This is a genomic window from Bacillus sp. z50 (assembly GCF_058313585.1).
Map to the genome: position 1 here is coordinate 1 of NZ_JBZFQL010000010.1, position 55,899 is coordinate 55,899.

General features: G+C 40.4%; 70 protein-coding genes, 7 tRNA genes, 2 rRNA genes and 2 other annotated features (1 of these 81 only partly in view). All 79 genes read left to right on the forward strand.

The genetic code is table 11. The features are described 5' to 3' along the window. Positions 1-10: 10 nt before the first annotated feature. Positions 11-127 (forward strand): 5S ribosomal RNA (rrf, locus tag AC4G3N_RS18295). 13 nt (positions 128-140) lie between these two features. Next, positions 141-216: transfer RNA gene (locus AC4G3N_RS18300), tRNA-Val, on the forward strand. A 7-nt stretch (positions 217-223) separates the two neighbouring features. After that, a tRNA-Lys gene (locus AC4G3N_RS18305) sits at positions 224-296 on the forward strand. Positions 297-376: 80 nt separating this feature from the next. After that, positions 377-451, forward strand: a tRNA-Gly gene (locus AC4G3N_RS18310). 14 nt (positions 452-465) lie between these two features. Next, a tRNA-Leu gene (locus AC4G3N_RS18315) sits at positions 466-551 on the forward strand. An 8-nt stretch (positions 552-559) separates the two neighbouring features. After that, positions 560-636, forward strand: a tRNA-Arg gene (locus tag AC4G3N_RS18320). Positions 637-642: 6 nt separating this feature from the next. After that, positions 643-719: transfer RNA gene (locus tag AC4G3N_RS18325), tRNA-Pro, on the forward strand. A gap of 12 nt (positions 720-731) precedes the next feature. Further along, positions 732-807, forward strand: a tRNA-Ala gene (locus tag AC4G3N_RS18330). Positions 808-810: 3 nt separating this feature from the next. Next, positions 811-927: ribosomal RNA gene (gene rrf, locus AC4G3N_RS18335) — 5S ribosomal RNA — on the forward strand. A 253-nt stretch (positions 928-1,180) separates the two neighbouring features. Beyond that, entirely contained in the window at positions 1,181-1,642 is a 462-nt protein-coding gene (locus tag AC4G3N_RS18340) for a CtsR family transcriptional regulator (RefSeq protein WP_066103078.1), read from the forward strand. A 24-nt stretch (positions 1,643-1,666) separates the two neighbouring features. Continuing rightward, positions 1,667-2,200, forward strand: a complete 534-nt coding sequence (gene mcsA / locus AC4G3N_RS18345) for a protein-arginine kinase activator protein McsA (RefSeq protein WP_066103075.1) — start codon at positions 1,667-1,669, stop codon at positions 2,198-2,200. Further along, on the forward strand, positions 2,197-3,276 hold the full coding sequence (gene mcsB, locus AC4G3N_RS18350) for a protein-arginine kinase McsB (RefSeq protein WP_066103072.1): 1,080 nt from the start codon (positions 2,197-2,199) through the stop codon (positions 3,274-3,276). Before mcsA ends, mcsB begins: the two co-directional genes overlap by 4 nt. 12 nt (positions 3,277-3,288) lie before the next feature. Then, positions 3,289-5,730, forward strand: coding sequence for an ATP-dependent protease ATP-binding subunit ClpC (gene clpC, locus AC4G3N_RS18355; protein ID WP_066103069.1), 2,442 nt, complete (start codon positions 3,289-3,291; stop codon positions 5,728-5,730). A 168-nt stretch (positions 5,731-5,898) separates the two neighbouring features. Next, entirely contained in the window at positions 5,899-7,275 is a 1,377-nt protein-coding gene (radA, locus tag AC4G3N_RS18360) for a DNA repair protein RadA (protein ID WP_491090941.1), read from the forward strand. A gap of 4 nt (positions 7,276-7,279) precedes the next feature. Continuing rightward, complete coding sequence (gene disA, locus AC4G3N_RS18365; RefSeq protein WP_066103063.1) at positions 7,280-8,350, forward strand: DNA integrity scanning diadenylate cyclase DisA; 1,071 nt, start codon at positions 7,280-7,282, stop codon at positions 8,348-8,350. 195 nt (positions 8,351-8,545) lie between these two features. Further along, positions 8,546-9,640, forward strand: coding sequence for a PIN/TRAM domain-containing protein (locus AC4G3N_RS18370; protein ID WP_066103060.1), 1,095 nt, complete (start codon positions 8,546-8,548; stop codon positions 9,638-9,640). 33 nt (positions 9,641-9,673) lie between these two features. Beyond that, positions 9,674-10,375, forward strand: a complete 702-nt coding sequence (gene ispD, locus AC4G3N_RS18375; RefSeq protein WP_140462333.1) for a 2-C-methyl-D-erythritol 4-phosphate cytidylyltransferase — start codon at positions 9,674-9,676, stop codon at positions 10,373-10,375. Continuing rightward, entirely contained in the window at positions 10,368-10,844 is a 477-nt protein-coding gene (ispF, locus tag AC4G3N_RS18380) for a 2-C-methyl-D-erythritol 2,4-cyclodiphosphate synthase (protein WP_066103055.1), read from the forward strand. The genes ispD and ispF overlap by 8 nt, the downstream gene beginning before the upstream one ends. An 80-nt stretch (positions 10,845-10,924) precedes the next feature. Further along, positions 10,925-12,382: a glutamate--tRNA ligase gene (gltX, locus tag AC4G3N_RS18385; protein WP_066103052.1), complete on the forward strand. Its 1,458-nt coding sequence runs from the start codon at positions 10,925-10,927 to the stop codon at positions 12,380-12,382. Between the two features lie 42 nt (positions 12,383-12,424). Beyond that, positions 12,425-12,666: a binding site (T-box leader), on the forward strand. 181 nt (positions 12,667-12,847) lie between these two features. Then, positions 12,848-13,513, forward strand: coding sequence for a serine O-acetyltransferase (cysE, locus tag AC4G3N_RS18390; protein WP_490553550.1), 666 nt, complete (start codon positions 12,848-12,850; stop codon positions 13,511-13,513). Further along, the gene (cysS, locus tag AC4G3N_RS18395) at positions 13,494-14,891 is read left to right on the forward strand and encodes a cysteine--tRNA ligase (RefSeq protein WP_066103047.1); all 1,398 of its coding nucleotides are present in this window, start codon (positions 13,494-13,496) and stop codon (positions 14,889-14,891) included. Before cysE ends, cysS begins: the two co-directional genes overlap by 20 nt. A gap of 5 nt (positions 14,892-14,896) precedes the next feature. Beyond that, positions 14,897-15,316, forward strand: coding sequence for a Mini-ribonuclease 3 (locus AC4G3N_RS18400; RefSeq protein ID WP_491090945.1), 420 nt, complete (start codon positions 14,897-14,899; stop codon positions 15,314-15,316). After that, complete coding sequence (gene rlmB / locus AC4G3N_RS18405) at positions 15,313-16,056, forward strand: 23S rRNA (guanosine(2251)-2'-O)-methyltransferase RlmB (RefSeq protein ID WP_066103041.1); 744 nt, start codon at positions 15,313-15,315, stop codon at positions 16,054-16,056. Before AC4G3N_RS18400 ends, rlmB begins: the two co-directional genes overlap by 4 nt. A 2-nt stretch (positions 16,057-16,058) precedes the next feature. Continuing rightward, on the forward strand, positions 16,059-16,571 hold the full coding sequence (locus tag AC4G3N_RS18410; protein ID WP_066103038.1) for an NYN domain-containing protein: 513 nt from the start codon (positions 16,059-16,061) through the stop codon (positions 16,569-16,571). A gap of 90 nt (positions 16,572-16,661) precedes the next feature. Next, complete coding sequence (gene sigH, locus AC4G3N_RS18415) at positions 16,662-17,279, forward strand: RNA polymerase sporulation sigma factor SigH (protein WP_066103081.1); 618 nt, start codon at positions 16,662-16,664, stop codon at positions 17,277-17,279. Positions 17,280-17,384: 105 nt separating this feature from the next. After that, positions 17,385-17,537 (forward strand): 50S ribosomal protein L33, encoded by a 153-nt coding sequence (rpmG, locus tag AC4G3N_RS18420; RefSeq protein WP_077248002.1) that lies wholly within the window; start codon positions 17,385-17,387, stop codon positions 17,535-17,537. A gap of 43 nt (positions 17,538-17,580) precedes the next feature. Next, positions 17,581-17,763 carry a preprotein translocase subunit SecE gene (gene secE / locus AC4G3N_RS18425; RefSeq protein WP_066103034.1) on the forward strand — a complete coding sequence of 61 codons (183 nt, stop codon included), beginning with the start codon at positions 17,581-17,583 and terminating at the stop codon, positions 17,761-17,763. 219 nt (positions 17,764-17,982) lie between these two features. Continuing rightward, positions 17,983-18,516: a transcription termination/antitermination protein NusG gene (nusG, locus tag AC4G3N_RS18430; protein WP_066103031.1), complete on the forward strand. Its 534-nt coding sequence runs from the start codon at positions 17,983-17,985 to the stop codon at positions 18,514-18,516. Positions 18,517-18,694: 178 nt separating this feature from the next. Further along, entirely contained in the window at positions 18,695-19,120 is a 426-nt protein-coding gene (gene rplK / locus AC4G3N_RS18435) for a 50S ribosomal protein L11 (RefSeq protein WP_066103028.1), read from the forward strand. A 93-nt stretch (positions 19,121-19,213) separates the two neighbouring features. Then, positions 19,214-19,903 (forward strand): 50S ribosomal protein L1, encoded by a 690-nt coding sequence (rplA, locus tag AC4G3N_RS18440; RefSeq protein ID WP_066103025.1) that lies wholly within the window; start codon positions 19,214-19,216, stop codon positions 19,901-19,903. Positions 19,904-19,963: 60 nt separating this feature from the next. Beyond that, positions 19,964-20,108, forward strand: a sequence feature (ribosomal protein L10 leader region). Between the two features lie 30 nt (positions 20,109-20,138). Beyond that, positions 20,139-20,645, forward strand: coding sequence for a 50S ribosomal protein L10 (gene rplJ / locus AC4G3N_RS18445; RefSeq protein ID WP_066103022.1), 507 nt, complete (start codon positions 20,139-20,141; stop codon positions 20,643-20,645). A 60-nt stretch (positions 20,646-20,705) separates the two neighbouring features. Then, positions 20,706-21,068 carry a 50S ribosomal protein L7/L12 gene (rplL, locus tag AC4G3N_RS18450; protein WP_066103019.1) on the forward strand — a complete coding sequence of 121 codons (363 nt, stop codon included), beginning with the start codon at positions 20,706-20,708 and terminating at the stop codon, positions 21,066-21,068. 128 nt (positions 21,069-21,196) lie between these two features. Beyond that, on the forward strand, positions 21,197-21,805 hold the full coding sequence (locus AC4G3N_RS18455) for a class I SAM-dependent methyltransferase (protein ID WP_066103016.1): 609 nt from the start codon (positions 21,197-21,199) through the stop codon (positions 21,803-21,805). A gap of 249 nt (positions 21,806-22,054) precedes the next feature. Then, on the forward strand, positions 22,055-25,618 hold the full coding sequence (gene rpoB / locus AC4G3N_RS18460) for a DNA-directed RNA polymerase subunit beta (RefSeq protein WP_066103012.1): 3,564 nt from the start codon (positions 22,055-22,057) through the stop codon (positions 25,616-25,618). A gap of 39 nt (positions 25,619-25,657) precedes the next feature. Next, positions 25,658-29,254, forward strand: coding sequence for a DNA-directed RNA polymerase subunit beta' (gene rpoC, locus AC4G3N_RS18465; RefSeq protein WP_066103009.1), 3,597 nt, complete (start codon positions 25,658-25,660; stop codon positions 29,252-29,254). Between the two features lie 175 nt (positions 29,255-29,429). Continuing rightward, positions 29,430-29,678, forward strand: a complete 249-nt coding sequence (locus tag AC4G3N_RS18470; RefSeq protein ID WP_066103006.1) for a 50S ribosomal protein L7ae-like protein — start codon at positions 29,430-29,432, stop codon at positions 29,676-29,678. A 102-nt stretch (positions 29,679-29,780) separates the two neighbouring features. Further along, positions 29,781-30,203: a 30S ribosomal protein S12 gene (gene rpsL, locus AC4G3N_RS18475; RefSeq protein WP_049672552.1), complete on the forward strand. Its 423-nt coding sequence runs from the start codon at positions 29,781-29,783 to the stop codon at positions 30,201-30,203. 44 nt (positions 30,204-30,247) lie between these two features. Continuing rightward, entirely contained in the window at positions 30,248-30,718 is a 471-nt protein-coding gene (gene rpsG, locus AC4G3N_RS18480; protein WP_066103004.1) for a 30S ribosomal protein S7, read from the forward strand. Between the two features lie 48 nt (positions 30,719-30,766). Further along, a complete protein-coding gene (gene fusA / locus AC4G3N_RS18485) occupies positions 30,767-32,845 on the forward strand; it encodes an elongation factor G (RefSeq protein WP_066103001.1) in 2,079 nt (692 codons plus the stop codon). A 123-nt stretch (positions 32,846-32,968) separates the two neighbouring features. Next, the gene (gene tuf, locus AC4G3N_RS18490) at positions 32,969-34,156 is read left to right on the forward strand and encodes an elongation factor Tu (protein ID WP_066102999.1); all 1,188 of its coding nucleotides are present in this window, start codon (positions 32,969-32,971) and stop codon (positions 34,154-34,156) included. 269 nt (positions 34,157-34,425) lie between these two features. Beyond that, positions 34,426-35,088: a hypothetical protein gene (locus tag AC4G3N_RS18495; RefSeq protein ID WP_140462332.1), complete on the forward strand. Its 663-nt coding sequence runs from the start codon at positions 34,426-34,428 to the stop codon at positions 35,086-35,088. Then, positions 35,085-36,335, forward strand: a complete 1,251-nt coding sequence (locus AC4G3N_RS18500; RefSeq protein WP_490553537.1) for an efflux RND transporter periplasmic adaptor subunit — start codon at positions 35,085-35,087, stop codon at positions 36,333-36,335. Before AC4G3N_RS18495 ends, AC4G3N_RS18500 begins: the two co-directional genes overlap by 4 nt. Before the next feature lie 324 nt (positions 36,336-36,659). Next, positions 36,660-36,968 carry a 30S ribosomal protein S10 gene (rpsJ, locus tag AC4G3N_RS18505; RefSeq protein WP_066102989.1) on the forward strand — a complete coding sequence of 103 codons (309 nt, stop codon included), beginning with the start codon at positions 36,660-36,662 and terminating at the stop codon, positions 36,966-36,968. 45 nt (positions 36,969-37,013) lie between these two features. Then, a complete protein-coding gene (gene rplC / locus AC4G3N_RS18510; protein WP_066102983.1) occupies positions 37,014-37,643 on the forward strand; it encodes a 50S ribosomal protein L3 in 630 nt (209 codons plus the stop codon). A gap of 26 nt (positions 37,644-37,669) precedes the next feature. Beyond that, positions 37,670-38,296, forward strand: a complete 627-nt coding sequence (gene rplD / locus AC4G3N_RS18515) for a 50S ribosomal protein L4 (protein ID WP_066102980.1) — start codon at positions 37,670-37,672, stop codon at positions 38,294-38,296. Beyond that, positions 38,296-38,580 (forward strand): 50S ribosomal protein L23, encoded by a 285-nt coding sequence (gene rplW, locus AC4G3N_RS18520; protein WP_066102977.1) that lies wholly within the window; start codon positions 38,296-38,298, stop codon positions 38,578-38,580. The genes rplD and rplW overlap by 1 nt, the downstream gene beginning before the upstream one ends. 26 nt (positions 38,581-38,606) lie before the next feature. Next, the gene (gene rplB, locus AC4G3N_RS18525) at positions 38,607-39,437 is read left to right on the forward strand and encodes a 50S ribosomal protein L2 (RefSeq protein ID WP_066102974.1); all 831 of its coding nucleotides are present in this window, start codon (positions 38,607-38,609) and stop codon (positions 39,435-39,437) included. A gap of 60 nt (positions 39,438-39,497) precedes the next feature. Continuing rightward, a complete protein-coding gene (gene rpsS, locus AC4G3N_RS18530; protein WP_066102971.1) occupies positions 39,498-39,776 on the forward strand; it encodes a 30S ribosomal protein S19 in 279 nt (92 codons plus the stop codon). Positions 39,777-39,796: 20 nt separating this feature from the next. After that, on the forward strand, positions 39,797-40,138 hold the full coding sequence (gene rplV / locus AC4G3N_RS18535) for a 50S ribosomal protein L22 (protein WP_066102967.1): 342 nt from the start codon (positions 39,797-39,799) through the stop codon (positions 40,136-40,138). A 3-nt stretch (positions 40,139-40,141) separates the two neighbouring features. Beyond that, the gene (gene rpsC / locus AC4G3N_RS18540; RefSeq protein ID WP_066102964.1) at positions 40,142-40,798 is read left to right on the forward strand and encodes a 30S ribosomal protein S3; all 657 of its coding nucleotides are present in this window, start codon (positions 40,142-40,144) and stop codon (positions 40,796-40,798) included. A 1-nt stretch (position 40,799) separates the two neighbouring features. Beyond that, on the forward strand, positions 40,800-41,234 hold the full coding sequence (rplP, locus tag AC4G3N_RS18545; RefSeq protein ID WP_066102961.1) for a 50S ribosomal protein L16: 435 nt from the start codon (positions 40,800-40,802) through the stop codon (positions 41,232-41,234). Next, complete coding sequence (rpmC, locus tag AC4G3N_RS18550) at positions 41,224-41,424, forward strand: 50S ribosomal protein L29 (RefSeq protein ID WP_066102959.1); 201 nt, start codon at positions 41,224-41,226, stop codon at positions 41,422-41,424. The genes rplP and rpmC overlap by 11 nt, the downstream gene beginning before the upstream one ends. Before the next feature lie 21 nt (positions 41,425-41,445). Further along, positions 41,446-41,709 carry a 30S ribosomal protein S17 gene (gene rpsQ / locus AC4G3N_RS18555; RefSeq protein WP_066102957.1) on the forward strand — a complete coding sequence of 88 codons (264 nt, stop codon included), beginning with the start codon at positions 41,446-41,448 and terminating at the stop codon, positions 41,707-41,709. Positions 41,710-41,753: 44 nt separating this feature from the next. Continuing rightward, a complete protein-coding gene (gene rplN, locus AC4G3N_RS18560; protein ID WP_066102954.1) occupies positions 41,754-42,122 on the forward strand; it encodes a 50S ribosomal protein L14 in 369 nt (122 codons plus the stop codon). A gap of 39 nt (positions 42,123-42,161) precedes the next feature. Next, positions 42,162-42,473 carry a 50S ribosomal protein L24 gene (rplX, locus tag AC4G3N_RS18565; protein ID WP_066102951.1) on the forward strand — a complete coding sequence of 104 codons (312 nt, stop codon included), beginning with the start codon at positions 42,162-42,164 and terminating at the stop codon, positions 42,471-42,473. 26 nt (positions 42,474-42,499) lie between these two features. Then, the gene (gene rplE, locus AC4G3N_RS18570) at positions 42,500-43,039 is read left to right on the forward strand and encodes a 50S ribosomal protein L5 (RefSeq protein ID WP_066102948.1); all 540 of its coding nucleotides are present in this window, start codon (positions 42,500-42,502) and stop codon (positions 43,037-43,039) included. A 24-nt stretch (positions 43,040-43,063) separates the two neighbouring features. Continuing rightward, positions 43,064-43,249: a 30S ribosomal protein S14 gene (rpsN, locus tag AC4G3N_RS18575; RefSeq protein ID WP_053591330.1), complete on the forward strand. Its 186-nt coding sequence runs from the start codon at positions 43,064-43,066 to the stop codon at positions 43,247-43,249. Between the two features lie 29 nt (positions 43,250-43,278). Continuing rightward, on the forward strand, positions 43,279-43,677 hold the full coding sequence (rpsH, locus tag AC4G3N_RS18580; protein ID WP_066102945.1) for a 30S ribosomal protein S8: 399 nt from the start codon (positions 43,279-43,281) through the stop codon (positions 43,675-43,677). A gap of 33 nt (positions 43,678-43,710) precedes the next feature. Then, positions 43,711-44,247: a 50S ribosomal protein L6 gene (rplF, locus tag AC4G3N_RS18585; RefSeq protein ID WP_066102944.1), complete on the forward strand. Its 537-nt coding sequence runs from the start codon at positions 43,711-43,713 to the stop codon at positions 44,245-44,247. A gap of 32 nt (positions 44,248-44,279) precedes the next feature. After that, a complete protein-coding gene (gene rplR / locus AC4G3N_RS18590; RefSeq protein ID WP_066102942.1) occupies positions 44,280-44,642 on the forward strand; it encodes a 50S ribosomal protein L18 in 363 nt (120 codons plus the stop codon). A 23-nt stretch (positions 44,643-44,665) separates the two neighbouring features. Continuing rightward, a complete protein-coding gene (gene rpsE / locus AC4G3N_RS18595; protein ID WP_066102939.1) occupies positions 44,666-45,166 on the forward strand; it encodes a 30S ribosomal protein S5 in 501 nt (166 codons plus the stop codon). Between the two features lie 13 nt (positions 45,167-45,179). After that, positions 45,180-45,362 carry a 50S ribosomal protein L30 gene (gene rpmD, locus AC4G3N_RS18600; protein WP_066102935.1) on the forward strand — a complete coding sequence of 61 codons (183 nt, stop codon included), beginning with the start codon at positions 45,180-45,182 and terminating at the stop codon, positions 45,360-45,362. A 32-nt stretch (positions 45,363-45,394) separates the two neighbouring features. After that, positions 45,395-45,835: a 50S ribosomal protein L15 gene (gene rplO, locus AC4G3N_RS18605; protein WP_066102932.1), complete on the forward strand. Its 441-nt coding sequence runs from the start codon at positions 45,395-45,397 to the stop codon at positions 45,833-45,835. After that, positions 45,835-47,127, forward strand: a complete 1,293-nt coding sequence (gene secY / locus AC4G3N_RS18610) for a preprotein translocase subunit SecY (protein WP_066102930.1) — start codon at positions 45,835-45,837, stop codon at positions 47,125-47,127. Before rplO ends, secY begins: the two co-directional genes overlap by 1 nt. 56 nt (positions 47,128-47,183) lie before the next feature. Continuing rightward, positions 47,184-47,837 (forward strand): adenylate kinase, encoded by a 654-nt coding sequence (locus AC4G3N_RS18615; protein ID WP_066102927.1) that lies wholly within the window; start codon positions 47,184-47,186, stop codon positions 47,835-47,837. Beyond that, positions 47,834-48,580, forward strand: a complete 747-nt coding sequence (map, locus tag AC4G3N_RS18620; RefSeq protein ID WP_066102924.1) for a type I methionyl aminopeptidase — start codon at positions 47,834-47,836, stop codon at positions 48,578-48,580. Before AC4G3N_RS18615 ends, map begins: the two co-directional genes overlap by 4 nt. 16 nt (positions 48,581-48,596) lie before the next feature. After that, a complete protein-coding gene (locus AC4G3N_RS18625; protein ID WP_140462330.1) occupies positions 48,597-48,902 on the forward strand; it encodes a KOW domain-containing RNA-binding protein in 306 nt (101 codons plus the stop codon). Beyond that, positions 48,902-49,120, forward strand: coding sequence for a translation initiation factor IF-1 (gene infA / locus AC4G3N_RS18630; RefSeq protein ID WP_040372572.1), 219 nt, complete (start codon positions 48,902-48,904; stop codon positions 49,118-49,120). Before AC4G3N_RS18625 ends, infA begins: the two co-directional genes overlap by 1 nt. A gap of 38 nt (positions 49,121-49,158) precedes the next feature. Next, positions 49,159-49,272, forward strand: a complete 114-nt coding sequence (gene rpmJ / locus AC4G3N_RS18635; protein WP_017473641.1) for a 50S ribosomal protein L36 — start codon at positions 49,159-49,161, stop codon at positions 49,270-49,272. Between the two features lie 22 nt (positions 49,273-49,294). Then, positions 49,295-49,660: a 30S ribosomal protein S13 gene (rpsM, locus tag AC4G3N_RS18640; protein WP_066102920.1), complete on the forward strand. Its 366-nt coding sequence runs from the start codon at positions 49,295-49,297 to the stop codon at positions 49,658-49,660. A gap of 22 nt (positions 49,661-49,682) precedes the next feature. Further along, a complete protein-coding gene (gene rpsK / locus AC4G3N_RS18645) occupies positions 49,683-50,072 on the forward strand; it encodes a 30S ribosomal protein S11 (RefSeq protein ID WP_049672521.1) in 390 nt (129 codons plus the stop codon). A gap of 182 nt (positions 50,073-50,254) precedes the next feature. Then, entirely contained in the window at positions 50,255-51,199 is a 945-nt protein-coding gene (locus tag AC4G3N_RS18650; protein WP_066102914.1) for a DNA-directed RNA polymerase subunit alpha, read from the forward strand. A 48-nt stretch (positions 51,200-51,247) separates the two neighbouring features. Further along, entirely contained in the window at positions 51,248-51,610 is a 363-nt protein-coding gene (rplQ, locus tag AC4G3N_RS18655; protein WP_066102910.1) for a 50S ribosomal protein L17, read from the forward strand. 371 nt (positions 51,611-51,981) lie between these two features. Next, on the forward strand, positions 51,982-52,818 hold the full coding sequence (locus AC4G3N_RS18660; RefSeq protein WP_491090967.1) for an energy-coupling factor ABC transporter ATP-binding protein: 837 nt from the start codon (positions 51,982-51,984) through the stop codon (positions 52,816-52,818). Continuing rightward, positions 52,794-53,660 (forward strand): energy-coupling factor ABC transporter ATP-binding protein, encoded by an 867-nt coding sequence (locus AC4G3N_RS18665; RefSeq protein WP_066102904.1) that lies wholly within the window; start codon positions 52,794-52,796, stop codon positions 53,658-53,660. Before AC4G3N_RS18660 ends, AC4G3N_RS18665 begins: the two co-directional genes overlap by 25 nt. After that, positions 53,657-54,454, forward strand: coding sequence for an energy-coupling factor transporter transmembrane component T family protein (locus AC4G3N_RS18670; protein WP_490553517.1), 798 nt, complete (start codon positions 53,657-53,659; stop codon positions 54,452-54,454). The genes AC4G3N_RS18665 and AC4G3N_RS18670 overlap by 4 nt, the downstream gene beginning before the upstream one ends. Positions 54,455-54,471: 17 nt before the next feature. Then, complete coding sequence (gene truA / locus AC4G3N_RS18675; RefSeq protein ID WP_066102898.1) at positions 54,472-55,212, forward strand: tRNA pseudouridine(38-40) synthase TruA; 741 nt, start codon at positions 54,472-54,474, stop codon at positions 55,210-55,212. 186 nt (positions 55,213-55,398) lie between these two features. Next, positions 55,399-55,836 carry a 50S ribosomal protein L13 gene (gene rplM, locus AC4G3N_RS18680; RefSeq protein ID WP_066102895.1) on the forward strand — a complete coding sequence of 146 codons (438 nt, stop codon included), beginning with the start codon at positions 55,399-55,401 and terminating at the stop codon, positions 55,834-55,836. A gap of 20 nt (positions 55,837-55,856) precedes the next feature. Continuing rightward, on the forward strand, positions 55,857-55,899 hold the beginning of the coding sequence (gene rpsI / locus AC4G3N_RS18685; protein ID WP_066102893.1) for a 30S ribosomal protein S9. Its footprint extends 350 nt past the window's final position; 43 of the gene's 393 nt are visible here — the first part of the coding sequence; the start codon lies at positions 55,857-55,859; its stop codon lies off the right edge, out of view.

Sequence of the window (55,899 nt, forward strand, 5' to 3'; positions counted from 1 at the left end):
AACCAAATAGTCCGGTAATGATGGCGAAGAGGCCACACCCGTTCCCATTCCGAACACGGAAGTTAAGCTCTTCAGCGCCGATGGTAGTTGGGACGCGAGTCCCTGTGAGAGTAGGACGTTGCCGGGCTATTTTTTATATTGGAGGATTAGCTCAGCTGGGAGAGCATCTGCCTTACAAGCAGAGGGTCGGCGGTTCGATCCCGTCATCCTCCACCATTATTGTGAGCCATTAGCTCAGTCGGTAGAGCATCTGACTTTTAATCAGAGGGTCGAAGGTTCGAGTCCTTCATGGCTCATTTTTTATAGATAAATAAGCGAGTGAGCAGGAACGATAACCTCATTGGCCTAAGTTCTTATCACTGCTTTACTGTATAATGCGGAAGTAGTTCAGTGGTAGAACATCACCTTGCCAAGGTGAGGGTCGCGGGTTCGAATCCCGTCTTCCGCTCCAATGCCAAGTTATATGCCGGGGTGGCGGAATTGGCAGACGCACAGGACTTAAAATCCTGCGGTAGGTGACTACCGTGCCGGTTCGAGACCGGCCCTCGGCACTCTATATGCGCCCGTAGCTCAATTGGATAGAGCGTTTGACTACGGATCAAAAGGTTAGGGGTTCGACTCCTCTCGGGCGCGCCATTATATCGGGAAGTAGCTCAGCTTGGTAGAGCACTTGGTTTGGGACCAAGGGGTCGCAGGTTCGAATCCTGTCTTCCCGACCATTTTAAAAATTTGGGGCCTTAGCTCAGCTGGGAGAGCGCCTGCTTTGCACGCAGGAGGTCAGCGGTTCGATCCCGCTAGGCTCCACCATAGTCCGGTAATGATGGCGAAGAGGCCACACCCGTTCCCATTCCGAACACGGAAGTTAAGCTCTTCAGCGCCGATGGTAGTTGGGACGCGAGTCCCTGTGAGAGTAGGACGTTGCCGGGCAGCCAAAACCAGTTCAAATTGAACTGGTTTTTTTGTATTTTAGGGAAAAAAGATCCTTTTTACAGGAAGGTTTCAGGGTTTTAAAAAAGGAAATTTGGGTAGAATTGAAGTATTGGTTTTTTATAAAAAGGTTAATTGTGCAGTATACATATAATAAGTTAGAGTAAAGTATAATGATTGCCAAATTGAGGATGCTTTTGTATAATTATAGTCAAATATAGTCAAAGTCAAAACAGTGAGAGGGGGAGCCTATATGAAAAATATATCCGATATTATTGAAAATTATTTGAAGAGCGTTCTCGATATAAGCGAGAAAGAATTGGTAGAGATAAAAAGAAGCGAAATTGCTGATAAGTTCCAATGCGTTCCCTCTCAAATTAATTATGTGATCAATACTCGTTTTACGATCGAAAGAGGTTATCTGGTAGAAAGTAAACGGGGTGGTGGGGGTTATATTCGTATAATGCGGGTACAGTCCCATGACAGAGCACATTTAATTGAACAAATCAGTAATTTGGTTGGACAGCGTATCTCTCAAAGTAATTCTGAAGATTTAATTGGCAGATTAGTTGAGGAAGAAGTTATATCTTCACGGGAAGCAAAAATCATGTTGAGTGTAATGGACCGTTCTGTACTCCATTATGATTTACCTGAACGAGATGAATTGCGCGCGCGAATCTTAAAAGCGATGTTTATGACATTAAGGTATAAATGAGTTGCTACGGAGAGGGTGAAAACAATGCTTTGTCAGGAATGTAACGAAAGACCCGCTACGATGAAGGTTACAAAAATCGTTAACGGCAAACAAATGGAAGTAAACCTTTGTGAATATTGTGCTGAAGAAAAAGGCGATTTTTTTTCATTCAATAATCTGTTAGCAGGTTTATTAAATATGGGATTAGGTATGAAATCAGCCGACTCTAAATCGCCCTTTAGTAATGAAGATCAACTGATATGTCCCCATTGTGGATTAACATACCGTGAATTTGTTAATATCGGTCGGTTTGGATGTTCGGATTGCTATAAGACATTCAATCCATATTTGGAATCCATATTAAGAAAATTGCATGGAGGGAATGTTCATCATAACGGAAAAATTCCTAAACGTGCTGGCGGAACTTTACATATAAGAAAGCAAATAAATGATTTAAAGGCTCAAATCAATGATTATGTTGAGGCAGAGGAATTTGAGAAGGCAGCAGAAGTCAGGGATCAGATTCGTTCATTAGAGAAGGAAATTGAAGCCTCTCAAGAAGGGGGCGAACAAAAATGACAATTGAACACTTTATGGAGAATGCCATCAGCTCATGGATGAACCAGGAAGGGCCGGAATCGGATATTGTATTGAGCTCAAGAGTCCGATTGGCCAGAAACGTAAAAAATGTCGCCTTTCCGATCGTTTTTTCACAGGAAGAAGCCAAAAGATTACTAAAAAAAGTTGAAGATCGTATTGGCGGTCAGTATCTTTCAGGATTAGGACATTTGGAAATGGTAAAAATGATAGATCTAAATCCATTAGATAAGCAAGTACTGGTAGAAAAACATTTAATAAGCCCTCTGTTGGCAAAACATAAAGATGTAGGTGCCTGCCTTATTTCAGAAAATGAAGAAGTCAGCATAATGGTTAATGAAGAAGATCATATCCGAATTCAATGTCTATATCCTGGACTGCAAATTTCTGAAGCTCTCGAAGTAGCAAGCAGAATTGATGATTGGGTAGAGAGTGAATTGGACTATGCATTTGACGAAAAGATTGGATATCTAACAAGTTGTCCAACGAATGTTGGAACTGGATTAAGAGCATCTGTCATGGTTCATTTACCGGGCATTGTGTTAACAAGACAGATAGACAGAGTGGTATCTGCTATTAATCAATTAGGATTGGTTGTGCGCGGTATCTATGGTGAGGGCAGCGAGGCACTGGGAAATATATTTCAAATATCCAATCAAATGACGCTCGGAAAGACCGAGGAAGACATCGTTGATGATTTAACCAGTGTAGTGGAACAGATTATTATGCAGGAAAAGGCAGCAAGGGACACATTAGTACAATCATCAAACATACAATTGGAAGATAGGGTTTTCCGTTCACTTGGTATACTGTCTCATGCCAGAATCATTGAATCCAAGGAAGCGGCAAAATGTTTATCAGATGTTAGATTAGGTATTGATTTAGGTTACATTCCTAATATATCTAAACATATATTAAATGAATTAATGATTGTTACTCAGCCTGGATTCCTTCAGCGATATGCAGGAGGGGAGTTAAATTCAAAAAACAGGGATATTCGAAGGGCTACTTTAATCAGGGATCGATTATTGATGGAAGATAAAACACAAGATGAATAGGAGGAAAACATAATGATGTTTGGTCGATTCACAGAAAGAGCACAAAAAGTATTGGCACTTGCACAGGAAGAGGCAATTAGGCTTGGGCATAATAATATTGGCACTGAACATATCTTGCTTGGTTTAGTGAGAGAAGGGGATGGAATAGCTGCTAAAGCGCTCTATGCTCTTGGGTTAAGTCCTGAAAAAATTCAGGAAGAGGTTGAGAGCCTGATTGGTAAGGGATCTGAGACTGTACAAACTATTCATTATACTCCTCGTGCTAAAAAAGTCATTGAATTGTCTATGGATGAAGCCAGAAAGCTGGGACATTCTTATGTAGGTACTGAACATGTCTTATTAGGGTTAATTCGCGAAGGCGAAGGTGTAGCAGCCCGTGTTCTGAATAATCTGGGTGTAAGTTTGAATAAAGCAAGACAACAGGTATTACAACTCTTAGGCAGCAATGAAGCAGGTATTCATCAGGGAGGATCATCTTCTGTAGCAAGCACGCCTACCTTGGATAGCCTTGCCCGGGATTTGACTGCGATTGCGAGAGAAGGCAGCCTGGATCCGGTAATAGGAAGAAATAAAGAAATACAACGGGTTATTGAGGTATTAAGTCGTCGTACTAAAAATAATCCTGTGCTTATTGGTGAACCGGGAGTCGGTAAAACAGCAATTGCAGAAGGACTCGCCCAACAAATCATTAATAATGAAGTTCCTGAGATCCTTCGAGATAAAAGAGTTATGACACTCGATATGGGGACAGTTGTTGCCGGTACGAAATATCGCGGTGAATTTGAAGATCGCCTTAAAAAAGTGATGGATGAAATTCGTGCTGCAGGTAATGTTATTCTGTTTATTGATGAACTCCATACCTTAATTGGTGCAGGCGGAGCCGAAGGAGCAATTGATGCCTCCAATATTCTAAAACCTTCATTGGCTAGAGGGGAATTGCAATGTATCGGAGCCACAACACTTGATGAATATAGAAAATATATTGAAAAAGATGCAGCTTTGGAAAGACGCTTTCAGCCAATTCAGGTTGACGAGCCAACAATTGAGGAATCTATCCAAATACTTAAAGGCTTGCGCGATCGCTATGAGGCACATCACAGAGTATCAATCACAGATGAAGCAATCGATGCTGCAGTTAAGCTATCTGATCGGTATATCTCCGATCGGTTCCTACCAGATAAGGCAATTGACCTGATTGATGAATCAGGTTCCAAGGTAAGACTCCGTTCCTACACTACGCCGCCTAATTTAAAGGAACTTGAAGTTCGCCTGGAAGAGGCACGAAAAGAGAAGGATGCGGCTGTTCAAAGTCAGGAATTTGAAAAAGCGGCATCATTGCGTGATATCGAACAAAAGCTACGTGAAGAACTTGAGAATACAAAACGTGAATGGAAAGAGAAACAAGGGAAAGAAAACAGCGAAGTTACTGTAGAAGATATTGCGCACGTTGTATCGAGCTGGACTGGTATACCGGTTACGAAGCTTGCACAAACTGAATCTGATAAGCTTCTGAATATGGAGGAGATTCTCCATAACCGTGTGATTGGTCAGGAAGAAGCAGTTATAGCTATTTCTAAAGCTGTGCGTAGAGCAAGAGCTGGACTGAAAGATCCTAAACGTCCAATCGGGTCATTTATCTTCCTTGGTCCTACAGGGGTTGGTAAAACAGAATTAGCTAGAGCACTGGCCGAATCAATGTTTGGCGATGAAGATGCAATGATTAGAATTGATATGTCTGAGTATATGGAAAAGCATTCAACATCCCGCCTTGTTGGGTCACCTCCAGGATATGTTGGGTATGAGGAAGGCGGACAATTAACAGAAAAGGTTCGTCGTAAACCATATTCCGTTGTGCTTCTTGACGAAATTGAAAAAGCGCATCCGGATGTCTTTAATATCCTGTTACAGGTATTAGAAGATGGACGTCTGACAGATTCAAAGGGTAGGACAGTTGATTTTCGTAACACAATTTTGATTATGACTTCCAATGTCGGAGCTCACAGTTTGAAAAAGAATCGTTATGTTGGGTTCAATATGCAGGATCAAGGCCAGGATTATAAAGATATGAAAGGCCAGGTTATGGAAGAATTAAAACGTGCTTTCCGTCCAGAATTCCTAAACAGAATTGATGAGATTATTGTGTTCCACTCTCTGGAAAAAGAGCATTTGAAATCGATTGTTACGTTGCTGGGTGACCAGCTGATTAAACGCTTGGCTGAGCAGGATATTAATCTTGAATTGACGGAAGCGGCAAAAGGAAAAATTGTAGAAGAAGGCTATGATCCTGATTATGGAGCACGTCCTTTGAGAAGATCTATCCAAAAACATGTTGAAGACTTCTTATCAGAACAACTGTTGAAAGGAAAGATTGAAAAAGGTAAAAAAATTACTATCGATGTGGTTGATGGTGAGTTTACTGCCAAAACAGGGGATGAAGTAATAGCTGCTAAGTAAGAAATATTGGTTTGAGGGCACTGCCATAGGGTTGTGCCCTTTCCTTACAGATAGCTATAAATACTTTATAATGACAAATAATAAGAATAAGAATAGCGATATAATCCGTAAAATAAAAAGAGAAGCACATAATTAGTTAATTTATTCCCCGGAGAGGATTAAAGAAATATGGCAAAAAAGAAAACGAAATTTATCTGCCAAAGTTGTGGATATGAATCAGCAAAATGGATGGGGAAATGCCCTGGCTGTAATGAATGGAATACCATGACAGAAATTGAAATAACAGCTAATAAAAATCAGAGACGTACAGCTTTTACCCATTCGGATCAGGCAATGGCTAAGCCTACATCGATTAGTTCCATAGGTACGGAGCAGGAACCTCGCGTATTGACAGATTCAAATGAACTCAATCGTGTTCTTGGAGGAGGAATTGTACCTGGGTCCTTATTATTGATAGGTGGAGATCCAGGGATTGGAAAATCTACTTTATTACTGCAGGTTTCATCCCAGCTAGCGAATAATAATTACGATGTTTTGTACATATCTGGCGAGGAATCAGTGAAGCAAACAAAACTGAGGGCTGTTAGACTGGGGGTATCTTCAGACCATCTCTATGTTTATTCTGAAACAGATATAGGGATGATTGAACAAGCTATCAATGAAATGAACCCTAATTTTGTCATAATCGACTCTATTCAAACAGTATTCCATCCTGATGTAACATCTGCTCCAGGCAGTGTATCACAGGTTCGTGAATGTACAGCTGAATTAATGAGACTGGCTAAGACAAAGGGAATTGCAATATTTATTGTTGGCCATGTTACAAAAGAGGGTAATATTGCCGGACCGAGACTATTGGAACATATGGTGGATACCGTGCTCTATTTTGAAGGGGAACGTCATCATACTTATCGTATTTTAAGGGCAGTCAAGAACAGATTTGGTTCTACAAATGAAATGGGTATTTTTGAAATGAAGGAAGAAGGATTAGAGGAAGTTTTGAATCCTTCGGAGATATTCCTCGAAGAACGTTCTCAGGGCGCAGCGGGTTCAACTGTCGTAGCTTCGATGGAAGGAACACGGCCCATACTTGTAGAAATACAAGCCCTCATTTCTCCATCTATCTTCCCTAATCCAAGAAGGATGGCAACAGGAATTGACCATAATCGTGTCTCTTTGTTAATGGCTGTTCTGGAGAAAAGAGTTGGTCTCTTACTTCAAAACCAAGATGCATATTTAAAGGTCACCGGTGGAGTAAAGTTGGGTGAGCCTGCTGTAGATTTGGCTGTAATTGTCAGTATAGCTTCAGGCTTTAAAGACGTACCTACTAGAGCAACGGATTGTATTGTTGGTGAAGTTGGATTAACCGGTGAAGTTAGAAGGGTATCGCGGATAGAGCAAAGAGTAAAGGAAGCAGCGAAGCTTGGATTTGAGCGTATTATCGTGCCTGCCAATAATTTGGGTGGCTGGAAACCTCCGTCAGAAATCAAAGTGATTGGAGTCAATTCGGTAAGCGAAGCTTTAAAATATGCATTAGGGGGTTAAGGTAATGGATAAAAAGGCAGCAGAAAAAGCCAAGGCGCAAATCATTCAATTGGTATCCCCAGGCACACCCTTTAGAGAGGGCCTCGATAATGTTTTGCGTGCCAATACGGGTGGATTAATTGTGGTTGGATATAACGATAAAGTTAAAGCCCTTGTAGATGGAGGATTTAAAATCGGCTGCCCTTTTTCACCCAGTTATCTATATGAATTAGCTAAAATGGATGGAGCCATTATCCTTAATGAGAAAGTAGAGACCATTATGCTTGCGAATGCCCATCTTGTACCAGATAAAACGATACCTTCAATGGAAACCGGAATGAGACATCGAACAGCCGAGAGAATTGCTAAAGAGACGAAGGCATTGGTAATAGCCATTTCTCAACGAAGAAATATCATTACTCTTTATCAAGGAAACTTTCGATACGTGCTGAGGGAATTGTCTGTGATATTAACAAAGGCTAATCAAGCGATGCAAACACTTGAACGATATCGTTCTGTTTTGCAGGAAAGTATTCATAATTTAAGTAAGCTGGAATTTGAAGAGATGGTAACATATGCGGATATTCTATATGTAATGCAGAGGCTTATAATGGTTATGAGAATTAAAACCGAGCTTTTGATTTATATGAATGAATTAGGTGTTGAAGGAAGGCTGCTGCGTTTGCAATTACATGAAATGCTGCATGTGGTGGAACAGGAGGTAATGCTTGTCTTAAAGGATTACACAATTGATTCGGAGGGCCTTAAGCCAGAACAGGTTTTTCAGGCATTTGTTGATTTATCCTATTCAGAATCTGTTGAGGACACAGCTATTATGAAAACTCTTGGATATACAGGGTTTGTACCGATGGAACAGATCGTCTCACCCTGTGGGTATCGGGCCCTTCATAAGATACCAAGGCTGCCCTTTAGTATCATCCATAATCTCGTAAAGAGGTTTGGCAAGCTATCTAATTTGTTGAATGCAAGCGTAGCGGATTTGGATGACGTAGAGGGTATAGGAGAAGTAAGAGCTAAAAAAATCCACCATGGGCTGAGACATATAAAAACAGAAATTGGGCAGCACAGCTTATAAGATAAGATAAAATATGGAAGTTCTGACATCTGTCTGACGTATAATCAGGTTATAATAATAGATAATGCATAAAAAGGCTGATATATGCTTTTTGTTACAGTGTAATTACATCTTCTTTACAGCAAGTTAATTAATGGGTAAAAACTATTAAAGCAGGAAAGTCCTCGTTTATAATTATTAATGGGAGGTGAAGGAATGTTAAAAAGAATTATACAACTGTGTTTCTTAATCGTAGGAGGAGCTATAGGAATCATCGTATTGCCAGATTTATTTTCATTAATTACTGATAATTCATTTATTACTAATCCTATTTTTACTGGTTTCGCAGGTGCAATTATTTTTTATATCATTACTTTCTGGATGGTTGATCATGTAGTACATTTCATTAAATGGGTGGAAGAACAATTAATTATTGCTCCCATCACGGATATTATATTTGGAAGTATGGGGCTTTTACTTGGCCTTCTATTGGCCTTCCTTATTGGTCTTCCGCTGAATTCAATTCAGTTACCGATCATCAACACAGTCGCTCCAATTCTCTTGACTTTAATATTTGGTTATTTAGGCTTCCAGGTGGGCTTTAAAAAACGGGATGAGCTAACCAACCTTGTGACTAACTCGGTTAAAACAAGGAAAAAAGGTACAGAGCAAGATGGCGATACAGAAGCTGCTCCATCCAATATAAAAAGGAAAGTTCTCGATACAAGTGTAATTATCGACGGACGTATTGCAGATATTTGTAAAACTGGCTTTTTGGAGGGACCTATCGTTATTCCGCAATTTGTGCTTGGTGAATTGCAGCATATTGCTGATTCTTCTGATGCATTGAAAAGAACAAGGGGAAGAAGAGGGCTCGATATTCTGAATAAAATCCAAAAAGAGCTTCCAATTGAAGTCGAGATGTATGAAGGTGACTTTGAAGACGTACAGGAAGTAGATAGTAAGCTGGTCAAATTAGCCAAGGTATTGGACGGTATTGTTGTAACAAATGACTTCAATTTGAATAAAGTCTGTGAGTTCCAAAATGTCCAGGTATTAAATATTAATGATTTAGCAAATGCAGTTAAACCGGTGGTTATTCCTGGTGAAGAAATGCTCGTCCAGGTTATCAAGGATGGGAAAGAGCAAAATCAGGGTGTAGCGTATCTGGATGACGGAACGATGATTGTGGTTGAAGAAGGCCGAAATTATATCGGTAAGAAGATTGAGGTCATTGTTACATCCGTTTTACAGACTTCGGCTGGACGTATGATATTTGCGAAACCAAAATTATTGGAAAAAGCATTATAAGAGAAATAGCTATCGATGATATAGGAGTAGAAGATGGATTATGAAGTGATTATCCCTGCAGCTGGGCAAGGGAAAAGAATGAAGGCAAGTAAAAATAAGCTTTGGATTGAACTGAAAAATAGCCCGATTATCGCACATACCTTGTCTGTGTTTGGCACGGATAAGCATTGTAAACAAATTATTTTGCCAATCAATCCTGCTGAAAAAGAAGAATTTAATAGGCTGATCAAAACATTGTCACTACCGACTCCTATTGTATTGATAAATGGCGGCAGCGAGCGGCAATATAGTGTCAGTAATGGGTTGAAAGCCTTAAGTGACGAGGCAGAAATCGTCCTCGTGCATGATGGAGCAAGACCGTTTATTAATCATTCTATGTTAAGAAATTTAATTGCTGATGCAAAAGAGTTCGGTGCAAGTGTGTTAGCTGTACCTGTTAAGGATACGATTAAACAAGTCAGAGATACCATGGTAGAGAAAACAATCGATCGATCAAGCTTGTGGGCAATTCAAACCCCGCAAGCTTTTCGTGTGTCTCTGTTAAAAGAGGCACATGAGGCAGCGGTTAGCGCAAATTACCTTGGAACAGATGATGCGAGTTTGGTTGAGCAGATTGGGAAGAGAGTAGCCATAACAGAAGGAAATTACGATAATATTAAAATTACCACACCAGAGGATCTATATTTTGCTGAAGCGATTCTGGAGAAAAACTTAAAAGGAGACCGTCATGTTTAGAATAGGACAAGGTTTTGATGTACATCAATTAGTAGAAGGACGACCATTGATTATTGGGGGTATTACTATTCCTAATGATAAAGGATTGCTTGGGCATTCTGATGCGGATGTTCTGCTCCATACTGTAGCAGATGCATGTCTGGGTGCTGTCGCAGAGGGAGATATCGGCAAGCATTTTCCGGATACTGACCCGGCTTTTAAAGATGCCGATTCTAAAAAGCTTTTAACTCATGTATGGAAACTTGTAAAGCAAAAGGGATATAAGCTAGGCAATATTGATTGCACAATCATTGCAGAGCGGCCGAAAATGCGCCCTTATATCGATCAAATGCGTGAAGTGATAGCCGGTCTACTTGAAGGTGACATGGAACAAGTAAACGTAAAAGCTACTACAACTGAAAAGCTTGGATTTCCAGGCAGAGGTGAGGGCATAGCGGCTCAAGCTACGGTTCTTTTAATAAAAGAATAGAACTGGTGGTTTTAAACCAGATTAAAATAGTGGTAAAATGAATCCTACTTAGGTACTTTATCATTTGGGAGGAAATATTAATGACTAGCAGTATACGTGTTCGGTACGCTCCAAGTCCAACTGGACATCTTCATATCGGTAATGCCAGAACAGCTTTATTTAACTATTTATTTGCACGCAGCCAGGGTGGCAGCTTTGTTATAAGGATTGAAGATACAGACCAAAAAAGAAATATTGCCGGTGGAGAAGAAAGCCAATTAAAGTATTTGAAATGGCTGGGCATGGATTGGGACGAAAGTGTCGATGTACCTGGTGCATATGGACCTTATCGCCAATCAGAACGTACTCATATTTATGAGGAATATTATCGTGATCTTATTAAAAGAGATATGGCTTATAAATGCTATTGCACAGAAGAAGAACTAGAACAAGAACGTGCGGAACAGATGGAACGTAATGAAACTCCGGCTTATTCGGGTAAATGTCGCCATCTGACAGAAGAAGACCATGCAAGGCTCGAAGCGGAAGGCAGAAAGCCAAGCATTCGCTTTGTTGTTCCAAAAGGTAAAGTATACACATTCAATGATATGGTTAAAGGTGATGTATCGTTTGAATCTGATGGCATTGGAGACTTTGTCATTATTAAAAAAGATGGAATTCCTACGTATAACTTTGCAGTAGCAATTGATGATCATTTAATGGAAATATCTCATGTACTTCGCGGAGATGACCATATCACCAATACGCCTAAGCAATTGATGGTTTATGAAGCCTTTGAATGGGATCCTCCTGTTTTTGGCCATATGACATTGATTGTCAATGAGAGCCGTAAAAAATTAAGTAAGCGTGATGAATCCATTATTCAGTTTATCGAGCAATATGAAGAACTTGGCTATTTGCCTGAGGCTCTGTTTAATTTTATTGCGCTTTTAGGATGGTCTCCAAGCGGTGAGGAAGAAATCTTCTCGAAGGAAGAATTTATCTCAATCTTTGATGCAGACCGATTATCTAAATCACCAGCTTTGTTTGATAAACAAAAGCTTACGTGGATGAATAATCAATACATGAAAAAGGTTGATACGGAACGAGTGCTTGAATTGGCGTTGCCTCATTTACAGCAAGCAGGTCTTGTACCAACTGAAATGTCTGAGGAAGAACATCATTGGGTACAAAAGCTTATAGCTTTATATCAGGATCAAATGAGCTACGGAGCAGAAATCGTGGACCTATCAAGCATCTTCTTTAAGAAAGAGATTGTTTATAATGATGAAGCGAAGGAAATACTGGGAGAAGAACAGGTTCCTGAGGTATTGAAGGCCTTCCTTGATGAAGTAAAGAGTATGCCTGAATTTGTTGACAGTGAGATTAAGGCAGCAATTAAACGAGTGCAAAAAGAAACAGGCCATAAAGGCAAAAAATTATTTATGCCTATCCGTGTAGCGGTAACCGGACAAGCTCACGGTCCTGATCTGCCAAAAGCAATCGAGCTTTTCGGCCGCAATCGAGTGATTTCTCAATTAGAAGAACTTTTACGTTAACATTTTAACCGTAATATAATATAGTATAATTAAACATTCATACTTAAAGTGATGAATGGGGATAAGTAGGATTAAAGAAGATGTTTATTAGAGAATAACCATCATTGGCTGGAAATGGTTATAACCTCTCTTAATCTGAATGCACCCCTGAGCCCTTCTTTGAACGCCTGGTAATTTAGGTCAGTAGAGGAAGGCGGCATACCCACTGTCGTTAAAAAGGGGAAAGTTGGAGCTCGATACTTAAGCTCAAACAGAGTGGAACCGCGCCTATAAGCGTCTCTGTCTTTTGGACAGGGCGCTTTTTTTATGCAGAAAAATGGCCGATGATGGGAGAAACAGGATGTTTATTATACGATCTTTAGGAAGGATAAGTTACCGTGTTTCCATCTTTCGTAAAGTACATCTCTAGAGAAGAGAAAAGTACTGCTTGTTTTTGCTTTTATGCGTTTAAGGAGGGGTAACATCATGTGGAAACGGTTAAAAGAAGATATAGACGTTATATTTGAACAGGATCCTGCAGCAAGATCGACAATTGAAATCATCCTGACGTATTCAGGTTTACATGCTATCTGGAATCATCGAATTGCACATTTTTTTTATAAGAGAAATTTCAAATTTATTGCCAGGGTCATCTCCCAGTTTAGCCGATTTTTAACCGGTATAGAGATACATCCGGGAGCGACAATCGGCAGGCGCTTTTTTATTGATCATGGCATGGGTGTCGTTATTGGAGAAACTTGCGAGATTGGTGATAATGTGACTGTATACCAGGGGGTTACACTTGGAGGTACAGGTAAAGAGTCAGGCAAACGTCATCCAACAGTTGAGGATAATGTATTGATTGCAACGGGGGCTAAAGTGCTCGGCTCCATCGTCATAGGGGAAAACTCGAAGGTTGGAGCGGGTTCAGTGGTTTTAAAAAATGTCCCTGCCAACTCAACGGTAGTCGGCATTCCCGGTAAGGTAGTTATCAAAGATGGCGTACGATTAAAACAAGATTTAAATCATCGGGACCTTCCTGACCCTGTAGAAGATCATTGCAATCGAATGGAACAGGAAATTGATATATTAAAGAAAGAGATAATGGATTTGCGAAAGGAGTTAAATAAACGTGAGCGTTCAAATTTATAATACACTGACAAGAAAAAAGGAAACCTTTCAGCCGATTGAAGAGGGAAAGGTTAAGATGTATGTGTGCGGTCCGACTGTATACAACTATATTCATATAGGGAATGCGAGACCGGCGATTGTATTTGATACGGTCCGCAATTACTTACAATATAAAGGCTATGATGTAAAGTTTGTTTCTAATTTTACAGATGTTGATGACAAGTTAATCAAAGCAGCTCGTGAACTGGGAGAAGATGTACCGGCTACAGCTGACCGGTTCATTAAAGCTTATTTTGAGGATGTTGGAGCACTTGGATGCAAAAAAGCTGATGTGCATCCAAGGGTAATGGAAAATATGGACTTAATCATTGAATTTATTCAGGCCCTAATAGATAAAGGAATGGCTTATGAATCCAGTGGGGATGTGTACTACCGTACAAGAGATTTTAAAGATTATGGAAAGCTTTCGCACCAGTCCATTGATGAGCTGCGGGTAGGCGCGAGAATAGAAGTAGATGAGCGGAAACAGGATGCACTTGATTTCACTTTGTGGAAAGCGGCTAAAGATGGTGAAATTTCTTGGGATAGCCCATGGGGCAAAGGAAGACCGGGTTGGCATATAGAATGTTCTGCGATGGCTAAAGAATACTTAGGTGATACGATTGATATTCATGCTGGAGGACAGGACTTAGCATTCCCTCACCATGAAAATGAAATTGCACAGACAGAAGCTTTAACCGAAAAGCCATTCGCAAATTATTGGATGCATAATGGCTATATTAATATTGATAATGAAAAAATGTCTAAATCTCTCGGTAATTTTGTAATGGTACATGATATTATTAAGCATCATGATCCGGCAGTATTAAGATTCTTTATCCTATCCGTTCATTACAGAAATCCAATTAATTACAGTGAAGAGTTATTAGAGTCAACGAAGATTTCATTGGACCGCTTGCGAACTACTTACGAAAACTTAAAACACCGCCAAACGGCAAGCACCAATATTACTCATAACGATGCGGAATGGTTCGAGAAAATCGGAGAATTACATGCAATGTTTGAAGAAGCAATGGATGATGATTTCAATACCGCAAATGCTATTTCGGTATTGTTTGAACTATCAAGGCAAGGAAATTATTATCTGTTAGAAAAAGTGACCTCCGATGCAGTTATTGAAGCATTTTTAAATGAGTTTCGTATTTTATTTGATGTACTCGGTATTAAGCTTGAGGTTGAACAATCGCTTGATGCTATGGTAGAAAAATTAATTGAAGAACGTAATCGGGCAAGAAAAGAACGTAATTTTACTCGCTCTGACGAGATTAGAGATGAGCTAAAAGCAATGAATATTATTTTGGAAGATACTGCCCAAGGTACACGCTGGAAACGGGGATAAAAAGAATGCTTGAGGACTTAAAGGAATTAGATGTAACGGCTTTGGGAAGTCTGGCTCTGGCCTATATTGGAGATGCGGTATATGAAGTATATATTCGCCATCATCTGCTATCTATTGGACAAGTAAAACCAAACAGGCTTCATAAAGAAGCAACGAAGTATGTATCTGCTAAATCACAGAGTGCAGTCGTACATTATTTATTAAATGCGCATCTTCTAACTGAAGAGGAAGAAGCTGTTATCCGCAGAGGGAGGAATGCTAAGTCAGGCACAATCCCAAAAAATACAGATGTGCAAACATATAGATACAGCACAGCTTTTGAAGCATTAATTGGTTATCTATATGGGAGCAAGAAACAGGAACGTCTTGATGAAATTATAGAGTTGGCGATTCAATTTAAAGAGAGGAGTGAAGTGCAGAGATGAGCGATGATTTAATTATGGGACGTAATACCGTCTTAGAGGCATTGCGATCGAAACGCGATATTCATAAGATTTGGATTGCAGAAGGAGCTACGAAAGGGCAGATTCAGCAGGTAATCGCGGTTGCAAAAGAAAATAAAATTATGATACAAACAGCACCAAAGAAAAAACTGGATCAAATGATTGAGGGGAATCACCAGGGAGTTATTGCTCAGGTGGCGGCCTATCAATATGCAGAAATTGACGACATGTTTAAGCTGGCGGAATCCAGACAGGAAGACCCATTCATTCTGTTGCTTGATGAATTGGAAGATCCGCACAATTTGGGTTCTATCTTAAGGACAGCTGATGCATCCGGTGTTCATGGTATCATTATTCCCAAGCGGAGAGCGGTTGGGTTAACAGCTACAGTTGCTAAATCATCGACCGGGGCAATTGAGCATATCCCGGTTGCACGCGTAACGAATTTATCACGCACGATAGAAGATTTAAAGGAACGCGGTGTATGGATTGCTGGTACAGATGCGAAGGGAAGCCAGGATTATCGGTTGATGGATGGAACGATGCCTCTTGGGATTGTAATTGGTAGTGAAGGGAAAGGAATCAGCCGGGTAATCAAGGAAAAATGCGATTTCTTATATCACTTGCCAATGGTGGGGCATGTTACCTCTCTCAATGCAAGTGTGGCAGCCAGCTTGCTAATGTATGAAGTATATCGAAAGCGATATCCGTTAGAGGGATAAAGATGGAAACCATACTGGTGGTAGATGGCTATAATATCATAGGTGCATGGCCTGATTTGCGCAAGCTGCGCGATCAGGACCTTGCTGCCGCTAGAGACCGTTTAATTGAAATGATGGCTGAATTTCAAGGTTTTTCCGGACACCGGGTTATAATTGTATTTGATGCTTACTTCGTACAGGGAATGGAGAAAAAGTATAGAAATTCAAAAGTTGATGTTATTTTTACAAAGGAAAATGAAACAGCTGATGAATGTATCGAAAGGCTGGCTTCTAAATTAATAAAAATAAATACTCGTGTGTATGTTGCGACATCAGATTACACGGAGCAGCGAACCATCTTTGCGCAGGGGGCTTATCGGAAATCTGCCCGTGAACTGTTGCAGGAGATGGAATATGTAGAAAAAGAGATTGAAAAAAAGGTCGTGCAAACAAAGGATGAACAGCCTGTATCAAGGATCCCGTTGAGTCGAGAAGTGTCGGAAATGTTCGAAAAATGGAGGAGAGGAAATCTGTGAGGGCATTGACGCTATAAAAGCGCTTACTGTATAATATTGCTATCTTTGGTATCTTACGGAGGGATCGGTGTGGCAATTTCTATCGGGGTAATGCTGGATGATGATTATGGTCATATGGAAGATGAACTGTTAGTCGACCGGGTTCATCAAGGGGACAGCGGGGCCCTGGATTTTTTGATCCACAAATACAGAAACTTTGTAAGGGCTAAAGCGAGAACCTATTTTTTAATAGGTGCAGATAAAGAAGATATTGTTCAGGAAGGTATGATTGGTTTATTCAAGGCCATCCGAGATTATAAGGAGGACAAGCTTACATCCTTTAAAGCGTTTGCTGAGCTCTGTATTACCAGGCAAATTATTACTGCAATTAAAACTGCGACAAGGCAGAAACATATACCGCTCAATTCCTATGTCTCTTTGGATAAGCCTATCTATGATGAAGAGTCAGATCGCACATTGATGGATGTTATAACAGGTGTTAAAGTTATGGATCCAGAGGAATTAATTATTAATCAAGAAGAATTTGATTATATTGAGCTTAAAATGAGCGAGCTGCTAAGTGATCTGGAACGAAAAGTCCTGTCTCTGTATTTAGATGGACAATCCTATCAAGAGATATCAGAGGAATTGGATAGACATGTTAAATCAATTGATAATGCATTGCAAAGAGTAAAGCGTAAATTGGAACGGTATCTAGAAGTTCGCTAGTTTAGTATATTCATAGGGTTATATCTTTAACCCGCTTATTGACAGACAATTTCCTACATGATAAATTTGTATTGGACTTGTTAATTAAAATAAAGGTGCATTTTTATGAATAAAAAAGTTATCATCGCATGTACAAAATGCGGTTCAAGGAACTATTCAACGAATCATAACCAGTCTAACCAAGAAAAGGTGCGACTGGAGCTAAATAAATTTTGTAAAACTTGTAATACGCACACACCTCATAAACAAACAATCTAATGATTTGGATTGTAAAACTGTATTGGCTGGAGGTTTCAAATTAATGCGACGCATTCTAGAATTCTTCCGAGGCGTTTCTCGAGAAATGAAAAAGGTAAGCTGGCCTAAGAAAAAAGAGCTTACAACCTATACGATAACTGTTTTATCAACAGTCATCATTATGGCAGTGTTTTTTGCGGTTATTGATCTAGGGTTATCCGAACTTATTCGTGTCATTCTTAAATAGTGAATAAACAGCACAAAACATGGTATAATGAAAACTAGCATAAGAAAAGACTTGAAAGCCCGGAAACGGGTTTTTTAATTTGTCTAAAAAATAGATTCGATACTTAGCAGGAATCTGCTGGATTTAAAATTTGCGCAAAAATTAAAAAATAACAGCTGACAAGATATATTTGAATATCACTGTTTGCAAGGAGGGAAGGACGTTTAGTCCTAATAGAATATGGAGAAAAATTGGTATGTTGTTCATACGTATTCCGGATATGAAAATAAAGTTAAAGCGAACTTAGAAAAACGTGTAGAGTCAATGGGTATGCAAGATAAGATCTTCCGTGTCATTGTTCCGGAAGAAGAAGAAACTGATTTCAAAAATGGTAAGAAGAAAGTAGTTAAGAAAAAGGTGTTTCCAGGGTATGTACTCGTGGAAATTGTTATGACAGACGATTCTTGGTATGTTGTCCGCAATACACCAGGTGTAACTGGGTTTGTAGGTTCGACTGGATCAGGTTCTAAGCCGGTTGCGTTAATGCCTGAAGAAGCAGCAGTGATTCTGAAAAGAATGGGTATGGACGAAAAAAGAATTGAAATCGATTTGTTTATTGGCGATTCAGTTAAAGTTAAGGAAGGTCCTTTCGCTGAATTTGCTGGTACAATAGAAGAGTTGGACAAGGCTAAGGGTAAACTGAAAGTTCTTGTTAATATGTTTGGCCGCGATACCCCGGTTGAATTGGATTTTGACCAGGTGGAAAAATTATAATCCTGAAAAACTTGCCTTTCATATTAAAAAGTGATAATATTTCTAGGGTCAGTATGTCTCAAGACAGAGACCTGAACTAATGGTAAATTCTTTATGAGTGAAATAAAGAATGATTGTATATTTGAGTGGGAGGGCAAAGCCCAATTACCACATCACGGACGATAAGGAGGTGTGTCTCGTGGCTAAAAAAGTAATTAAAATCGTGAAATTGCAGATTCCTGCAGCTAAAGCTAATCCAGCTCCACCGGTTGGTCCAGCATTGGGTCAAGCAGGTGTTAACATCATGGGTTTCTGTAAAGAGTTTAATGCTCGTACAGCAGAACAAGCAGGTCTAATCATTCCTGTTGAAATCACAGTATTTGAAGACCGTTCTTTCACTTTTATTACAAAAACTCCTCCAGCGGCTGTTCTTCTTAAGAAAGCAGCAGGAATTGAGTCTGGTTCTGGTGAACCAAACCGTAATAAAGTGGCAACAGTTAAGCGTGACAAAGTACGTGAAATCGCTGAATCCAAAATGCCTGACTTAAATGCAGCAAGTGTTGAATCAGCTATGCGTATGGTAGAAGGTACTGCACGCAGTATGGGAATTGTCATCGAAGACTAATTGTTGTATGGAGGTTGCGAATGTACGGTACATCGCAACCTTTTTCGTGGGAGGTCAATTCCGTTAAAACCACAATATTAGGAGGATATAATAATGGCTAAGAAAACTAAAAAATACGCTGAAGCTATTCAGCTTATCGATCGTACAAAAGCTTATTCCGTAACAGAAGCAATTGAATTAGCGAAGAAAACAAGCTTCACTAAATTTGATGCAACTGTAGAAGTAGCATTCCGTCTTGGAGTTGATCCTAAGAAAGCTGATCAACAAATCCGTGGAGCGGTTGTACTTCCAAACGGTACTGGTAAAACACAACGTGTATTAGTATTTGCTAAAGGTGAAAAGCTTAAAGAAGCTGAAGCTGCAGGTGCTGATTATGTTGGAGATACTGACTACATCAACAAAATCCAACAAGGTTGGTTTGACTTTGATGTTATCGTAGCAACACCTGATATGATGGGTGAAGTTGGTAAATTAGGTCGTGTATTAGGACCTAAAGGTTTAATGCCAAACCCTAAAACAGGAACTGTTACATTTGATGTTGAAAAAGCAATCAATGAAATTAAAGCTGGTAAAGTAGAATACCGTGTTGATAAAGCAGGTAACATTCATGTTCCTATCGGAAAAGTTTCCTTCGAAGATAGCAAGCTAGTTGAAAACTTCACTACAATTTTTGAAACTCTTCAAAAAGCGAAGCCAGCAGCAGCTAAAGGAACTTATATGAAGAATGTAGCTGTTACTACAACTATGGGACCTGGAATCAAGGTAGATCCATCTTCTTTCTAAGCTAAAAAATAAAATTTGACAACAGGGTAGTTATTTAATATAATTACAAATGTTGTTATAAATAATTTAACATTTATGCCATAGACAGCAGGTGCGGTTAAAGCTTAATTTCCTGCCGAGGTATTCGATCATAATAGAACTATTTTGTTCGGACTATCATCGTACCTCCATGTCTGTCATGATATGGAGGTTTTTTTACGGGTGTGAATGGTAACATTCTACAGGAGGTGTTAATATGAGCAATGCGAATAATGTTAATGCAAAGAAACAAATTGTTGATGAAATCGCTGGTAAACTGAAAGACAGTGTATCCACAGTTGTTGTTGACTACCGTGGTTTAAACGTTGCTGAAGTTACAGAACTTCGTAAACAATTACGCGAAGCTGGCATCGAGTTCAAAGTTTACAAAAACTCCATGACTCGCCGTGCTGCTGATCAAGTTGAACTTTCTGACCTTAACGAAGCTCTTACTGGACCAAATGCGATTGCATTCAGTACTGAGGACGTTGTAGCTCCGGCTAAAATCTTGAACGACTTCGCTAAAAAACACGAAGCTCTAGAAATTAAAGCAGGTGTAATCGAAGGAAACGTTGCAACTGTTGAAGAAGTTAAAGCTCTTGCAGAACTTCCATCTCGCGAAGGTTTGCTTTCTATGTTGCTCAGCGTGCTTCAAGCACCTATCCGCAACTTGGCACTTGCTACAAAAGCAGTGGCAGAACAAAAAGAAGAACAAGGAGCTTAATTGCTTCTTGATTAGAAATACGTATACAACGATTTATTAAAAACTAAGGAGGAACTTATAATGACTAAAGAACAAATCATTGAAGCAGTTAAAAATATGACTGTTTTAGAACTTAACGATCTTGTAAAAGCAATTGAAGAAGAATTTGGCGTAACTGCAGCTGCTCCTGTAGCTATGGTTGGTGCTGCTGGCGGAGAAGCTGCAGCTGAAAAAACTGAATTTGATGTTGTTCTAGCTAGCGCTGGAGATCAAAAAATCAAAGTTATCAAAGTAGTACGTGAAATCACTGGCCTTGGTCTTAAAGAAGCTAAAGAAGTTGTTGATAACACTCCTAAAGCTATCAAAGAAGGCGTTTCTAAAGACGAAGCTGAAGAAATCAAAGCTAAACTTGAAGAAGTTGGCGCTGGTGTAGAAGTTAAGTAATTTTACACACATCATATGAAAAGGCTCGCTGCAAATACAGCGGGCTTTTTCTGACTTTAGAAATAAAAGTTGGAATTTAGGTTTTCGTTAAAACGATCCGAAATGCAATTGGTCAGGAGGGATCTGGGTTGTCAGATCATTATTATTCCCGCAATCCTCAGGTTGATAGTAATCCTGATGAATGGAGCTATACTTTAAGAGGGAAGACATTTCGTTTTAAAACAGATGCTGGTGTTTTTTCTAAACGTGAGGTTGATTTTGGTTCAAGATTGTTAATCGAGGCCTTCGTGGAACCTGAGGCTTCCGGCAAACAGCCAATCATTGATGTCGGCTGTGGATATGGCCCGATAGGTTTATCTTTGGCTGATTCTTTTTCTGACAGAACAATTCATATGGTAGATGTGAATGAAAGAGCTCTCCATTTGTCAGGGGAAAATGCTCGAATCAATGAGATCAAAAATGTTAAGATTTATGAGAGTTCTGTTTATCAAAATGTTACGGAAACTGAGTTTGCAGCGGTTGTTTCGAATCCGCCCATCAGAGCCGGAAAAAAAGTAGTTCATGAAATACTTGAAAGAAGTAAGAGTGTTTTACAGGATGGCGGCGAGTTGTGGATTGTCATTCAAAAGAAACAGGGAGCTCCATCCGCAATGGCTAAAATGGAAGATGTTTTTGGAAACGTGGAGGTCATTATAAAGAAAAAAGGGTACTATATTTTGAAGTCTAAAAAAGTTTGACTTGACAATATGCCTATGTTAATATTAAAAAATGCATATATATAATTTGGGACACCCTGCACATTTTGGTAAAGAAATAAATAAATGTGTATATGTTCTGGAAAATATGGAAAAAATAAACCAATACTATGCGTTTTTGAAATTGAGGTTTTCAGATTGAAACCCTTTTTCTTTTTTGTTCTATCAGCTTGTATAGGGCTGTTGGAATATAAATTCTATCATAAACGCTTTATTTGAGGGGTGAATCAGTTGACAGGTCAACTTGTTCAGTATGGACGACATCGCCAACGCCGGAGCTATGCGCGCATTAGCGAAGTGCTCGAATTACCGAATTTAATTGAAATTCAAACCTCTTCCTATCAATGGTTTCTTGATGAGGGCTTAAGAGAAATGTTCCAGGACATTTCCCCTATCGAGGATTTTACAGGAAATCTGTCTCTTGAGTTTATCGATTATAGCCTCGGAGACCCGAAATATCCTGTGGAAGAATCTAAGGAGCGGGATGTAACCTACTCCGCCCCATTACGGGTTAAAGTAAGACTTGTAAACAAAGAGACGGGAGAAGTTAAAGACCAAGATGTCTTTATGGGTGATTTCCCTCTCATGACGGAAACGGGAACGTTTGTTATAAACGGTGCCGAACGTGTTATCGTATCCCAATTAGTACGATCCCCGAGTGTATACTACAGCGGGAAGGTTGATAAAAACGGAAAGCGTGGATTCACAGCTACCGTAATTCCAAACCGCGGAGCATGGTTGGAATATGAAACTGACGCGAAAGATGTAGTTTACGTAAGAATCGATCGTACAAGGAAGTTGCCGGTAACGGTTCTTTTGCGTGCTCTTGGATTCGGCTCTGATCAAGAAATCATCGATCTAATCGGTGATAACGAGTACATCCGTAACACATTGGAAAAAGATAATACTGAAAGTACAGAAAAAGCTTTGCTTGAAATCTATGAGCGTCTTCGCCCAGGTGAACCACCTACGGTCGAAAATGCGAAAAGTTTGCTTGTATCACGTTTCTTTGATCCGAAGAGATATGATTTGGCAAATGTAGGACGCTATAAAATTAACAAGAAACTTCATATAAAAAATCGTCTTTTCAACCAAAAAGTAGCTGAAACTTTGGTGGACCCTGAAACAGGAGAAATCTTAGTTGAAAAAGATACTTTGTTGGATCGCCGTACTCTCGATAAAATCATCCCTTACTTAGAAAATGGGATTGGCTTCAAAACGTACAACCCTGTTGGGGGAGTCGTGGAAGAAGATGTACTGGTTCAAAATGTAAAAATCTATGCACCGAGCGATGCTGAAGGTGAAAAAGTAATTAATGTTATCGGCAATGCTTATGTAGAAAAGAAAGTTAAAAACATTACACCTGCTGATATTGTATCTACTATCAGTTACTTCTTTAACTTACTGCATGGTGTTGGCGACACAGATGATATCGATCATTTAGGTAACCGACGTCTGCGTTCAGTTGGTGAGCTATTGCAAAACCAATTCAGAATTGGTTTATCCCGTATGGAGCGTGTGGTTCGTGAGAGAATGTCCATCCAGGATACAAACACAATTACACCGCAGCAGCTTATTAACATTCGCCCGGTTATAGCTTCTATTAAAGAATTCTTTGGAAGCTCCCAGTTGTCTCAGTTTATGGATCAAACAAATCCACTTGCTGAATTGACACATAAACGGAGATTGTCTGCACTTGGACCTGGTGGTTTAACAAGGGAACGTGCCGGAATGGAAGTTCGTGACGTTCACTATTCCCACTATGGACGTATGTGCCCAATTGAAACACCTGAGGGACCAAACATTGGTTTGATTAACTCACTATCTACATTCGCAAAAGTAAACCCATACGGTTTCATTGAAACGCCATATAGAAGGGTAGACCCTGCGACAGGCAAAGTAACTGATCGAATGGATTACTTGACTGCTGATGAAGAGGATCTTTATGTAGTGGCACAGGCAAATGCCCCGCTAACTGAAGATGGTGGATTTATGAACGAGGAAGTTGTAGCTCGTTTCCGTGGTGAAAATACAGTTGTTAAACGTGATCGCGTTGACTATATGGACGTATCACCTAAACAGGTTGTATCAGCTGCAACAGCTTGTATCCCGTTCCTTGAAAACGATGACTCCAACCGTGCCCTTATGGGAGCGAACATGCAACGTCAAGCGGTTCCGCTTATTCGTCCGCAGGCTCCAATTGTTGGTACAGGTATGGAATATGTATCCGGTAAAGATTCCGGTGCTGCTGTAATTTGTAAGCACGATGGAATCGTAGAACACGTGGAAGCCAGAGAAATCTGGGTAAGACGTGTTAGTGAAGTAGATGGTGAAGAGGTAAAAGGTAATCTTGATAAATACCGTACCCTTAAATTCATCCGTTCTAACCAAGGAACATGTTATAACCAACGTCCGATCGTTAAATCGGGTGACCGTGTTGTTAAAGGAGAAATTCTTGCAGATGGTCCGTCCATGGAGCTTGGCGAATTGGCATTAGGCCAAAACGTACTTGTTGCCTTCATGACATGGGATGGTTATAACTATGAGGATGCCATCATTATGAGTGAACGTCTTGTTAAAGACGATGTATATACTTCTATTCATATCGAAGAATATGAATCTGAAGCTCGTGATACTAAACTTGGACCGGAAGAAATTACACGTGACATTCCAAACGTTGGGGAAGATGCCCTGCGCAACTTGGATGACCGTGGAATCATTCGCATCGGTGCCGAAGTTAAAGACGGTGACCTTCTAGTTGGTAAGGTAACTCCTAAAGGGGTTACGGAGCTGACTGCAGAAGAAAGATTGTTACATGCAATCTTTGGTGAGAAGGCTCGTGAAGTTCGTGACACATCTCTCCGTGTACCGCATGGCGGTGGAGGAATTGTCCATGATGTTAAAGTCTTTACACGTGAAGACGGTGATGAACTGCCACCAGGTGTGAACCAGTTGGTACGTGTATACATCGTTCAGAAACGTAAGATCCATGAAGGAGATAAAATGGCCGGTCGTCACGGTAACAAAGGGGTTATCTCCCGAATTTTACCTGAAGAAGATATGCCTTTCCTTCCGGATGGAACACCTGTCGATATCATGTTGAACCCATTAGGGGTACCATCACGTATGAATATCGGTCAGGTATTGGAATTGCACTTAGGTATGGCTGCAAGACAGCTTGGAATCCATGTGGCAACTCCTGTATTTGACGGTGCGCGTGAAGAAGATGTTTGGGATACAATCGAAGAGGCTGGTATGTCTCGCGATGCGAAAACAATTCTTTATGACGGCAGAACTGGAGAACCATTTGATAACCGTGTTTCCGTTGGTGTCATGTATATGATCAAACTGGCACACATGGTTGATGATAAACTTCATGCCCGTTCAACAGGACCTTACTCACTTGTTACGCAACAACCATTGGGTGGTAAAGCTCAATTCGGTGGTCAGCGTTTTGGTGAGATGGAGGTATGGGCACTTGAAGCATATGGTGCTGCATACACACTTCAAGAAATCCTTACAGTTAAATCTGATGATGTTGTTGGTCGTGTGAAAACTTATGAAGCAATTGTAAAAGGTGACAATGTACCTGAACCGGGCGTTCCGGAATCTTTCAAGGTTTTAATCAAGGAACTTCAAAGTTTAGGTATGGATGTTAAGATTCTTTCTGGTGATGATAAAGAAATTGAAATGCGTGATCTGGAAGATGATGACGATATTCACCAAGCAGATACATTAACCATAGATCCTGATGTGAAAAGTCCCGAATCAGAAACAGTTGGTACAATCGAGTAACCTTAGTGATATTGGGATACGGAAAGGGAGGTAGGCCCCTTGTTGGATGTAAACAATTTTGAATATATGAAAATAGGCCTTGCTTCACCGGATAAGATTCGCTCTTGGTCTTTCGGAGAAGTGAAAAAGCCAGAAACTATAAACTACCGTACACTTAAACCTGAAAAAGATGGGTTGTTCTGTGAGCGCATTTTCGGTCCTACAAAGGACTGGGAATGCCACTGCGGTAAATATAAAAGAGTACGCTACAAAGGTGTAGTTTGTGACCGTTGTGGTGTTGAAGTAACTAGAGCTAAAGTGAGACGTGAGCGTATGGGCCATATTGAATTGGCTGCTCCGGTTTCTCATATTTGGTACTTTAAAGGAATTCCAAGCCGTATGGGTCTTTTGCTTGACATGTCTCCGCGTGCCTTGGAAGAAGTAATTTATTTTGCTTCTTACGTTGTTACAGAAGCAGGAGATACTGCTTTAGAGAGAAAGCAGCTTCTATCTGAAAAAGAATACCGTGCATACCGTGATAAATACGGCAACAAGTTCCAAGCTGGGATGGGTGCAGAATCCATTAAAAAGCTTCTTCAGGATATCGATCTTAACAAAGAGGTAGAATCCTTGAAAGAAGAGCTTAAAACAGCTCAGGGACAACGCCGTACACGTGCGATTAAACGTCTTGAAGTATTGGAAGCATTCCGTCATTCAGGTAACGAACCTTCTTGGATGATTCTGGATGTACTTCCGGTTATTCCTCCTGAGCTTCGTCCAATGGTTCAATTGGATGGCGGCCGTTTTGCAACATCTGACTTGAATGACCTGTATCGCAGAGTAATCAACCGTAACAATCGTTTGAAACGTCTGCTTGATTTAGGTGCTCCAAGCATCATTGTTCAAAATGAAAAGCGTATGCTTCAGGAAGCAGTTGACGCATTGATTGATAACGGTAGACGTGGCCGTCCTGTAACAGGACCTGGTAACCGTCCGCTTAAGTCTTTGTCTCATATGCTTAAAGGTAAACAAGGTCGTTTCCGTCAAAACTTACTCGGTAAACGTGTTGACTATTCTGGTCGTTCCGTTATCGTTGTAGGACCAAACTTGAAAATGTACCAATGTGGTTTGCCGAAGGAAATGGCAATCGAACTATTCAAGCCTTTCGTAATGAAAGAACTTGTTGAAAAAGGATTGGCTCATAACATCAAATCAGCTAAGAGAAAGATCGAAAGACATTCTCCTGATATTTGGGATGTGCTTGAAGAAGTAATTAAGGAGCATCCGGTTCTATTAAACCGTGCCCCGACACTTCACCGTCTAGGAATCCAGGCGTTCGAACCAACATTAGTTGAAGGTAGAGCTATTCGACTTCACCCGTTAGTATGTACAGCGTATAACGCTGACTTTGACGGTGACCAAATGGCTGTTCACGTACCTTTATCTGCAGAAGCACAAGCGGAAGCCCGTCTATTGATGCTAGCTGCGCAAAACATCCTTAACCCTAAGGATGGTAAACCGGTTGTAACTCCATCACAGGATATGGTTCTTGGTAACTATTATCTGACAATGGAAAGACCAGGTGCAGTTGGAGAAGGTATGATCTTCAACGACACTAATGAAGCAGTACTTGCCTATCAAAACGGATATGTTCACTTACACACTCGTGTAGCTGTTCATGCTAGCTCTTTAAATAACGAAACGTTTACGGAAGAACAGAATAAGCAATTATTGCTTACTACTGTTGGTAAATTGATATTCAATGAAATTCTTCCTGAAACTTTCCCTTATATTAACGAACCAACAAGATCCAATCTGGAAGAAAAAACACCAGAGAAATATTTTGTTGAAAAGGGAGCAAATGTGAAGGAAATCTTAGCGAATCGTGAGAGAATCCAACCATTTAAGAAGAAAATTCTTGGTAACATTATTGCTGAAGTCTTTAAACGTTTTAAAATAACAGAAACATCCAAAATGCTTGACCGCATGAAGGATCTAGGATTTAAATATTCGACTCGTGCAGGTATTACTGTAGGGGTTGCAGATATCGTCGTTTTACCTGAAAAACAAGAAATTCTTGAAAAAGCTCAAGGTAAAGTAGACAGTGTCATGAAACAATTTAGACGTGGTTTGATCACAGAAGAAGAACGTTATGACCGTGTTATCTCAATCTGGAGTGAAGCGAAGGATGATATCCAAAGCAAACTGATGGCATCCTTACATCACTTGAATCCAATCTTTATGATGAGTGATTCCGGAGCCCGTGGTAACGCATCTAACTTTACGCAGCTTGCGGGTATGCGTGGATTGATGGCCAACCCGGCTGGTCGTATTATTGAGCTCCCAATCAAATCAAGTTTCCGTGAAGGCTTAACAGTATTGGAGTACTTCATCTCCACTCACGGTGCGCGTAAAGGTCTTGCCGATACAGCATTGAAAACAGCCGATTCCGGTTACTTAACAAGACGTCTGGTTGATGTTGCACAGGATGTTATCGTTAGAGAAGACGACTGTGGAACAGATCGCGGCTTAGAAGTAAGAGCTTTGAAAGATGGTACAGAAACAATTGAAAGCCTTGAAGAACGTCTTGTAGGACGTTATGCAAGGAAGAAAGTTAAACATCCTGAAACAGGCGAAGTTCTGATTAATGAGAACGAAATCTTCACTGAAGATCTTGCTCAAAAAATCGAAGAACTTGGTATTGAAGAAGTGACAATTCGCTCTGCGTTTACATGTAACACTCGCCATGGTGTATGTAAAAAATGTTACGGACGTAACCTTGCAACTGGTCAAGAGGTTGAAGTTGGTGAAGCAGTCGGTATCATCGCGGCTCAATCCATCGGTGAACCTGGTACACAGTTGACAATGCGTACTTTCCATACAGGTGGGGTTGCCGGAGACGACATTACACAAGGTCTTCCGCGTATTCAGGAGTTGTTTGAAGCACGTAACCCTAAAGGGCAGGCAGTTATTGCTGAAATCGAAGGTACGGTTACAGCGATTAACGAAGTCCGTGACAAACAACAGGAAATCACAATTCAAGGTGCAGTGGAAAGCCGCTCTTATACAGCTCCGTACTCTGCGCGCTTGAAAGTGAATGTAAATGACACAGTTGTTCCTGGTCAGGAACTTACAGAAGGTTCTATTGATCCAAAAGAACTTCTTAAAGTTACAAATGTACGTTCTGTACAGGAATACCTGTTAAAAGAAGTGCAAAAAGTATACCGCATGCAAGGGGTAGAAATTGGCGATAAACACGTAGAGGTTATGGTTCGTCAAATGCTTAAGAAAATTCGTGTTATCGATGCCGGAGAAACCGATGTATTGCCAGGAACATTACTGGATATTCATCAGTTCACAAAAGCAAACCATGAGGCGTTGCTTCAAGGTAAAAATCCTGCTACGGGACGCCCGCTATTGCTTGGTATTACAAAAGCATCTCTTGAAACGGATTCCTTCCTGTCCGCCGCATCCTTCCAGGAAACTACTCGTGTCCTTACAGATGCAGCGATTAAAGGAAAACGTGATGAATTGCTTGGACTTAAAGAGAACGTTATTATCGGTAAGTTAATACCTGCTGGTACAGGTATGCATCGTTACCGTAAAGCTGTTCCGGTTCTAACTGAACAAAAGGAAGAAACGGTTCCAGCTGAGTAACCAATCTACATCAGAAGAGGTAGCCGGATGATCAATCCGGCTAATCTTCTGTATATATAAAGTAAATAAGGGTAACAAATTAATTTTTTTCGTGCGATTGTTGACATTTATGTTTTATAAATGGTACTATAGCAAAGGTGCTCCTATTAACCTGTTACTTTGGAGGATATTAATGATGTCTTATGAAAAAGTATCTCAGGCAAAGAACCTGATAATAGGGACGAAACAAACAGTGAAAGCTCTCCGAACAGGAAATGCCGAAACAGTTATTATTGCTCTTGATGCTGATTCAACAATCACATCAAAAGTAATTGATGCTGCTAAAGAGTATTCCGTTCCAATCGATTATGTAGACTCGATGAGGTTGCTCGGAAAAGCATGCAAAATAGATGTTGGAGCAGCAGCTGTTGTCATTATGAAATAGAAAACTGTTTTTGCAGTTGATGCAAAAACTTTGTTTTTACCCTTTTATGAACCACCTGGATGTGTGGGACTAGGGGAACCAATTTTGAAGGGAGGAAACATCATGCCAACTATTAACCAATTGGTACGTAAGCCACGTAAATCTAAAGAAGAAAAATCAAAGTCTCCAGCTTTGAATAAAGGTTACAATAGCTTCAAGAAATCCCAAACAAACGTATCATCTCCACAAAAACGTGGGGTATGTACTCGTGTTGGTACAATGACTCCAAAGAAACCAAACTCCGCGTTACGTAAATATGCGCGTGTACGTTTGACTAATGGAATCGAGGTTACTGCTTACATTCCTGGTATCGGCCACAACTTGCAAGAGCACAGTGTTGTATTAATCCGTGGAGGACGTGTAAAAGACCTTCCAGGGGTACGTTACCACATCGTGCGTGGCGCTCTTGATACTGCAGGCGTTAACAACCGTATGCAAGGTCGTTCTAAATACGGTACGAAAAAACCTAAAGCAGCTAAAAAATAATTTTAAAACCAAAATAATTACTTCTTTGAAAGGAGGAACAAAATATGCCTCGTAAAGGACCTGTTTCAAAAAGAGATGTATTACCTGATCCGATATATAATTCCAAGCTTGTAACAAAATTGATCAACAAAATGATGATCGATGGAAAAAGAGGGACTTCCCAAAAAATCCTTTATGCTTCTTTCGATATCGTAAGAGAGCGTACTGGTAACGATCCAATGGAAGTTTTCGATCAAGCTTTAAAAAATATCATGCCAGTTCTAGAAGTTAGAGCACGCCGTGTAGGTGGAGCTAACTACCAAGTACCAGTTGAGGTTCGCCCTGACAGACGTACTACTCTAGGACTTCGTTGGTTAGTAAACTATGCTCGTCTTCGTGGTGAAAAAACTATGGAAGAGCGCTTAGCTAACGAAATCATGGATGCAGCTAATAACACTGGCGCTTCTGTTAAGAAACGCGAAGATACACATAAAATGGCTGAAGCTAACAAAGCTTTCGCTCACTATCGTTGGTAAAATCAAAACTACTAAAAATCTATATCCACAAGGAAGGAGAAAGACCCAATGGCTAGAGAGTTCTCCTTAGAAAAAACTCGTAATATTGGTATCATGGCTCATATCGATGCTGGTAAAACGACGACTACTGAGCGCGTTCTTTACTACACAGGTCGTATCCACAAAATTGGAGAAACTCATGAAGGTGCATCACAAATGGACTGGATGGAGCAAGAACAAGAGCGTGGAATCACGATCACATCTGCTGCAACAACAGCAGCTTGGAAAGAACACCGTGTAAATATCATCGACACACCAGGACACGTAGACTTCACAGTTGAAGTTGAACGTTCCCTTCGTGTACTTGATGGTGCGGTAGCAGTACTAGATGCACAATCCGGTGTTGAACCACAAACTGAAACAGTTTGGCGCCAAGCTACAACTTACGGAGTACCACGTGTTGTTTTTGTTAACAAAATGGACAAAATCGGTGCGGATTTCTTATACTCCGTAAAAACTTTACATGAACGCCTTCAAGCGAATGCACACCCAATTCAGATACCAATCGGTGCTGAAGATGACTTCGAAGCAATCATTGACCTAGTGGAAATGAACGCAGTATTCTATGGTAACGACCTTGGTACTGATATCGAAGTTCGTGAAATTCCTGAAGAGCACATGGCAATAGCAGAAGAATACCGTGAGAAGTTAATAGAAGCAGTAGCAGAACTTGACGAAGAATTAATGGAAAAATACCTTGGCGGTGAAGAAATCACTAAAGAGGAATTGAAAGCAGCTATCCGTAAAGGTACTGTAAACGTTGAATTCTACCCAGTTATCTGTGGTTCTGCATTCAAAAACAAAGGTGTTCAGTTAATGCTAGATGCTGTAATCGACTACCTTCCATCTCCATTAGATGTACCTGCAATCAAAGGTATTCTACCGGATACAGATGAGGAAGTTGAACGTCATGCTGATGACAGCGAGCCATTCTCTGCGCTTGCTTTCAAAGTTATGACTGACCCTTATGTTGGTAAATTAACATTCTTCCGTGTATACTCTGGTACTTTGAGCTCCGGTTCATACGTACAAAACTCTACTAAAGGAAAACGCGAGCGTGTAGGACGTATCCTGCAAATGCATGCGAACTCCCGTCAAGAGATCTCAGAAGTACACGCTGGGGATATCGCCGCTGCTGTAGGTCTAAAAGATACTACAACTGGAGATACTCTATGTGAAGAAAAGAACCTGGTTATCTTGGAATCCATGGAATTCCCTGAGCCAGTTATCTCTCTTTCAATTGAACCTAAATCTAAAGCAGACCAAGACAAAATGTCTACTGCTCTTCAAAAGCTTCAAGAGGAAGATCCAACTTTCCGCGCTCATACTGACCAAGAAACTGGTCAAACTATCATCGAAGGTATGGGTGAGCTTCACTTAGATATTCTTGTTGACCGTATGCGTCGTGAGTTTAAAGTAGAAGCTAATGTTGGTGCACCTCAGGTTGCTTACCGTGAGACTTTCCGTACACCTGCACAGGTTGAAGGTAAGTTTGCTCGTCAATCCGGTGGACGTGGACAATACGGTCACGTTTGGATCGAGTTCTCACCTAATGAAGAAGGTAAAGGCTTCGAATTTGAAAATGCTATCGTTGGTGGTGTAGTACCACGTGAATACGTTCCTGCTGTACAAGCTGGTCTAGAAGACGCTCTTGACCGCGGTGTACTTGCTGGCTACCCATTAATCGATATTAAAGCAAAACTATTTGATGGTTCTTACCATGACGTTGACTCCTCTGAGATGGCATTTAAAGTAGCAGCATCTTTAGCACTTAAAAATGCAGCGAAAAAATGTAATCCAGTTATCCTTGAGCCAATGATGAGCGTTGAAGTTGTTATCCCTGAAGAGTACATGGGTGACATCATGGGTAATATCACAGCTCGTCGTGGACGTGTAGAAGGTATGGAAGCACGCGGTAACGCACAAGTTGTACGTGCTATGGTACCTCTATCTGAAATGTTCGGTTACGCAACAACATTGCGTTCCAACACTCAAGGACGTGGCGTGTTCTCTATGACTTTCGATCACTACGAAGAAGTTCCTAAGAGCATCGCTGAAGAGATTATCAAAAAAAATAAAGGTGAATAATTGATTTTCATTCTTTATTAAAGTATAACTACTTATGTAAGCCAAGATAGAAGACATTGTCAACTGTCTTGGCACATAGTATAAAATAACAATTTTCTTATATTAAAGGAGGAAATTCCTAAAATGGCAAAAGCTAAATTTGATCGTTCTAAACCACATGTTAATATCGGAACAATCGGTCACGTTGACCATGGTAAAACAACTTTAACAGCTGCAATCACTTCTGTACTTGCAAAAGTAGGTGGAGCTGAAGCTCGCGCTTACGACCAAATCGATGGTGCTCCAGAAGAAAGAGAACGTGGTATCACAATCTCTACTGCACACGTTGAGTATGAAACTGAAACTCGTCACTATGCACACGTAGACTGCCCAGGACACGCTGACTATGTTAAAAACATGATCACTGGTGCAGCACAAATGGACGGCGGTATCTTAGTAGTATCTGCTGCTGACGGCCCAATGCCACAAACTCGTGAGCACATCCTTCTTTCTCGTCAAGTAGGTGTACCTTACCTTGTTGTATTCATGAACAAATGTGACATGGTTGATGACGAAGAACTTCTTGAACTAGTTGAAATGGAAATTCGTGACCTTCTTTCTGAATACGAATTCCCTGGCGATGATATCCCAGTAATCAAAGGTTCTGCTCTTAAAGCTCTTGAAGGAGAAGCTGAGTGGGAAGAAAAAATCAACGAGCTTATGGCTGCTGTTGACGAATACATCCCAACTCCAACTCGTGACACTGACAAACCATTCATGATGCCAGTAGAGGACGTTTTCTCTATCACTGGTCGTGGAACAGTTGCTACTGGCCGTGTTGAACGTGGTCAAGTTAAAGTTGGTGACGTTATCGAAATCATCGGTCTTGCTGAAGAACCAAAATCTACAACTGTAACAGGTGTAGAAATGTTCCGTAAGCTTCTTGATTACGCTGAAGCTGGTGACAACATCGGAGCTCTTCTTCGTGGTGTAGCACGTGAAGAAATCCAACGTGGACAAGTACTTGCTAAACCAGGTACTATCAACCCACACACAAAATTCAAAGCAGAAGTTTACGTATTGTCTAAAGAAGAAGGCGGACGTCACACTCCATTCTTCTCTAACTACCGTCCACAATTCTACTTCCGTACAACTGACGTAACTGGTGTTGTAAACCTTCCAGAAGGAACTGAAATGGTTATGCCTGGAGACAACATCGAAATGTCTGTTGAACTAATTGCTCCAGTTGCGATCGAAGAAGGAACTAAGTTCTCTATTCGTGAAGGCGGACGTACAGTAGGCGCAGGCGTAGTTGCTAGCATTACTGAATAATTCTTACTTATTAAAACAGGCGGGTGTACAACCGCCTGTTTTTTTGTTTTGTTTTTTCCTGCGAAATGTGGGAAGTTGGATACGTTAATTTGTTCATATTAGGATTCATTCCCCAGCAAATATCTACCCTTATCTATTAATACAACCTCATATACACAATTCTCCACGCTGTTTACAAAAAATTGAAATTATTTAACACCCATAAACTTCCTACGATGTAAAAAATCAGATACAATAGATATATGCAAATTTTTAGTGGGGGACAAAGGATGATAGGAACGTTAAAATCTATGCTTCACCCTCGAGAAACAAACATCGAGATGAGAAGCGTAATGACAAAAACTCATTACATACTTTGGTTTGGTGGATTACTTCTATTTAGTACGATTTTATTTGGGGTCTATGGATATCTAGGGTTGGGCAGCGAAAACTTGTCAGTATATATGGAGACTGTAAAAGAAAACAGATGGGAAATGACCAAGTTTTTATACTTCATTGGCAAACTAGCTGCTGGTCTCTTATATCCGTTATTATTCACACTATATTTTACAGTACTATTTTGGATCGTATTTGAGGACCTCTCATTTCGAGGAGTGTGGAAGCTTCAGCTTATTCCTTTAATAGTGATGCTCATAGCGAAAACAATAGAACTAATATTTATGCTGTTACTCAGGGTACCTGAACACTCATCACCATTTAGTCTAGGGATCATGACGCAAATGCTAACACCACAGATCTTTTGGGTAGAATTAGCTGCAAATATTACTATATTTGTACTGTTGGCAGGCTATCTTCAATATCGAATTTTCCACAAGTCACTTGATTATAGTAAAAAGAGAGTGATTATAACTGTATCATTATCCTGGATAATATATATATTGCTGGATGGTGCAACGGATACATTATTTAGAATCATGAAGGTGATTATATGAATTTTAGCCTTAGGGAGAAAAAATGGTCTCTTGTATCCTTAGCTGTATTTTTATTTATACTTACAAATACCATTATTATTTACAAAATAGATAAAATTGATCGTACAGTCCTTATTACAGACCCTTATATCACGAAAAAAGGTACATTAAAGGAAACGCTTCAAACGGAAGGGAAGGCTGAGCCTTCTGAGATATATAAGATTTATTATGAAGAACCTAGAGGGATGCTCGATGAGATCCTGGTGGAAGAGGGAGAGGATGTCCAAGTAGGAACGCCATTGCTAACCTACATTATAGATAACGATAGCAGCGATGTTATAAAACAATTAGAAAATGCTAACAAACGTCTCTCTATGAAAATAGATAAATTAAATGAAGATATATCCGTGCTCCAGTCAGAAGTCCAAGAGTATGAAAGCTTGCAGACTGTTGAAGAAGAGGAGAAAGAACCGGATTTAGATAACACACGAATATTGGAGTATGAGATAAAAAACATAGAATATGAAATTAAGATGATCGAGCTGCAAATTGAGGATAATCAAACACAGATAGATATGGCCAACAGTGCTGAAGATCAAATTACAATAGAAAGTAAAATTGATGGAACTATTGTGCATAGGAATGATTTTAGCAGAACAGCAGATAATCCGTTATTGACTATTATGAATCAAGCCTCTTTAGTAGTGGACGTTTTGGTTGGGGAAGATGACATCCAGCGAATAAAACTGGATCAGGAGGTCATAATTAAACCAAAGCATTTGGATTCAAAATTGATTACTGGTAAGGTAATAAAAATAAGTGATGTTCCGTTTAGTGAGGATCATAAGAAAGATAAAAGCTTCTATAATATATCGATTCAACCAGAAAATCTAAGTGAATCATCAGAAGAAAGTACAGAGAGTCAGATTTTAATCGGATCACATGTGGCTGCTGATATCACATTGAAGGAACTTAACAATGTAGTAGTTCTTCCAAAGAAAACTTTGGCAGGAAATCATGTGGTGCTTCTTGAAAAGGGAAAGCTGAAACAAAAAAAGATTACGGCAGGATTAGAATTCGATGAAAAGGTAGCCGTAACCAAAGGGCTTAAAGAAAAACAACGTATACTTCCTGCAGCTGATGCGAGCATTAAGGGTGATACAAGGTACATAAAATTCGTGGACTTTGATCACATAAATAAGAAGGCTTATAAACAATTTAATAATGAAGAGAGATTGTGGTTACTGGCACGAGGTCTCATACAATAATCAGTTGGTGAGTGGTGAGAGAGGAACAAGCTTCCCTCTCTTTTGTTATTTACATGTAAGAGAAAGCTGGTATATTTATGGAAAGAAGAACGATAACTTGAAAAAGTAGAAGTGAGATTGTATACTAATATTCGTGTGATAGAAGAAATTATTTTTAACTGTTGCATACCCAGAAAATATAATGTATAATAGACAATGTTGGTCTTTTCATTGCGATGATGTGGAAGGTTGCTGACACACCCGGCCGCTTTGCCATGGCGCGTGTGTAAGGAGATTTCCACGGAGAATGTCTATTACAAAATAGGCGATAAAGGAGGGAAAATAATGGCAAAACAAAAGATTCGCATTCGTTTAAAAGCATATGATCACAGAATTCTTGATCAATCTGCTGAGAAAATTGTAGAAACTGCAAAACGTTCTGGTGCAGCTGTTTCCGGTCCGATTCCACTTCCGACTGAGAAAAACGTGTACACGATCCTACGTGCGGTTCATAAATACAAAGATTCTCGTGAGCAATTCGAAATGCGCACACACAAACGTCTAATCGACATTGTAAATCCTACACCACAAACTGTAGATTCACTAATGCGTTTAGATTTGCCGTCTGGCGTAGATATCGAAATCAAATTATAATCGTTCTATAAAAATAAAAAAAGAAAACACTAGGAGGTGTGACTCATGACCAAAGGAATCTTAGGTAGAAAAATCGGTATGACTCAAGTATTCGCTGAGAACGGTGAACTTATCCCGGTAACAGTTGTTGAAGCAGTACCAAACGTTGTTCTTCAAAAGAAATCTGTTGAAAATGATGGCTACGAAGCTATCCAACTAGGTTACGAAGATCTTCGCGAAATGCTTTACAACAAACCACAACAAGGACACGCTGCTAAAGCGAACACTGCTCCTAAGCGCTTCGCTCGCGAAATTCGCGATGCAGATCTCAATAACTATGAGGTAGGTCAAGAAGTCAAGGTAGATCTTTTCGCTGAAGGCGAAATCGTTGATGTAACAGGAATCTCAAAAGGTAAAGGTTTCCAAGGACCAATTAAGCGTCACAACCAATCTCGTGGCCCAATGTCTCACGGATCTCGTTACCATCGTCGTCCTGGTTCAATGGGACCAGTTGCTCCAAACCGCGTATTCAAAGGCAAAAAACTTGCTGGACGTATGGGTGGAACTCAAATCACTGTACAAAACCTTGAAATCGTTAAGGTTGATGCAGAACGTAACGTAATCCTTATCAAAGGTAACGTTCCTGGACCTAAAAAAGCTTTACTTAAAATCAAAAGCGCGGTTAAAGCGAACTAATCTATCGAGAAAGGAGGAAAATCGCAATGCCGAAAATTGCTCTTTTAAACCAAGCTGGTTCTCAAGTAGGCGATATCGAGCTTAACGAATCAGTATTTGGTATTGAACCAAATGAGAGTGTTGTAACTGAAGCAATCCTTATGCAAAGAGCGTCTTTGCGCCAAGGAACTCATAAAGTTAAAAATCGTTCTGAAGTAAGTGGCGGTGGCCGTAAACCATGGCGTCAAAAAGGAACTGGACGTGCTCGTCAAGGTTCTATCCGTTCCCCACAATGGCGTGGTGGTGGTGTGGTATTCGGACCAACACCAAGAAGCTACTCTTACAAACTTCCTAAGAAAGTACGTCGTTTAGCTATTAAATCTGTACTTTCCGCTAAAGTGAACGAAGAAAACGTAATCGTTCTTGATGCTTTAACTTTTGAAGCACCAAAAACTAAAGAATTCACAGCTGTATTAAAAGGCTTGAATACTGAAAACAAAAAAGCGTTGATCGTAACTGCGGATGTAGACGAAAACGTTGCACTTTCCGGTCGTAACATTCCGGGAGTAACAATCGTTGAAGCTAACGCTATTAACGTATTGGATGTTGTAGGGCATGAGAAGTTAATCATGACTAAAACAGCTGTTGAAAAAATAGAGGAGGTGCTTGGATAATGGAAGCACGTGATATTATTAAGCGCCCCGTCATTACTGAAAGCTCAGCTGACATCATGGCCGATAAAAAATACACTTTTGAAGTTGACGTAAGAGCTAATAAAACTCAAATCAAAGATGCTGTTGAAGAAATCTTTGAAGTTAAAGTTGAAAAAGTTAACGTTATGAACTACAAAGGTAAATTCAAACGCATGGGTAAACATGCTGGATATACAAACAAACGCCGTAAAGCGATTGTTAAACTAACTGCTGATAGCAAAGAAATCGAATTCTTTGAAGCATAATTTCTAAAGAAAAGGAGGGACACAACATGGCGATTAAAAAGTATAAACCTACCAGTAATGGTCGTCGCGGAATGACTGTTTCCGATTTCGCTGAAATTACAACGGATCAACCGGAAAAATCATTATTAGCACCTTTACACAGAAAAGGTGGCCGTAACAACCAAGGTAAGTTAACTGTTCGTCATCAAGGTGGCGGTCACAAGCGCCAATACCGTATCATTGATTTCAAACGTGATAAAGATGGCATTCCAGGACGCGTTGCTACTATCGAGTACGATCCAAACCGTTCTGCTAACATTGCACTAATCAATTATGTTGATGGGGAAAAACGTTACATTCTTGCTCCGAAAAACTTGGTGGTAGGCATGGAAATCATGTCTGGACCAGAAGCGGATATCAAAGTAGGTAATGCTCTTCCATTAATTAATATCCCAGTGGGTACTGTTATCCACAATATCGAGTTGAAACCTGGCAAGGGAGGACAATTAGTTCGTTCCGCAGGTACTTCTGCTCAAGTTCTAGGTAAAGAAGGACGCTACGTACTAGTACGTCTTAATTCCGGAGAGGTTCGTATGATTCTTGCTACTTGCCGTGCAACAATCGGTCAAGTTGGTAACGAGCAACACGAACTTATCAACATCGGTAAAGCGGGACGTTCTCGTTGGTTAGGTAAACGCCCTACTGTACGTGGTTCTGTAATGAACCCAGTAGATCACCCACACGGTGGTGGTGAAGGTAGAGCACCTATCGGACGTAAGTCTCCAATGACTCCATGGGGCAAACCAGCTCTTGGATTCAAGACTCGTAAAAAGAAAAACAAATCAGACAAATTTATTGTTCGTCGTCGTAAAAAATAACGCGGTTGTACTACGGTTCGCGTGTAGAACCGTAGAGCAATCACGAAGGGAGGCACAAACATGGGTCGCAGCCTAAAAAAAGGACCATTTGTTGACGATCATCTCATCAAGAAGGTTGAAGCATTGAATGAAGCTGACAAGAAACAAGTTATCAAAACTTGGTCAAGACGTTCTACAATCTTCCCACAATTCATCGGACACACAGTTGCTGTATACGATGGACGCAAACACGTACCAGTTTATGTAACGGAAGACATGGTAGGCCACAAGTTCGGTGAATTCGCACCAACTCGCGCTTACAAAGGTCATGCCGGAGACGATAAGAAAACAAGACGTTAATCAGAGAGGAGGGCATAAATATGCAAGCAAAAGCTGTTGCTAGAACAGTTCGTATTGCTCCTCGTAAAGCTCGTTTAGTATTAGATCTAATCCGAGGTAAGCAAGTAGGCGAAGCAGTTGCTATTCTTAACTTAACTCCGAAAGCAGCTTCCCCTGTTATCGAAAAAGTATTAAAATCTGCTGTTGCAAACGCAGAACACAACTACGATATGGACGTTAACTCGCTTGTCATTTCTGAAGCCTATGCTAACGAAGGACCAACACTTAAACGTTTCCGTCCACGTGCAATGGGTCGTGCAAGCGCGATTAACAAACGCACAAGCCACATCACAATCGTTGTATCAGAAAAGAAGGAGGGATAATCCGTGGGTCAAAAGGTAAATCCGGTCGGTATGCGTATCGGGATCATCCGTGATTGGGAATCCAAATGGTTCGCAGAAAAGGACTACGCTAAACTTTTGCACGAAGACATTAAAGTACGTGAGTACATTATGAAACGTCTTCACGATGCATCTGTTTCTAAAATCGAAATCGAACGTGCTGCAAACCGCGTGAACATTTCTATCCACACTGCAAAACCTGGTATGGTTATCGGTAAAGGTGGTACAGAAGTTGAAGCGCTTCGTAAAGCACTTAATCAATTAACTGAAAAACGTGTTCACATCAACATCATTGAAATCAAGAGAGCTGATTTGGACGCTAAATTAGTAGCGGAAAATATCGCGCGTCAATTAGAAAACCGTGTATCTTTCCGTCGTGCACAAAAACAAACTATCCAACGTGCAATGCGCGCTGGTGCAAAAGGTATCAAAACTCAAGTATCTGGACGTTTAGGTGGAGCTGATATCGCTCGTGCTGAACACTACAGTGAAGGAACTGTTCCACTTCATACTCTTCGCGCTGACATCGACTATGCTACAGCAGAAGCGGACACTACTTACGGAAAGCTTGGAGTAAAAGTATGGATCTATCGTGGAGAAGTCCTTCCTACCAAGAAGAAGTCTGTGGAAGGAGGAAAATAATATGTTATTGCCTAAACGCGTAAAACATCGCCGTGAACACCGCGGAAAGATGAGAGGCCGTGCAAAAGGCGGTACAGAAGTAGCATTCGGTGAATACGGTCTACAAGCTCTTGAGGCTTCTTGGATCACAAACCGTCAAATCGAAGCAGCTCGTATCGCAATGACTCGTTATATGAAACGTGGCGGTAAAGTTTGGATTAAAATTTTCCCTCACAAACCATACACTGCAAAACCTTTAGAAGTACGTATGGGTTCCGGTAAAGGGGCACCTGAAGGTTGGGTAGCAGTAGTAAAACCTGGTAAAATTATGTTTGAAATCGCTGGAGTATCTGAAGAGGTAGCACGTGAAGCCCTTCGTCTTGCAGCTCACAAACTTCCAGTAAAATGCAAGTTTGTAAAACGTGAAGAAATTGGTGGTGAAGCAAATGAAATCTAATGAGATCCGTGATTTAACCACTGCCGAAATAGAACAAAAACTTAAAGCACTTAAAGAAGAGCTTTTTAACCTTCGCTTCCAGCTTGCTACAGGACAATTAGAAAATCCTGCACGTATTCGTGAAGTTCGCAAAGCGATTGCACGTATGAAAACAGTTGTACGTGAAAGAGAGCTCAACGTAAACAATTGATAATGAGAGGAGGTTCACACAATGAGTGAACGCAACCAGCGCAAAGTATACACTGGCCGTGTTGTTTCTGACAAAATGGATAAAACAATCTCTGTTGTCGTTGAAACAAAGAAAACACATCCTTTGTATGGCAAACGCGTGAAATACTCCAAAAAATATAAAGCTCATGATGAAATGAATGAAGCAAAAGTTGGCGATATCGTTAAGATTATGGAAACTCGCCCATTATCCGCAACTAAACGCTTCCGTTTAGTAGAAGTTGTAGAAAAAGCGGTTATCATTTAATATAAATGTTTCGGATTTAGTAATTCCGAAGGGAGGTTACGCAGATGATTCAACAGGAATCTCGTTTGAAAGTAGCTGACAACTCTGGTGCTCGTGAAGTACTTACAATCAAAGTTCTTGGCGGTTCCGGTAGAAAAACAGCTAATATTGGTGATGTAATCGTATGTACGGTCAAACAAGCAACACCAGGAGGCGTTGTTAAAAAAGGTGACGTTGTGAAGGCAGTTGTTGTTCGTACTAAACGCGGCGTTCGTCGTACAGATGGTTCATACATTCGATTCGACGAAAATGCATGCGTGATTATTCGTGATGACAAGAGCCCTCGTGGAACACGTATTTTTGGACCTGTTGCTCGTGAACTTCGCGACAGCAACTTCATGAAAATCGTTTCACTAGCTCCTGAAGTTCTTTAATAAACAGTGATATAGACTTTTCAAGGAGGTGCGAATCTCGTGCATGTAAAAAAAGGTGATAAAGTAGTAGTCATCTCCGGCAAGGATAAAGGGAAACAAGGCGTAGTTCTTGAAGCATTCCCTAAGAAAGATCGTGTTCTTGTTGAAGGTGTAAATATTGTAAAGAAACACGCTAAGCCTTCTCAAGCGAACCCACAAGGTGGTATTTTCGAACAAGAAGCAGCGATTCATGTTTCTAACGTTATGATTATTGATCCTAAGACTGGTAACCCTACTCGTGTAGGCTATCAAACAGTCGACGGCAAAAAAGTACGTGTAGCAAAAAAATCAGGTGAATCTTTAGATAAATAAGTCATAAACGAAGGGAGGTACAACAAGTGAACCGCCTTAAGGAAAAATATCAAAAAGAAATTACTCCTGCTCTAATGAGCAAGTTTGAATACAATTCAGTAATGCAAGTTCCTAAACTTGAAAAAATCGTTGTGAACATGGGTGTCGGCGATGCCGTTTCAAACGCGAAAGCATTGGACACTGCTGTAGAAGAATTAGCAACTATCACTGGTCAAAAACCAGTTGTAACTAAAGCTAAGAAATCTATCGCTGGTTTCCGTCTTCGTGAAGGCATGGCAATCGGTTGTAAAGTAACTCTACGCGGAGAGCGTATGTATGAGTTCCTTGATAAATTGATTGCAGTTTCCCTACCACGTGTACGTGACTTCCGTGGAATCTCCAAAAAAGCATTCGACGGTCGTGGTAACTACACATTAGGTGTTAAGGAACAGTTGATTTTCCCTGAAATCGACTACGATAAAGTAAACAAAGTCCGCGGCATGGACATTGTTATCGTAACGACAGCTAATACTGACGAAGAAGCTCGTGAGCTTCTAACTCAATTCGGAATGCCATTCCAAAAGTAATCGCTAAATAAGGGAGGCGAAAAAGTGGCTAAGAAATCAATGATCGTGAAACAACAACGTACACCAAAGTTTAAAGTACAAGAGTACACACGTTGCGAACGCTGCGGCCGTCCGCATTCTGTATACCGCAAATTTAAACTTTGCCGTATTTGTTTCCGTGAACTAGCATATAAAGGACAAATTCCAGGCGTTAAAAAAGCTAGCTGGTAAAACCCGAAAACGGGAAGGAGGTTATCATTGTGGTAATGACAGATCCAATTGCAGATTTGCTAACTCGCATTCGTAATGCGAACATGGTTCGTCACGATAAATTGGAAGTTCCAGCTTCCAAAATGAAAAAGGATGTAGCTGATATCTTGAAACGTGAAGGTTTCATCCGTGACGTAGAATTTATTGAAGATAATAAACAAGGTATCTTGCGTATCTTCTTAAAATATGGTGCTAACAACGAGCGCGTAATTACTGGTATCAAACGTATCAGTAAACCAGGTCTTCGTGTATACGCAAAAGCAGGAGATGTTCCTCGCGTATTAAACGGTCTTGGAATCGCAATCGTATCTACTTCTCAAGGTGTTATCTCTGATAAAGAAGCACGCGCTAAGAAAATTGGCGGAGAAGTAATCGCGTACGTATGGTAATAAACATTTCACTGATGAATGGAGGTGCACGAAATGTCCCGCGTAGGTAAAAAACCTGTAGAAATTCCAGCTGGAGTTACAGTTACTTTGAACGGAAATACAGTAACTGTTAAAGGACCAAAAGGTGAATTGACTCGTACTTTTCACTCTGATATCGAAATCAAAGTTGAAGATAATATCGTAAATGTATCCCGTCCAACTGATGAAAAACTTCATCGTTCATTGCACGGTACTACACGCGCTATCATCGCTAACATGGTTGAAGGTGTCTCCCAAGGCTTCGAAAGAAATCTTGAGTTAATCGGGGTTGGTTATCGTGCTCAAAAACAAGGTAAGAAACTTGTATTGAATGTAGGATACTCTCACCCAGTTGAGATCGAACCAGAAGAAGGAATTGAAATTGAAGTTCCTGCTAACACAAAAATCACAATCAAGGGTACTGACAAGGAGCGCGTTGGAGCTTTAGCTGCTAACATCCGCGATGTACGTCCTCCTGAACCTTACAAAGGTAAAGGTATCCGTTATGCTGGCGAACAAGTTCGTCGTAAAGAAGGTAAAACTGGTAAGTAAAGGCCCTAAAGCTTAGGAAAGGAGTGTCGTAAATGATCACGAAGGCTAACAAAAACGCTACTCGTAAGAAAAGACATGCACGTGTCCGCGCTAAATTAGCGGGTACACCGTCTCGTCCGCGTTTAAATGTTTTCCGATCCAATAAGCACATTTATGCACAGCTTATTGATGATGCTAATGGTGTTACTTTAGCTAGTGCATCAACACTTGATAAAGAAATTAGCCTTGAGTCCACTAGTAACGTGGATGCAGCTAAAAAAGTTGGCGAAGTAATCGCTAAACGTGCTGTAGAAAAAGGTGTTTCCGAAGTTGTTTTTGACCGTGGAGGATACTTATATCACGGACGTATACAAGCACTTGCAGATGCTGCACGTGAAAACGGATTACAATTCTAATAGACAAAGGAGGGACATATTAGATGCGTCGCATTGATCCAAATAAATTAGAACTTGAAGAACGCGTAGTTACAGTCAACCGCGTAGCGAAAGTTGTTAAAGGCGGACGTCGTTTCCGTTTCACAGCGCTAGTGGTTGTCGGAGATAAAAATGGGCATGTAGGATTCGGTACTGGTAAAGCACAAGAGGTGCCAGATGCAATCCGTAAAGCTGTTGAGGATGCGAAGAAAAACCTGGTTACTGTACCAATGGTTGGAGTTACAATTCCTCATGAAGTAATCGGACGTTTCGGATCTGGTGAAATCTTAATGAAGCCAGCTTCTGAAGGTACTGGAGTTATCGCTGGTGGACCAGTTCGTGCCGTGCTTGAATTAGCAGGTATCGCTGATATCCTTTCCAAATCTCTAGGCTCTAACACACCTATCAATATGGTACGTGCTACTATTGATGGCATTAAACAAATGAAAAGTGCGGAAGAAGTTGCAAAATTGCGCGGTAAATCTGTAGAGGAACTGTTAGGATAAGGAGGGAAATCAAATGGCTAACAAATTAGAAATTACCCTCACGCGTAGCTTAATCGGTCGTCCTGAAGATCAACGCGTAACAGTAAATACTCTTGGTCTTAAAAAAATGCACCAAACTGTAGTGCATAACGACAATGACGCTATTCGCGGTATGATTAACAAGGTATCTCACCTTGTTACTGTTAAAGAAATCTAAGCTTACTAACGTTTATATAAGGAGGTGCCAGCATGAAACTTCATGAATTAAAACCTGCAGAAGGTTCTCGTAAAGAACGCAAACGCGTAGGCCGCGGTATTGGTTCAGGTCATGGTAAAACTGCCACTAAAGGACACAAAGGTCAAAACGCCCGTTCCGGCGGTGGAGTAAGACCAGGATTTGAAGGGGGTCAAACTCCTTTATTCAGACGTTTACCTAAACGCGGATTTACAAACATTCATCGTAAAGAATACGCAGCAGTTAACCTTGAAAAATTAAATCGCTTTGAAGATGGTACTGAAGTAACACCTGAATTGTTAATCGAAACAGGTGTTGTGAAAAGCGAAAAAGCAGGAATCAAAATTCTTGCAAAGGGTAATGTAGAGAAAAAATTAACAGTTAAAGCACACAAATTCTCTGCAGCTGCTAAAGAAGCGATTGAAGCCGCAGGCGGTAAAACTGAGGTGATTTAATGTTCCGTACATTGCGTAATTTCATGCGAGTGAAAGATATCAGGAATAAAATTCTCTTTACTCTTGCAATGCTGGTTATCTATCGCATCGGGTGCTTTATACCTGTTCCCGGTGTGAATGCAGACATTCTTGCAATGAACGATGAGTTAAGTGTATTTGGAGTTTTGAACTTCTTCGGTGGAGGAGCTTTAAGTAACTTCTCTATCCTTGCAATGGGGATCATGCCATATATTACGGCTTCGATCATCATCCAGCTATTGCAAATGGATGTAGTTCCTAAATTTGCAGAATGGGCAAAGCAAGGTGAAGTTGGAAGGCGTAAATTAGCTCAGTTTACCCGCTATGGAACCATAGTTCTTGGATTTATTCAAGCACTTGGAATGTCATATGGTTTTAATAACATGGCTAATGGAGCTTTGATTGATAATCCAGGAATTACGACATATCTGTTAATAGCTACTGTATTAACAGCCGGTACCGCATTTCTATTGTGGCTCGGTGAACAAATCACTTCTAAGGGAGTAGGAAACGGAATTTCGATCCTTATCTTCGCGGGTATCGTATCGGCAATTCCTTCTACGCTCAACCAGGTTTATGCATCCATGTTCGAAGATGCTGGAGATGCATTATTCCTTAATATAGCAATTGCTGTATTGATTGTACTTGCAATCATCGCTGTAGTTGTTGGTGTAATATTTATTCAACAGGCAAACAGAAAAGTACCTATTCAATACGCTAAGCAGGTTTCAGGTAAAAGTCCAGTCGGTGGACACAACACACATTTACCTTTAAAAGTAAACTCTGCTGGTGTTATTCCGGTTATCTTTGCAGTTTCCTTTATTATTACTCCGCCAACAATTGCATCATTTTTCGGTGAGAATAGTGTAACAACATGGATTACTAAAACATTTGATTACACACAACCCGTTGGAATGATCCTTTACGTTGCTTTGATTATTGCATTCTCCTATTTCTATGCTTTTATTCAGGTTAATCCGGAGCAATTGTCCGAAAATCTGAAGAAGCAAGGTGGATATGTACCAGGAATACGTCCAGGCAAAGCCACTCAGGAATACTTCACGAGAGTATTATACCGATTGACTTTTGTTGGGGCTCTATTCCTTTCATTCATCGCAGTCCTTCCTGTAATATTTATCAAGCTAGGCAATCTTCCATCATCTGCCCAAATAGGTGGAACGAGTCTCTTGATTATAGTTGGGGTAGCCTTGGATACAATGAAGCAATTAGAATCGCAACTTGTAAAAAGACATTACAAAGGTTTTATTAAATAAAAGGTTTCGGGGACTATTATGCTCCCCAAGCCTATTATTGTTTAGGGGGAAAAAGTGTGAATCTTGTATTAATGGGACTGCCAGGAGCCGGTAAAGGTACTCAGGCAGAAAGAATAGTAGAAGAATACAACATCCCTCATATCTCTACTGGAGATATGTTTCGGGCAGCTATGAAAGAGGAAACACCACTTGGTTTAGAAGCTAAATCATATATGGATAAAGGTGAACTGGTACCGGATGCAGTTACAATCGGTATCGTACGTGAACGTTTAGCTAAAGATGATTGCCAAAAAGGCTTTTTGCTAGATGGATTTCCACGCACAGTTGCTCAGGCTGAAGCACTTGAACAGCTTTTAGCTGAAATGGATCGTCAATTAGACTATGTCATTAATATACAAGTCAATAAAGATAGCTTGTTAGAACGATTGACAGGCCGCCGCATCTGTAAAGATTGCGGAGCTACCTACCACCTAGTATTTAATCCTCCTGCCAAAGAAGGCGTGTGCGACCGCTGTGGTGGAGAGTTGTACCAAAGAGCTGATGATAACATCGATACGGTGCAAACCCGTCTCGAAGTAAACATTCAACAGTCGCAGCCACTGATTACCTTCTATGAAGGAAAAGGATATTTACGAAATCTTGACGGACAACAACCGATTGATAAAGTCTTCGCGGATATAGAAGAGCTTCTCGGGAGCTTGTCTCGATGATCATTTGTAAAACCCAACGCGAGATTGAAATCATGCGTGAAGCTGGGCGTATTGTTGCTCTGACACATCAGGAACTGCAAAAATACATTAAACCCGGTGTTTCAACAAAGGAACTGGATGCTATTGCGGAAAAGTTTATACGCAAACATAATGCAATTCCGTCCTTTAAAGGGTATAATGGTTTTCGTGGCAGTGTTTGTACATCCGTTAACAACGAACTTGTACATGGCATTCCTGGGGATAAGACATTAAAAAACGGCGACATTATCAGCATTGATATTGGTGCACAACTTAATGGCTATCACGGCGATTCAGCATGGACCTATCCAGTTGGAGACATTGATGATGAAACCAGGAGACTGCTTCAAGTAACAGAAACATCCCTCTATAAGGGGATTTCGGAAATAAAGCCAGGCCAACGTCTCTCTAATATCTCACATGCTATTCAAACATATGTCGAGGAAAACGGCTTTTCTATAGTAAGAGAGTATGTCGGACACGGTATCGGTCAAGACTTACATGAAGCACCGCAATTGCCTCACTTTGGTCCGCCGAATAAAGGCCCGAGATTGAAGCCGGGAATGGTGCTGTGTGTTGAGCCAATGGTGAATGCAGGAAGCCGCTATGTTCAAACATTAGCCGACAACTGGACAGTTGTTACAGTTGATGGGAAGAACTGTGCTCATTTTGAGCATACCATTGCGATTACCGAAGAAGGCTATGAAATCTTAACATTAGTTTAAATGTAGGTGATCTTGATTGGTCCAAAAGGATAGATCTCCCCGGTTGGGACAATTTGTTCGGGTCACTCAAGGCAGGGATACCGATCAATATGCCATAATTGTAAAAATTATAGATGAAAAGTTTGTTTGTATTGCTGACGGAGACAAGCGTAAGTTTGATTCTGCCAAGCGTAAAAACATACTTCATCTTCATTTGTACGAAGACTGGTCTCAGGAAGTGGAGAGCAGTTTAGGGGAAACAGGTCGCGTAACGAACGGAAAGCTCCGTTTCGCTTTGACTTATTTTATGAAAAGCCAAGAGAAGAAGGGAGAAGAACTGTAATGGCAAAAGATGATGTTATTGAAGTTGAGGGTACAGTTACTGAGACTTTACCAAACGCTATGTTTAAAGTTGAATTAGAGAATGGCCATACTGTCCTTGCCCATGTATCAGGCAAAATCAGAATGCATTTCATTCGTATTCTGCCAGGTGATAAAGTGACGGTAGAGCTATCTCCTTATGACTTGACCCGCGGAAGAATTACGTATCGTTTTAAATAATCTCGGTTGCACTCCGCATTTTATAAGGAGGGAAAACAATGAAAGTCAGACCATCAGTAAAACCAATCTGCGAAAAATGTAAAGTTATCCGTAGAAACGGTAAAGTAATGGTTATTTGTGAAAACCCAAAACATAAGCAAAAACAAGGGTAATATTTGAAGGAGGTGCACATAAATGGCACGTATTGCAGGTGTAGATATTCCTCGTGAAAAACGAGTTGTTATTTCTTTAACTTATATTTTCGGTATTGGTAGACCAACTGCTGAAAAAGTACTTGCAGAAGCTGGAGTTTCTCAAGATACTCGCGTACGCGATCTTACTGAAGATGAATTGAACAAAATCCGTGATATTATCGATGGATACAAAGTAGAAGGTGACCTTCGACGTGAAGTTTCCTTAAACATCAAACGTTTAATGGAAATCGGTTGCTACCGTGGATTACGCCACAGAAGAGGACTTCCTGTTCGTGGACAAAACACTAAAAACAACGCACGTACTCGTAAAGGCCCACGTAAAACTGTTGCTAACAAGAAAAAATAATAAGTAAGGAGGTTTTGTCGATATGGCACGCAAAACGAACACACGCAAACGCCGCGTGAAAAAGAATGTAGAGTCAGGTATTGCTCACATTCGTTCTACTTTCAACAACACAATTGTTACAATTACTGATGCACACGGAAATGCTATTTCTTGGTCAAGTGCTGGTGCACTTGGTTTCAGAGGTTCCCGTAAATCTACACCATTTGCAGCGCAAATGGCAGCAGAAACTGCAGCTAAAACTTCTATGGAACATGGTATGAAAACTTTAGAAGTTACTGTTAAAGGCCCAGGATCTGGTCGTGAAGCAGCTATTCGTGCATTACAAGCAGCTGGTCTTGAAGTTACTGCAATTAAAGACGTAACTCCAGTACCTCATAATGGTTGCCGCCCGCCTAAACGCCGTCGTGTATAATATTGTTTGAATAGAATTTATTTCCCTGTCTATAATGGGGTAATATAGTGATTTTTCTTTTCTCAAGGAAATCACAAATATGTTGCGCACATTGGGAGTATATATTGGGGAATTTCGGTTAGATGCAAACCACTACCTTCTTCTAGCCGGGGTTTCGACGTTACGAAGGAGGGTATTGTTGAATGATCGAGATAGAAAAACCAAAAATTGAAACGGTTCAAATCAGCGAAGACGGAAAATATGGTAAGTTCATCGTTGAACCACTTGAGCGTGGATATGGAACAACTTTGGGTAACTCCTTACGTCGTATCCTACTATCCTCATTGCCTGGTGCTGCCGTTACATCTATTCAAATAGATGGTGTGCTCCATGAGTTCTCTACTATTGAGGGTGTAGAAGAAGATGTAACTGCTATTATCCTAAATATTAAGAAACTCGCATTAAAGATTTATTCTGATGAAGAAAAGACTCTTGAAATTGATGTTCAGGGGGAAGGGGCAGTAACGGCTGCAGATATTACACATGATAGCGATGTGGAAATCCTAAACCCGGATTTACTGATAGCTCACCTTTCTAAAAAAGCTCACTTGCGTATGCGCTTGGTAGCTAGAAGAGGAAGAGGCTACACGCCAGCTGATCAAAACAAACGTGATGATCAACCAATCGGTGTAATCCCTATTGATTCCATTTACACACCAGTATCTCGGATGACATATCAAGTTGAAAACACTCGTGTAGGTCAACTGACAAACTATGATAAACTTACAATCGATGTATGGACTGATGGAAGCACTGGTCCAAAAGAAGCTATAGCTTTAGGTGCGAAGATTGTAACAGAACATCTGAATATCTTTGTTGGTTTAACAGACGAAGCTCAAAATGCTGAAATTATGGTTGAAAAAGAAGAAGACCAAAAAGAAAAAGTTTTGGAAATGACAATTGAAGAGCTTGATCTTTCTGTTCGTTCTTACAACTGTTTAAAGCGTGCTGGTATTAATACAGTACAAGAGCTTGCTAATAAGACTGAAGAAGATATGATGAAAGTTCGTAATCTTGGCCGTAAATCACTTGAAGAAGTGAAAGCTAAGCTAGAAGAACTAGGTCTTTCCCTACGTAAAGACGATTAATGAATGAATAGATAGAATCAGTTATTTCAACAAAGGAGGGAAACTTTCATGGCATACAGAAAGTTAGGACGTACAAGCGCACAGCGTAAAGCAATGCTTCGCGATTTGGCTACTGATTTAATTATCAACGAGCGTATCGAAACGACTGAAACTCGTGCGAAAGAATTACGTTCCGTAGTCGAAAAAATGATTACTTTAGGTAAACGCGGAGATTTACATGCACGCCGTCAAGCTGCTGCATACATCCGTCACGAAGTAGCAAACGCTGAAACTGGGCAAGATGCAGTTCAAAAATTATTTGCTGATATCGCGCCTCGTTACGAAGAGCGTCAAGGTGGATACACTAGAATCATGAAAATTGGTCCACGTCGTGGAGACGCAGCACCAATGGTAATTATCGAGTTAGTTTAATGATGTAAGGGTAGGGGTGGACAGAGTATCTGACACCCATATCCTATATTAAATACCTTAATCCAATGATTCTGGTATAAGCTAACTAAAGCATCATGCGTTTACGCATGTGCTTTACTCTTATTTTACTGAATAATCCAAAAAACGATAGAGCGTTACGATAGGCATGAATTGGGTGACGATCCAATTGATGTTTGTCTAGCTCTCGCACCCCTTGTACAGACAAAACGTACGTTGTCTGACATTAAGATAAGTGAATGCTGCTCTTAATTCAGGAAATCCATTGGGATAATCCGGAAGGGGTGCAGCGTTTTTTTATATCCAAAAATAGTTGAGCTAAGCAGAGAATAGAGCAGCACAGGGAGGAAGCTATGAGTAAACCGTTGGCTGAAGTTAGTAATATATCCTTTCAATATGAAGCGAAGACGAATAAAGCTCTGGATAATGTATCGTTTAAAGTCCAGGAAGGTGAATGGCTCGCTATTGTTGGGCATAATGGTTCCGGCAAATCAACATTGGCCAAGCTATTAATAGGGCTCTATTTTGCTAATGAAGGAACGATCATGGTCAATGATATGGTCATGAGCGAAGGCACTGTTTGGGATATCCGACAGCATATTGGAATGGTCTTTCAAAATCCTGATAATCAGTTTGTAGGTACAACTGTGCAGGATGATGTGGCTTTTGGTTTAGAAAACGCCGGCATTGAGAGAGAGGATATGATAAACCGTGTCCAGGATGCATTAAGGAAAGTTCGCATGGCTGAGTTTCTCGATCAAGAGCCGCACCATTTATCAGGTGGACAAAAGCAACGTGTTGCAATAGCAGGTGTACTGGCCTTGCGCCCATCTATTATTATTCTGGATGAAGCCACCTCCATGCTTGATCCTTTGGGTAGATCAGAAGTACTTGGCATTATTAGAGAATTGAAGGAAGACAAACAATTGACAGTAATATCGATCACTCATGACTTGGAGGAAGCTGCCCGAGCTGACCGGATGATTGTATTGAATCAGGGGAAAATATTTGCGGAAGGCAGTCCGGCTGAGATATTTAAGTTAGAGGAAGAACTTGTGAAATTAGGACTTGATATCCCGTTTTCTATAAAACTTTCTAAATCATTAAGAGAAAATGGTATCCAGGTTTCTGATCAAATCACCGAAGAAGGGCTGGTGAATGAACTATGCAAATATCACTTGAAGAAGTAGAGCATACCTATCAACTGGGGACGCCATTTGAGCATCGCGCTTTATATGATATTAATGTTCGTTTTCCAACTAATTCTTTTATAGGTGTAATTGGTCATACTGGCTCAGGCAAATCTACTCTCTTACAGCATTTAAATGCCTTGTTAAAGCCAACAAAAGGGAAAGTCACCATTGGAGAAAGAGTTATCTCCGCAGATAAGAAAGAAAAGAATTTGAAAGCCATCCGTCAAAAAGTAGGAATTGTCTTTCAGTTCCCTGAACACCAGCTTTTTGAGGAAACCGTATTAAAAGATATCTGCTTTGGACCCATGAATTTTGGTGTGAGTGAGGAAGATGCCAAAAAACGTGCGTATGCAGCGATCAAATTAGTGGGTCTGGACGATTCGATTATGGAGTCTTCTCCATTCGATTTATCCGGCGGTCAAATGCGAAGAGTAGCTATAGCAGGAGTACTGGCCATGGAACCGGAAGTTATTGTTCTGGATGAACCTACAGCCGGGTTGGATCCAAGAGGGCGAAAAGAAATTATGGATATGTTTCATGCCCTTCATAAGGAAAAGGCTCTTACAACCATATTGGTTACACATAGCATGGAAGATGCAGCAAGATACGCAGACGAACTGATTATCATGCATAGAGGAACGATTGTCAAAAAAGCCTCTCCAAATGAAGTATTCTCTGATCCAGAGGCGTTAATGGATTTAGGACTGGCAGTGCCTGATACCATTCGATTCCAGATGGAATTTGAACAAAAGAGCGGTTTAGTCCTCTCCAAGAAGCATCTGTCATTGGATGATTTGATTAGCGAGATATCAAATCTCCTGGGAGGTGGACAACAATGATGGATAAATTTATAATGGGGCGCTATGTTCCAACTGATTCAGTTGTCCACAGAATGGACCCAAGGGTAAAATTATTATTAGTCTTTTTCTATGTATGCATCGTATTCCTGGCTAATAACTGGATATCGTACGCCATTTTAATTACTTTTACCTTAGTATTGCTAGGATTAACAAAAATTAAACCGCTATTCCTATTACAGGGATTAAAGCCGGTAATCTTTTTAATCATTCTAACATTGCTTATACAACTGTTTTTCACAAAAAGAGGAGAGGTTGTCTTCTCGCTCGCCGGTATTGATATTTATGACGAAGGAATTAAGATGGGGATCTTTATATCCTTGCGTTTTACATTATTAATCTTAGTTACTTCTATCTTGACGCTTACGACAACGCCGATTGAGATAACGGATGGAATGGAATATCTATTGAACCCTTTAAGGAAAATTAAATTCCCGGTTCATGAGCTTGCATTAATGATTTCTATCTCATTACGCTTTATTCCAACGTTGATTGAAGAGACGGATAAAATTATGAAGGCACAAACCTCAAGAGGCGTCGATTTTTCATCGGGCCCGCTGAAGGAAAGATTGAGTGCAGTCGTCCCGCTCCTTGTTCCATTATTTGTAGGTTCTTTTAAACGTGCTGAGGAGCTGGCTACAGCGATGGAAGCAAGGGGATACAGGGGCGGAGAAGGCAGGACCAAATATCGTGCTCTTAAGTGGGAATTTCCTGACATGATCTTAATCATCTCTCTCATCCTCTTATCAATCGCTCTTATCCTCACTAGAAACTAAATAGGGAGAGTACTGGAATGATACGTTACAAATGTACAATAGCTTATGATGGGACAAATTTTGCCGGCTACCAAATTCAGCCTGACAAGCGTACGGTTCAATTGGAATTGGAAAAGGTCCTAATGACCATGCATAAGGGAAGAGAGGTCAAGGTGGCTGCTTCAGGGCGTACAGATGCCGGTGTTCATGCCAAAGGGCAAGTCATTCACTTTGACTCTCCACTTGAGCTGCCTGCGGAAAGATGGAAAAAAGCACTGGGAACTATGCTGCCTGCAGATATAGCCATCGTAGATATCGAGAAGGCAGATCCTGAATTTCATGCCAGGTTTAATGCGGTTGGTAAAGAATACCGTTATAGTATTTCGTTGGCTGAAGTAAAAGATCCCTTTATACGAAATTATGCCTATCACTATCCTTATAAACTCGATTTAGCTATGATGGAGAGAGCGACAGAGTATTTAACCGGGACCCACGATTTTACCAGTTTTTGCTCCGCTAAAACAGAAGTGGTGGATAAAGTAAGAACGGTCAAGTCAATTAATTTTCTTAAAGATGATCAACAATTGGTCATACGTTTTGTTGGAGATGGCTTTCTGTATAATATGGTACGGATTATGGTAGGTACTTTATTGGACGTTGGAATTGGTAAACGTCGTCCGGAGGATATGAAGGATATCATAGCTGCCCAAGATCGCACGAAAGCGGGGAGAACCGCACCAGGACACGGGCTATATTTATGGAAAGTAGATTATAAATAAAATCTAAATTCCATGACAACTAATCCAGGTGTAACATTTTCTTGACAATGGCCGAAAAACGGTATATCATATCCTTTGGTATGTTAAAACCACGAGAATAGCCCCGGAAACTATTTCGTGTTTAGATAGAGCCACAAATTTTATCAAAAAAATGAAACAATGAACTATTTTTAGGAGGGTAAATCAATGCGTACGACGTATATGGCGAAAGCTAGTGATGTAGAACGTAAATGGTACGTTGTAGATGCCGAAGGTCAAACTTTAGGTCGTCTAGCATCACAAGTAGCCTCAATTCTTAGAGGTAAACACAAACCAACTTATACTCCACATGTTGACACTGGTGACCATGTGATTATTATCAATGCATCTAAAATCGAACTGACTGGTAAGAAATTAACTGATAAAATTTACTACCGTCACTCCATGCACCCAGGTGGTTTGAAAACAAGAACTGCTCTTGAAATGAGAACTAACTACCCAGAGAAAATGTTGGAGCAAGCTATCAAAGGTATGCTTCCAAAAGGATCTCTTGGTCGTCAAATGGGTAAAAAATTAAACGTATATGCTGGAGCTGAGCATCCACATCAAGCACAAAAACCTGAAGTTCTTGAGCTTCGCGGTTAATATTAAAGGAGGATATAACATTGGCACAAGTACAATATTACGGTACTGGTCGACGTAAGAGCT

What these genes read in the sequence shown, in the direction of transcription:
- AC4G3N_RS18340 (WP_066103078.1), top strand. Translation starts at nt 1,181, where the DNA reads ATGAAAAATATATCCGATATTATTGAAAATTATTTGAAGAGCGTTCTC.
- mcsA (WP_066103075.1), top strand. Translation starts at nt 1,667, where the DNA reads ATGCTTTGTCAGGAATGTAACGAAAGACCCGCTACGATGAAGGTTACA.
- mcsB (WP_066103072.1), top strand. Translation starts at nt 2,197, where the DNA reads ATGACAATTGAACACTTTATGGAGAATGCCATCAGCTCATGGATGAAC.
- clpC (WP_066103069.1), top strand. Translation starts at nt 3,289, where the DNA reads ATGATGTTTGGTCGATTCACAGAAAGAGCACAAAAAGTATTGGCACTT.
- radA (WP_491090941.1), top strand. Translation starts at nt 5,899, where the DNA reads ATGGCAAAAAAGAAAACGAAATTTATCTGCCAAAGTTGTGGATATGAA.
- disA (WP_066103063.1), top strand. Translation starts at nt 7,280, where the DNA reads ATGGATAAAAAGGCAGCAGAAAAAGCCAAGGCGCAAATCATTCAATTG.
- AC4G3N_RS18370 (WP_066103060.1), top strand. Translation starts at nt 8,546, where the DNA reads ATGTTAAAAAGAATTATACAACTGTGTTTCTTAATCGTAGGAGGAGCT.
- ispD (WP_140462333.1), top strand. Translation starts at nt 9,674, where the DNA reads ATGGATTATGAAGTGATTATCCCTGCAGCTGGGCAAGGGAAAAGAATG.
- ispF (WP_066103055.1), top strand. Translation starts at nt 10,368, where the DNA reads ATGTTTAGAATAGGACAAGGTTTTGATGTACATCAATTAGTAGAAGGA.
- gltX (WP_066103052.1), top strand. Translation starts at nt 10,925, where the DNA reads ATGACTAGCAGTATACGTGTTCGGTACGCTCCAAGTCCAACTGGACAT.
- cysE (WP_490553550.1), top strand. Translation starts at nt 12,848, where the DNA reads ATGTGGAAACGGTTAAAAGAAGATATAGACGTTATATTTGAACAGGAT.
- AC4G3N_RS18400 (WP_491090945.1), top strand. Translation starts at nt 14,897, where the DNA reads ATGCTTGAGGACTTAAAGGAATTAGATGTAACGGCTTTGGGAAGTCTG.
- rlmB (WP_066103041.1), top strand. Translation starts at nt 15,313, where the DNA reads ATGAGCGATGATTTAATTATGGGACGTAATACCGTCTTAGAGGCATTG.
- AC4G3N_RS18410 (WP_066103038.1), top strand. Translation starts at nt 16,059, where the DNA reads ATGGAAACCATACTGGTGGTAGATGGCTATAATATCATAGGTGCATGG.
- sigH (WP_066103081.1), top strand. Translation starts at nt 16,662, where the DNA reads ATGCTGGATGATGATTATGGTCATATGGAAGATGAACTGTTAGTCGAC.
- rpmG (WP_077248002.1), top strand. Translation starts at nt 17,385, where the DNA reads ATGAATAAAAAAGTTATCATCGCATGTACAAAATGCGGTTCAAGGAAC.
- secE (WP_066103034.1), top strand. Translation starts at nt 17,581, where the DNA reads ATGCGACGCATTCTAGAATTCTTCCGAGGCGTTTCTCGAGAAATGAAA.
- nusG (WP_066103031.1), top strand. Translation starts at nt 17,983, where the DNA reads ATGGAGAAAAATTGGTATGTTGTTCATACGTATTCCGGATATGAAAAT.
- rplA (WP_066103025.1), top strand. Translation starts at nt 19,214, where the DNA reads ATGGCTAAGAAAACTAAAAAATACGCTGAAGCTATTCAGCTTATCGAT.
- rplJ (WP_066103022.1), top strand. Translation starts at nt 20,139, where the DNA reads ATGAGCAATGCGAATAATGTTAATGCAAAGAAACAAATTGTTGATGAA.
- rplL (WP_066103019.1), top strand. Translation starts at nt 20,706, where the DNA reads ATGACTAAAGAACAAATCATTGAAGCAGTTAAAAATATGACTGTTTTA.
- AC4G3N_RS18470 (WP_066103006.1), top strand. Translation starts at nt 29,430, where the DNA reads ATGTCTTATGAAAAAGTATCTCAGGCAAAGAACCTGATAATAGGGACG.
- rpsL (WP_049672552.1), top strand. Translation starts at nt 29,781, where the DNA reads ATGCCAACTATTAACCAATTGGTACGTAAGCCACGTAAATCTAAAGAA.
- rpsG (WP_066103004.1), top strand. Translation starts at nt 30,248, where the DNA reads ATGCCTCGTAAAGGACCTGTTTCAAAAAGAGATGTATTACCTGATCCG.
- fusA (WP_066103001.1), top strand. Translation starts at nt 30,767, where the DNA reads ATGGCTAGAGAGTTCTCCTTAGAAAAAACTCGTAATATTGGTATCATG.
- tuf (WP_066102999.1), top strand. Translation starts at nt 32,969, where the DNA reads ATGGCAAAAGCTAAATTTGATCGTTCTAAACCACATGTTAATATCGGA.
- AC4G3N_RS18495 (WP_140462332.1), top strand. Translation starts at nt 34,426, where the DNA reads ATGATAGGAACGTTAAAATCTATGCTTCACCCTCGAGAAACAAACATC.
- AC4G3N_RS18500 (WP_490553537.1), top strand. Translation starts at nt 35,085, where the DNA reads ATGAATTTTAGCCTTAGGGAGAAAAAATGGTCTCTTGTATCCTTAGCT.
- rpsJ (WP_066102989.1), top strand. Translation starts at nt 36,660, where the DNA reads ATGGCAAAACAAAAGATTCGCATTCGTTTAAAAGCATATGATCACAGA.
- rplC (WP_066102983.1), top strand. Translation starts at nt 37,014, where the DNA reads ATGACCAAAGGAATCTTAGGTAGAAAAATCGGTATGACTCAAGTATTC.
- rplD (WP_066102980.1), top strand. Translation starts at nt 37,670, where the DNA reads ATGCCGAAAATTGCTCTTTTAAACCAAGCTGGTTCTCAAGTAGGCGAT.
- rplW (WP_066102977.1), top strand. Translation starts at nt 38,296, where the DNA reads ATGGAAGCACGTGATATTATTAAGCGCCCCGTCATTACTGAAAGCTCA.
- rplB (WP_066102974.1), top strand. Translation starts at nt 38,607, where the DNA reads ATGGCGATTAAAAAGTATAAACCTACCAGTAATGGTCGTCGCGGAATG.
- rpsS (WP_066102971.1), top strand. Translation starts at nt 39,498, where the DNA reads ATGGGTCGCAGCCTAAAAAAAGGACCATTTGTTGACGATCATCTCATC.
- rplV (WP_066102967.1), top strand. Translation starts at nt 39,797, where the DNA reads ATGCAAGCAAAAGCTGTTGCTAGAACAGTTCGTATTGCTCCTCGTAAA.
- rplP (WP_066102961.1), top strand. Translation starts at nt 40,800, where the DNA reads ATGTTATTGCCTAAACGCGTAAAACATCGCCGTGAACACCGCGGAAAG.
- rpmC (WP_066102959.1), top strand. Translation starts at nt 41,224, where the DNA reads ATGAAATCTAATGAGATCCGTGATTTAACCACTGCCGAAATAGAACAA.
- rpsQ (WP_066102957.1), top strand. Translation starts at nt 41,446, where the DNA reads ATGAGTGAACGCAACCAGCGCAAAGTATACACTGGCCGTGTTGTTTCT.
- rplN (WP_066102954.1), top strand. Translation starts at nt 41,754, where the DNA reads ATGATTCAACAGGAATCTCGTTTGAAAGTAGCTGACAACTCTGGTGCT.
- rplF (WP_066102944.1), top strand. Translation starts at nt 43,711, where the DNA reads ATGTCCCGCGTAGGTAAAAAACCTGTAGAAATTCCAGCTGGAGTTACA.
- rplR (WP_066102942.1), top strand. Translation starts at nt 44,280, where the DNA reads ATGATCACGAAGGCTAACAAAAACGCTACTCGTAAGAAAAGACATGCA.
- rpsE (WP_066102939.1), top strand. Translation starts at nt 44,666, where the DNA reads ATGCGTCGCATTGATCCAAATAAATTAGAACTTGAAGAACGCGTAGTT.
- rpmD (WP_066102935.1), top strand. Translation starts at nt 45,180, where the DNA reads ATGGCTAACAAATTAGAAATTACCCTCACGCGTAGCTTAATCGGTCGT.
- rplO (WP_066102932.1), top strand. Translation starts at nt 45,395, where the DNA reads ATGAAACTTCATGAATTAAAACCTGCAGAAGGTTCTCGTAAAGAACGC.
- secY (WP_066102930.1), top strand. Translation starts at nt 45,835, where the DNA reads ATGTTCCGTACATTGCGTAATTTCATGCGAGTGAAAGATATCAGGAAT.
- map (WP_066102924.1), top strand. Translation starts at nt 47,834, where the DNA reads ATGATCATTTGTAAAACCCAACGCGAGATTGAAATCATGCGTGAAGCT.
- infA (WP_040372572.1), top strand. Translation starts at nt 48,902, where the DNA reads ATGGCAAAAGATGATGTTATTGAAGTTGAGGGTACAGTTACTGAGACT.
- rpmJ (WP_017473641.1), top strand. Translation starts at nt 49,159, where the DNA reads ATGAAAGTCAGACCATCAGTAAAACCAATCTGCGAAAAATGTAAAGTT.
- rpsM (WP_066102920.1), top strand. Translation starts at nt 49,295, where the DNA reads ATGGCACGTATTGCAGGTGTAGATATTCCTCGTGAAAAACGAGTTGTT.
- rpsK (WP_049672521.1), top strand. Translation starts at nt 49,683, where the DNA reads ATGGCACGCAAAACGAACACACGCAAACGCCGCGTGAAAAAGAATGTA.
- AC4G3N_RS18650 (WP_066102914.1), top strand. Translation starts at nt 50,255, where the DNA reads ATGATCGAGATAGAAAAACCAAAAATTGAAACGGTTCAAATCAGCGAA.
- rplQ (WP_066102910.1), top strand. Translation starts at nt 51,248, where the DNA reads ATGGCATACAGAAAGTTAGGACGTACAAGCGCACAGCGTAAAGCAATG.
- AC4G3N_RS18660 (WP_491090967.1), top strand. Translation starts at nt 51,982, where the DNA reads ATGAGTAAACCGTTGGCTGAAGTTAGTAATATATCCTTTCAATATGAA.
- AC4G3N_RS18665 (WP_066102904.1), top strand. Translation starts at nt 52,794, where the DNA reads ATGCAAATATCACTTGAAGAAGTAGAGCATACCTATCAACTGGGGACG.
- AC4G3N_RS18670 (WP_490553517.1), top strand. Translation starts at nt 53,657, where the DNA reads ATGATGGATAAATTTATAATGGGGCGCTATGTTCCAACTGATTCAGTT.
- truA (WP_066102898.1), top strand. Translation starts at nt 54,472, where the DNA reads ATGATACGTTACAAATGTACAATAGCTTATGATGGGACAAATTTTGCC.
- rplM (WP_066102895.1), top strand. Translation starts at nt 55,399, where the DNA reads ATGCGTACGACGTATATGGCGAAAGCTAGTGATGTAGAACGTAAATGG.